32 protein-coding genes and 1 pseudogene are annotated in these 43,857 nt (G+C 59.9%); 9 read left to right on the top strand and 24 right to left on the bottom strand.

What is annotated here, in order from left to right; translation table 11 throughout:
- The 7 genes and pseudogenes from drmB to ACLRGI_RS23415 all read right to left on the bottom strand — a co-directional run.
- On the bottom strand, positions 1 to 798 hold a 798-nt coding region (gene drmB, locus ACLRGI_RS06145), incomplete at its 3' end, for a DrmB family protein (RefSeq protein WP_419200771.1).
- Positions 795 to 4,679 carry a DISARM system helicase DrmA gene (gene drmA, locus ACLRGI_RS06140; RefSeq protein WP_419200774.1) on the bottom strand — a complete coding sequence of 1,295 codons (3,885 nt, stop codon included), beginning with the start codon at positions 4,677 to 4,679 and terminating at the stop codon, positions 795 to 797. The genes drmA and drmB, both read right to left, overlap by 4 nt.
- Positions 4,680 to 4,684: 5 nt before the next feature.
- Positions 4,685 to 8,752 (bottom strand): Eco57I restriction-modification methylase domain-containing protein, encoded by a 4,068-nt coding sequence (locus ACLRGI_RS06135; RefSeq protein ID WP_419200770.1) that lies wholly within the window; start codon positions 8,750 to 8,752, stop codon positions 4,685 to 4,687.
- The gene (drmD, locus tag ACLRGI_RS06130) at positions 8,727 to 11,906 is read right to left on the bottom strand and encodes a DISARM system SNF2-like helicase DrmD (RefSeq protein WP_419200769.1); all 3,180 of its coding nucleotides are present in this window, start codon (positions 11,904 to 11,906) and stop codon (positions 8,727 to 8,729) included. Before drmD ends, ACLRGI_RS06135 begins: the two co-directional genes overlap by 26 nt.
- The gene (locus ACLRGI_RS06125; RefSeq protein ID WP_419200768.1) at positions 11,903 to 12,997 is read right to left on the bottom strand and encodes a DNA cytosine methyltransferase; all 1,095 of its coding nucleotides are present in this window, start codon (positions 12,995 to 12,997) and stop codon (positions 11,903 to 11,905) included. Before ACLRGI_RS06125 ends, drmD begins: the two co-directional genes overlap by 4 nt.
- A complete protein-coding gene (locus ACLRGI_RS06120; RefSeq protein WP_419200767.1) occupies positions 12,994 to 13,215 on the bottom strand; it encodes a helix-turn-helix domain-containing protein in 222 nt (73 codons plus the stop codon). Before ACLRGI_RS06120 ends, ACLRGI_RS06125 begins: the two co-directional genes overlap by 4 nt.
- A gap of 121 nt (positions 13,216 to 13,336) precedes the next feature.
- A pseudogene (locus tag ACLRGI_RS23415) lies at positions 13,337 to 14,257 on the bottom strand (adenine-specific methyltransferase EcoRI family protein); the annotation flags it as partial.
- 238 nt (positions 14,258 to 14,495) lie between these two features.
- On the opposite strand from ACLRGI_RS23415, the gene ACLRGI_RS06110 reads away from it, so the two are divergent.
- Positions 14,496 to 16,109: a hypothetical protein gene (locus ACLRGI_RS06110; RefSeq protein WP_419200766.1), complete on the top strand. Its 1,614-nt coding sequence runs from the start codon at positions 14,496 to 14,498 to the stop codon at positions 16,107 to 16,109.
- 162 nt (positions 16,110 to 16,271) lie between these two features.
- Here ACLRGI_RS06110 and ACLRGI_RS06105 read toward each other — a convergent pair whose 3' ends face one another.
- A complete protein-coding gene (locus tag ACLRGI_RS06105; RefSeq protein ID WP_419200772.1) occupies positions 16,272 to 16,652 on the bottom strand; it encodes a TfoX/Sxy family protein in 381 nt (126 codons plus the stop codon).
- Positions 16,653 to 16,698: 46 nt separating this feature from the next.
- A complete protein-coding gene (locus tag ACLRGI_RS06100; RefSeq protein WP_419200765.1) occupies positions 16,699 to 17,943 on the bottom strand; it encodes a flavin-containing monooxygenase in 1,245 nt (414 codons plus the stop codon).
- Between ACLRGI_RS06100 and ACLRGI_RS06095 the strand changes: the two genes are divergently transcribed.
- A complete protein-coding gene (locus tag ACLRGI_RS06095; RefSeq protein WP_419200764.1) occupies positions 17,942 to 18,190 on the top strand; it encodes a hypothetical protein in 249 nt (82 codons plus the stop codon). The genes ACLRGI_RS06100 and ACLRGI_RS06095 overlap by 2 nt on opposite strands.
- Before the next feature lie 555 nt (positions 18,191 to 18,745).
- Here ACLRGI_RS06095 and ACLRGI_RS06090 read toward each other — a convergent pair.
- From ACLRGI_RS06090 to ACLRGI_RS06065, 6 genes are read right to left on the bottom strand one after another with little or no spacing between them, the layout of a single operon-like run.
- Entirely contained in the window at positions 18,746 to 19,276 is a 531-nt protein-coding gene (locus ACLRGI_RS06090) for an N-acetyltransferase (RefSeq protein WP_419200763.1), read from the bottom strand.
- Positions 19,273 to 19,542: a type II toxin-antitoxin system TacA family antitoxin gene (locus ACLRGI_RS06085; RefSeq protein WP_419200762.1), complete on the bottom strand. Its 270-nt coding sequence runs from the start codon at positions 19,540 to 19,542 to the stop codon at positions 19,273 to 19,275. Before ACLRGI_RS06085 ends, ACLRGI_RS06090 begins: the two co-directional genes overlap by 4 nt.
- A 42-nt stretch (positions 19,543 to 19,584) precedes the next feature.
- Complete coding sequence (locus tag ACLRGI_RS06080; RefSeq protein ID WP_419200761.1) at positions 19,585 to 20,844, bottom strand: Wadjet anti-phage system protein JetD domain-containing protein; 1,260 nt, start codon at positions 20,842 to 20,844, stop codon at positions 19,585 to 19,587.
- The gene (locus ACLRGI_RS06075) at positions 20,834 to 24,244 is read right to left on the bottom strand and encodes an ATP-binding protein (protein WP_419200760.1); all 3,411 of its coding nucleotides are present in this window, start codon (positions 24,242 to 24,244) and stop codon (positions 20,834 to 20,836) included. The genes ACLRGI_RS06080 and ACLRGI_RS06075 overlap by 11 nt, the downstream gene beginning before the upstream one ends.
- Positions 24,241 to 24,834, bottom strand: a complete 594-nt coding sequence (locus ACLRGI_RS06070; RefSeq protein ID WP_419200759.1) for a DUF4194 domain-containing protein — start codon at positions 24,832 to 24,834, stop codon at positions 24,241 to 24,243. The genes ACLRGI_RS06075 and ACLRGI_RS06070 overlap by 4 nt, the downstream gene beginning before the upstream one ends.
- Positions 24,831 to 26,330 carry a DUF3375 domain-containing protein gene (locus ACLRGI_RS06065; protein ID WP_419200758.1) on the bottom strand — a complete coding sequence of 500 codons (1,500 nt, stop codon included), beginning with the start codon at positions 26,328 to 26,330 and terminating at the stop codon, positions 24,831 to 24,833. The genes ACLRGI_RS06070 and ACLRGI_RS06065 overlap by 4 nt, the downstream gene beginning before the upstream one ends.
- Before the next feature lie 248 nt (positions 26,331 to 26,578).
- Here ACLRGI_RS06065 and cspE point away from each other — a divergent pair, with 248 nt between their 5' ends.
- Positions 26,579 to 26,782 (top strand): transcription antiterminator/RNA stability regulator CspE, encoded by a 204-nt coding sequence (cspE, locus tag ACLRGI_RS06060; protein WP_011773907.1) that lies wholly within the window; start codon positions 26,579 to 26,581, stop codon positions 26,780 to 26,782.
- Between the two features lie 69 nt (positions 26,783 to 26,851).
- On the opposite strand, the gene ACLRGI_RS06055 is transcribed toward cspE, so the two are convergent.
- The 3 genes from ACLRGI_RS06055 to ACLRGI_RS06045 all read right to left on the bottom strand — a co-directional run bounded on the left by ACLRGI_RS06055 (position 26,852) and on the right by ACLRGI_RS06045 (position 29,001).
- Positions 26,852 to 27,736, bottom strand: a complete 885-nt coding sequence (locus ACLRGI_RS06055) for a hypothetical protein (RefSeq protein WP_419200757.1) — start codon at positions 27,734 to 27,736, stop codon at positions 26,852 to 26,854.
- A 49-nt stretch (positions 27,737 to 27,785) separates the two neighbouring features.
- Positions 27,786 to 28,424: an ABC transporter ATP-binding protein gene (locus ACLRGI_RS06050; RefSeq protein WP_419200756.1), complete on the bottom strand. Its 639-nt coding sequence runs from the start codon at positions 28,422 to 28,424 to the stop codon at positions 27,786 to 27,788.
- 61 nt (positions 28,425 to 28,485) lie between these two features.
- Positions 28,486 to 29,001, bottom strand: a complete 516-nt coding sequence (locus ACLRGI_RS06045; RefSeq protein ID WP_419200755.1) for a hypothetical protein — start codon at positions 28,999 to 29,001, stop codon at positions 28,486 to 28,488.
- 1,096 nt (positions 29,002 to 30,097) lie between these two features.
- Between ACLRGI_RS06045 and ACLRGI_RS06040 the strand changes: the two genes are divergently transcribed.
- Together ACLRGI_RS06040 and ACLRGI_RS06035 are read left to right on the top strand one after the other, a co-directional pair.
- Positions 30,098 to 32,659, top strand: coding sequence for a LuxR C-terminal-related transcriptional regulator (locus ACLRGI_RS06040; protein ID WP_419200754.1), 2,562 nt, complete (start codon positions 30,098 to 30,100; stop codon positions 32,657 to 32,659).
- 81 nt (positions 32,660 to 32,740) lie between these two features.
- Positions 32,741 to 34,003 (top strand): APC family permease, encoded by a 1,263-nt coding sequence (locus ACLRGI_RS06035; protein ID WP_419200753.1) that lies wholly within the window; start codon positions 32,741 to 32,743, stop codon positions 34,001 to 34,003.
- A 232-nt stretch (positions 34,004 to 34,235) separates the two neighbouring features.
- On the opposite strand, the gene ACLRGI_RS06030 is transcribed toward ACLRGI_RS06035, so the two are convergent.
- The 3 genes from ACLRGI_RS06030 to ACLRGI_RS06020 all read right to left on the bottom strand — a co-directional run bounded on the left by ACLRGI_RS06030 (position 34,236) and on the right by ACLRGI_RS06020 (position 37,546).
- Positions 34,236 to 34,649, bottom strand: a complete 414-nt coding sequence (locus tag ACLRGI_RS06030) for a hypothetical protein (RefSeq protein WP_419200752.1) — start codon at positions 34,647 to 34,649, stop codon at positions 34,236 to 34,238.
- Positions 34,650 to 34,913: 264 nt separating this feature from the next.
- Positions 34,914 to 36,380, bottom strand: coding sequence for a UDP-glucose dehydrogenase family protein (locus ACLRGI_RS06025; RefSeq protein WP_419200751.1), 1,467 nt, complete (start codon positions 36,378 to 36,380; stop codon positions 34,914 to 34,916).
- A complete protein-coding gene (locus ACLRGI_RS06020) occupies positions 36,377 to 37,546 on the bottom strand; it encodes a glycosyltransferase family 4 protein (RefSeq protein WP_419200750.1) in 1,170 nt (389 codons plus the stop codon). The genes ACLRGI_RS06025 and ACLRGI_RS06020 overlap by 4 nt, the downstream gene beginning before the upstream one ends.
- Before the next feature lie 228 nt (positions 37,547 to 37,774).
- On the opposite strand from ACLRGI_RS06020, the gene ACLRGI_RS06015 reads away from it, so the two are divergent.
- Entirely contained in the window at positions 37,775 to 38,437 is a 663-nt protein-coding gene (locus ACLRGI_RS06015) for an excalibur calcium-binding domain-containing protein (RefSeq protein ID WP_419200749.1), read from the top strand.
- Positions 38,438 to 38,848: 411 nt separating this feature from the next.
- Here the strand turns inward: ACLRGI_RS06015 and ACLRGI_RS06010 are convergent, their stop codons facing one another.
- Both ACLRGI_RS06010 and ACLRGI_RS06005 read right to left on the bottom strand, forming a co-directional pair.
- Complete coding sequence (locus tag ACLRGI_RS06010) at positions 38,849 to 39,742, bottom strand: hypothetical protein (RefSeq protein WP_419200748.1); 894 nt, start codon at positions 39,740 to 39,742, stop codon at positions 38,849 to 38,851.
- Positions 39,743 to 39,949: 207 nt separating this feature from the next.
- Positions 39,950 to 40,381, bottom strand: coding sequence for a MerR family transcriptional regulator (locus tag ACLRGI_RS06005; protein WP_419200747.1), 432 nt, complete (start codon positions 40,379 to 40,381; stop codon positions 39,950 to 39,952).
- Positions 40,382 to 40,535: 154 nt separating this feature from the next.
- Here ACLRGI_RS06005 and ACLRGI_RS06000 point away from each other — a divergent pair, with 154 nt between their 5' ends.
- The 3 genes from ACLRGI_RS06000 to ACLRGI_RS05990 all read left to right on the top strand — a co-directional run bounded on the left by ACLRGI_RS06000 (position 40,536) and on the right by ACLRGI_RS05990 (position 41,996).
- Positions 40,536 to 40,958, top strand: coding sequence for an Hsp20/alpha crystallin family protein (locus tag ACLRGI_RS06000; RefSeq protein WP_419200746.1), 423 nt, complete (start codon positions 40,536 to 40,538; stop codon positions 40,956 to 40,958).
- A gap of 226 nt (positions 40,959 to 41,184) precedes the next feature.
- Entirely contained in the window at positions 41,185 to 41,622 is a 438-nt protein-coding gene (locus tag ACLRGI_RS05995) for a J domain-containing protein (RefSeq protein WP_419200745.1), read from the top strand.
- Positions 41,619 to 41,996, top strand: a complete 378-nt coding sequence (locus ACLRGI_RS05990; RefSeq protein ID WP_017197775.1) for a hypothetical protein — start codon at positions 41,619 to 41,621, stop codon at positions 41,994 to 41,996. Before ACLRGI_RS05995 ends, ACLRGI_RS05990 begins: the two co-directional genes overlap by 4 nt.
- A 42-nt stretch (positions 41,997 to 42,038) precedes the next feature.
- Here ACLRGI_RS05990 and ACLRGI_RS05985 read toward each other — a convergent pair whose 3' ends face one another.
- Entirely contained in the window at positions 42,039 to 43,733 is a 1,695-nt protein-coding gene (locus tag ACLRGI_RS05985) for a hypothetical protein (protein ID WP_419200744.1), read from the bottom strand.
- Between the last annotated feature and the right edge of the window lie 124 nt (positions 43,734 to 43,857).

Raw genomic sequence — 43,857 nt, 5'->3', positions numbered from 1 at the left:
CCTAACGTCCGTGGTCAATACATCTAGGGGGATGGCAAGCACGGAGAGGGTAACCGGGAACCAGCTGTTGGTCGCACCGAGCAGGATCGTGCGTGGTTCTTGGGTGCAGTCCTCGTACGAGTCGAGGTGAGGATGCCGCCCCCTGCACCCAGGAAGATTGTCCGCGGCGTCCTTTCCGAACGCATGGACGAGCGAGCGAGCGTTGTGGCAGGTATCGCACTTCACCCAAAGGTTCTCGGTTTGCAAGGACGCGCCCCGCTCAAAGAACCGGAATGTGCCCTTGCAGTCTGATCCACCATGGATGAACCAGTTCCAAGGGAAGTCATCAAGGTGCCCGTTACGGCAGGCGAGGAGGAAGCGAGCAGGCACGGCGTCCGCGTGCTTCCCCTTGTCGCAGTTCGTGTGCAGAAAGTGCGTTCGCTCTGGCCGATACGGAAAACTCTTGATGTCGAACAGGCCCGAGTCATACTCGGCGAGAAGTCCACACTTGATGCAACGCAGCCAACGCGGGAAAGGGCTGACCGGGACGCCAACACGGCCCTCGGCAGAGAACGGGTCCGGGCGATCCTCCTGGAGGAATGGGGGAATGCGGAGCCGCTGCACCTGCGGGCCGAGGACACGCTTGACCTCGGCGAGCAGTCTGGCTTCTTCGACTGGCGGGCACCTATTGGGGTCCCACTTGTTCAGCCCCATCGTGACCACCGACAGGTTCGGCAGGTCAACGATTGAACCGGGCCCGTAGGCCCACAGGAGCTGGCTTGGACGGACCTGGCCGACGACATGGTTGTTCGTGCTCATGCGGCGCCTCCGTCGCTGGGTCGAGACCGTGGTTTCCACGGAGGCGCATCAGCCGAGCGTCTTGACGCGTCCATGAGGAGTTGGACGCCGGGTTCTACCTCCCGCATAGACATCAGGACAGTGAACTCATCCCAAGCTTGGGCGCCAGGCTTCCTCAACAGCCCGACTACATCGCCTTGCCCGCGCTCAGTCTCATAGCCGAGGCGGCGGCCGCCCATTGCGGCTTCCTTCGCCCAACGGTCGGTCCGGTCACGGGCCATCCCGAGAACGAGGTCGCGTGCGGCCTTGTCTTTGGCTTTCCATGCCCGTTCAGAGACGGCTTCGATCGCCCGGGTTGCTTCTGGCCCGGAGGTCTTGTCCAGCAGCTGGGCACCGAGATTCGGGTTCAGCGAGTCGTTACCGAGCCGCATCAGGCTGACCATGGTGCCCGTCAGCGCACGATCAAGTGCCCTGGGGGCGAACGGTGTGACGGACTGGGCTTCTACGTGCTTGTAGAACGTCGAGTGGTAGTGCTCGAACGTCTCGTAGTGCGACAGGTCGCGTGGCCTGCTCCAGGTGAGGACGGTGACAACGAGACCGGGGAACGAACGTCCGACGCGGCTCGTGGCCTGGATGTACTCGGCGGTGTTCTTCGGTTGTCCATTGACGACCATGAGGCCGAGACGGTTCACATCAACGCCAACTGACAGCATGTTGGTGGCAAGAACGATGTCGTAGGCGCGGGCCTCTCCAGACTCCCACTTCTCCTTGAAGGGCAACTCCAGCCGGTCAAGCTTCTGCGGGATCTCTTTGCTGGTCACTCGTGAGGTCAGCTCGTCGACCTGGTTCACCGAGCGTTGTGTCAGGCCGGGCCGGCTCACGTCGCTCATCTCGACCCGATAGGCACGAGTCTGCACATCATCCTCGGCCAGGCGTCTCATGCCTCCGAGTTCGCGAAGTGAGTTGAAGTATCCGACGAGGGTCATGTAGGGGTCCGCAGCGGCACCGAAGTCTTGGAAGAGGGTCTTGGCGGCGGTGAGCAGTGCGACGTACACGCGGATGAGCACCGCAGGCCGTGAGCTGCCTGGTGAGCAGATGCCGAGGTAGAGCCTGCCGGGCCGGTCTTGTGTGGAGCGCTGTACCGAGAAGAAGTTGTCCTCGACGTCCAACCCGTGCGGCGGGAAGATCGCTACTTGGCGCAGGAACACGTTGTTCACCTGTTCCTCGGCCTTTCGGACGGTGGCGGTCGAGGCGATGACCTTCGGCCGGACCTTCTTGTCGCCTAGGCTCCACGTGGACAGTTCATCGACGGCCGTCTCATAGACGCCTACCATCGTTCCAAGCGGTCCGCTGATGAGGTGGAACTCGTCCTGGATGATGAGGTCGGGTGGCCGAAGCGGCGAGATCACCTTCACGCGGGTCGCGGGCTTGCCTCGCTCAGCCTTGTGGTTACCTTGGCAAGGGCTCCCAGGCCACAGCAGGCCATGACGTGGGCATTCCGACGTGGCAGCACCGAACAATGTCCGAGTCTGTCCGCGCCAGGCCATCATCGCGAACTTATCGACAGTGGCGATCAGCATCGACGGTGGACGTCGATATATTTCCTCATCCACCACAACGACTGGGAGCCCAAGCTCGGGGTATTGGGCCTTGGAGAACTCGCACCGGCCGTACTTGTCGCTGCAATATATGAACGTCTGGTCAGCGCCAGGGTACTTCTCGACGGTGATGTCTCGGCCAGGGTTGATCGCAGAACCGCACCAGGGACAGCTGGTCAACTGCGCGGGCGATGAGCCTGTGTCGCGGCGGTTGTCGCGCTCCTTCTCGATCGCCTCGTGGCTGTCTTCTGTGCGGTTCGGTGTCACCTTCCCGCCAACCCAGAGGCCAAGAGTGAAAGGCTCCGAGCCCCAGGTCTCGGGGTCTTGTTTGCGGAGCACCTCCATCGCGCAGATGAGGGTCGAGGCTCGCTGGAACTGCTGCAAAGTGAGGAGGCGCAGTGTGTAGCGCATGATGACGGCGAGACCGCGGGTGGCATCGACGCCGCCAAGCATTCCTTGGAGGCGTCGGATCGACATGGCGAATGCCGCGACACCAAGGTACGCCTCGGTCTTGCCGCCACCGGTTGGGAACCAGAGCAAGTCGGCGTATGCGGCCAGCGGTTCTGTCCGGTCCGCGTGCTCGGGGTCTGCCAACGCCGGGACAGATAGGAGCAGGAAAGCCAACTGAAACGGATGCCAGGTACGGTTCGCAGGGATGTTCAACTCGTCCACCGTAACCGCCTCGCCCTGGCGACGTTTGCGGGCGTAGATGCCACGAACGCGCTGTTGCGCCATAGCGCGGTTGGCGAACCGGAATGCCGACATGGCATCCGTGTTCAGGCGCAGCATCGAGATGCCTTCCTTGAGCCGTTCGAGGATGAGCTCACAACGCTCCATAGCTTCCTGGGCTTGGGCGTCATAGCCCTCGACTGCTACCCCGATGGCAGCGCGGTTTTCTGCAATCCAGCCCTCATAGTCCCCGGTCAGAACGGTGAGTGCTCCGAGAAGTTTGTCGTCGGACAGCTCGGCTGAATCAGCTAGTTTCTCCATGTCGAGCCAGCCGTGCGCCCTCAATTCGCGTAGTGCCACACGGTCGGCTGGGTCCGCACCAGGGGCCTCGGTGATCTGGATTTCCTGATCGGGGATGACCGCGGTGCGTATTTCAGTCGAAAGTTCAGGGTCGGACGCACTAACCACTGCGTGAACCGAGGTTCCGTGGCCGGTTGCGAACTCAACACGCCTCCTGTAGATCATCTCTAGCGACAACCGTTCTTCGTCGTGCTGCTCGACATCAAGCAACGGACGACGGCGGAAGACAGCGCCGCCAGCGTTGTCTCGTACAACGATCTCCGGCTGGAAGACCCAGGCTTGGTCACGGTTCTGCTGTGGCTCGGTCTGCCCGTTGACCAGAAACAGCGTCACCAGTCGATCGCCTTGGCCGACGTGCCGACTCACGCTTCCTTGGAGACGAACCTCGGGGACTGCGTTGTCCACGATGCATGGCGTGATCGATCCTTCGCTCAGGGCGAGCGTGACCTTGCCGCCCGCGGGGATTCGCTTCCAGCAACGCTTCCCCGAGTCTTCCGACTTGCTTCGTATGTAGCGGCCCCACGAGACCAAGACCTCGACAGCTTCCTGGTCCTCTGGCACGCAGAACGTCAGTCCCATGGAGGACGGAACCAGTGACTGACTCTCGGAGGCGTTGACCTCTGGTTCGTCGTCTTCCTCGGCCGGGCTCGTGGCCGGTACGGAATCGCGGCTGATGTGTGCCTCATTCCCGTACACACGGAGATCCTCAGGCGTATCGCCATCAGCAACCTCCTCCTCCGCGAACTCGGATTCCTGTTGTGCCTTGTGCACAGGATCAAGGGGCGCGAGCTTGCCAACCAGATACCGGTCACGCACGCTCATGCCCACGATCTCCTCGTGTGGACCGTCGGCTGGGCCGAGCAGATCATCGACGACAGCAAGCCGGAGGAGTTCCCGTAGGTAAGCCTGCTCCGCCTTCGTCTTGCCGGACAGCGTCGGGAGGCCACCGAACGAGTCACCGGTCAACCGAACTACGGCCTCCTCGAAGAGGTCCCATTCGAGTCGAGTAGCGCCAGAATCCGCCTGGACCTCGACACCAAGGTCTGCCAGCGAAACCGAATCAGTGGCAGGAACAAGCTGATCTAGGTGGAGGACTATGCCCTCAGCCGTTTCCTTCACCCTATAGACACGGCCAACCGCCAGTGCCGCGCCCTCAGCGGAGAGGGCCACGCCATCTCCCATTTGGATTTGCTGGCCTCCCTCGACTTCGTCGAGAACGATCGTAAATCCGTCAAGCTGTCCTCGCGCGTGCGCGAGCATCCAAGCGTTCTGCATAGTGTTCACTGCCCTCCGGCCAATCGTTCGCCATCCAGCAGGGACGGAATGGCCGACGACATTCCACGCTTTCCTCGCCTGACTGGTCCTCGTGTTGATCTTTTGTCTTGTTCTTCCTTGTAACGCTCGTGGTTTAGCTTCGATAGGCGGCGCAACACCTCGAGCCGAGCTCCTGGTGAGAGCGTGAAGCGCAGGCAGTCCTTCGGCGGCAGATACTCCAACTCGTAGAATCCATGGCCAGGGTCAACGTCTGACCACCCGTAGGCATGCAAAACCGCATGATCCATCTGACTCCGGAGTGTGCGCAACTCCTGGACTGAGCCTTCCCGGTTGAGCGGATCGTGTATTCGGTTATATAGCTCTGTCAGCCCGATATCCTCAGAGCCTAGTTCAGCCTCACGCCTCTGATGATATTTCCTACCTATTTCGTCTAATGCACTCAAGTCGCGGGTCGGCATCGGCCAGGTTTCCAATGAGGTGGAAGTCGAATACCTGAGCGTGGACGCACCCATTGTTCCTGAGTTCCAGTAGGCCCATTCCTGGTGCAGGCTGGATTGGAGCAATGCAAAATCCGACCATTCATACAAGAAATAGAGCTTGGTTTGGTGGTTGAAGATGTTGGCCGTGGAAACGAATCGGAAAGTGGGATACTTAGCCACTGTTCCGGAAGCCAAGATGGTCCGGTGGCCTTCGACTTCACGCATTAGTGAAGGTCTCAAGTCCCACAACTTCCAGAAGTCCTTTTGATGGATCTGCCCGGTCAAAGAATCCCGATATGGCTTCACTTGCTCCTGTAGGCGGGCAAACGCGATCGGATACTGTCGAGCCTTGGACTCGTCCCAGTCGCGGAAGTAGATGATCCAGCGCGTTGGGACCAATGTCGGCATCTGGTTGAGGTCCTGTCCAGTAAAAATCGGGAAAATGACAGCAGCGGCTGCTGGCTCATCCTCCAGGAGGGCTGCTCGCTCCTCGGCTGATAGTTCGAAGCCCCGGCCCATAGTCTTCTGGCCTTCAGAGAACCGCCCCTTCAGTGCCAACAGTTTGTGTGGCCTAGCAATCTTCGCGTCTGCCTCCAACGCGCTTGTGATGGATTCCACCGGCGCTCCCTCAAGGAGCACTTCCCCTGACCAGACGCCCACATGAATCCACACTATTGAGACGACGACCGACGCCTTGCCCGGCCACGGTTTGCGTCGGATAGCACGACGAATAGAATTCCCGTGCCGAAGGATCTGATCCAGGCAGACGACTCGCGTTCCTGTCTCGGTTATGGACTTGGTGGCAAGCAGTCCGACCTCACCGCCAGTCTTTACGATAGATAGCGCGCGAAGGAAAAAGTATGCGCAGAGGTCCGGTGAGCCCTTGACCTGGTTCCTGACATAGCCGAGATATCGAACGTATGCCTCGCCGAGACTCCTGCCTATCATCCGCCCACCGGAGAACGGCGGGTTCCCGAGCACCGCGTCGAAGCCGCCTTGAAGGAACACCTCCGGGAACTCAAGCGGCCAGTGGAACGGTCGTCTGTTGGCAGCGCCATCAGGTAGATCAATGTTCAACGTCGCCTGCGGGTGCTGGGCAAGATAAAACTGCTCTGCGGAAGACTCTTTGAGTAGCTCGGACGTTCGGAGCGCAAGCGAGTCGCACACGCCGTTGAGGTTCTTGGATTGGGGGCCGAGCCGTACAGCCTCGCCCATGAACGCATCAGCAAGGAGGTCAACCCCGCGTACGACGCTTCGTGCTTGACGATCCAAGGCGGCAGAAGCAAGTACGTCCGTTATGTCAAGTGCTCGTGAGGTTCGAAGTCGTAAGCGAATCGCGTTGGCATGCTGCACTGCCTCAGTAACCACATCGTCGAGGAGCCCAGTCTGACGTTCACCGAAGGCCGGACTGAGGCGCATCTGCACGAGTTGTTCGGTCCGGTGGATTCCCAGCAAACTATCGCCGGAGCGCAAATTGTGATCAAGGAATCCGAACGGCCTGCCCTCAGACAGAGTCACGAGCCAGATCGACAGCTTGGCGAGCTCGACGGCCAGCGGATTGATGTCCACCCCATAGAGGCACCGCAGTGCAACAAGCCTTCGTGCGATGTTGACTCGTTCGTCTGCCTGCCTGGGAATCGGGTCCATAACTCCGAGCCCACTGACCACCTCGCCGTTCGCGGTGATGCACCTGCCGTCAGCTTCGGCGTTCGCCCATGATTCGACGAGTCGTTCAGCCAAGTATCGGCAGGCTTGCACGAGGAATGCTCCCGATCCCATCGCGGGGTCACATACTTTGAGGTCGAGAATAGCGCTCGGAGTCTTGAGCATCCATTGCTCCCTCGGTTTGCCTTCGGCTGGGCCGATATAAACGAGGGGTTCGAGTGCAACGTCGACGATTTGTTCAGTCAGCGACCGCGGGGTGTAGTGCGTGCCGCTTTCTCGCCGATCCGCGCCCGGGGTCACCATGAACGAATGAGCCTTGTAGACGATCAACTCACCCCAGGCGTCGCTTCTCACAAGGTTGACGAATTGAACGATGCGCTCAAATAAAGCACTGCTGCCATTCGCAGCGCTCAGTAGGGCGGTCCGCGCCGTATCTGGAACTGGCCTTGCGAGTGCCTTTTCGATCGTTGTTTGAGCTCGCCCTGTCTCTTCGGCGATCTTGGAGACGAGTGCGTCCTGGCTTTCGAATCGCAGCGACTCCATCTCGGCCAGGCCTATGGTCGGATAGCGGTTCTTCGCTGAACCCTCAAGGCCGAGTGTGATGTCCGGGACGCGAACCACGGTGTGATCGAGTAGTCCTTCGTAGACGTGTCCGATCTGCTCGACATCCAGGGCTCGATACGACAGAGCGAGCGCGCCGTGAGATTGCTCCAGCACCTGCAAGGAGTTTAGGAGCAGGAGGACAGTGCGGTTGTCTATCGGCAAGGGCTGCGAAGTGGTGTCCAGCCACGAGGTGCCCATTGCACGGCCTTCGAGGAACGGGTATTGGTCGGGGTCGAACAGGGAGCCACCCATGGCGGGTAGCCGTAGGTCTTCGTGCTCGATACCTGCGTAGACAGCGCGGAACGCAGCCAATAGTCTCGCCCAGGCGTCGAAGCGGCGTTCCAACACTTCATCGCCCAGTTGGTCTGCTTCCTCCGCGAGCTTGCCACGAAGTGTTGAGACGGCGAGGTTCTCGTCGTACACGGCGTCGCCGAGGAGGAAGAGGCCCCGCTCTTCGGCGCACAACACGAACACGAGGCGCATCATCACTGTGAGGGAGGCTTCGTAGAGCAGCGAGGGCGGCACATCGCGGAGGAGTTCCCGATTGCGGTCCTGGTCCGCCCTGTCGAGCGCTTGGATCAAGACCTCGGTGGCCCGGCGTACCTGCTCACCGAGTGTGTCGGTGACTTCCTCCTGGTGCTTCAGCGACTCGTCGAGAAGCGCTTCGAGGGTCTGGTCGGTGGGTCCGAAGCAACGTCGCACGCCGAGCAACGACTGGAACGCCTTGAGCGTCGCAGGCTCTTGGAACCAGAAGCGCGAGCACCAGATGGCCTTCCCAGAGGGTGCGTCTGCGGGCGCGTTCATGAGCACCCACGATTCGCCGTTTGTCACGATCCCGACTCGAACCCCGCGCTCTCGACACAGGAGGGTCATGCGCTCCACTTCGCTGGCGATCCAGCCGTCGGGCTGAGCGGCGGACTCCAGGTCAACGTCGGGGCCAGTCACTGCGATGAACGCGCGCGGCTCCGCTGAACCTGGAGCGTGGATGATCCATGTGGGCGCATAGTGCGCGGTCCCATCAGGCGACGATACCGACAAGGAACCGTCCTCCCAGGAACAGCGAGGCGTTGCCGACTCCTCGTCGAACTCAAGCAACTCGGTGAGGACCAGGTTCACCCACGCGTCGTGAAGTTGAGGCAGAAGCTCGTCGTCCTCGTCGACCGCTTCGCGCCACTCAGAGTAGGCGGAGCGGAGTTGTTGGCGTCGAGGGGTCTCGATTGATTCGAGGCCTTGTGGGAACGCCTGTTCGAGGACCGTGAGGGTCAGGAACGGCCCGCTGGTCTCGACCAACGAGAGCCATTCAACTTGCTGCGACTGTGCGACCACGCGGGCACCCCCTCAGAGCCATGGACTCAGGGACCAGGAAGATCACCGCTGCGGGGAAGGTGCGTGCGACCGGATCGGCGTACTGCCGCTTGATAGCGGTCTCCTCAGCCGCGCGTTCCCCCGGGATGCGGGCGAGTCGGCTTTCGAGGGCAGCGATGTCCTTGGATACCTGGCTCATCTCTTGCGGAGACAGGCCCGGTAGATAGAGATCGCTCTCGGCGTCGTCGGGGTTGAGCTCTCTTGCGATTGCTTGTTCGAGCTCGTCGAGAACAGAGTGGAGGTCGGTCAAATCGTGGTCCAGTCGATCCTTAAGAGTTTTGTCGAGGCTGTCGAGGCGCTCTTTGGATCGGGCTTCGACCGCGCTCATAACGGACTGCTTGCTGTTCGCGAATCTCTCCTTGAGTACGGCGAACAGCGCGTCGCTCGGCTCGACCGGCGCGGCCGATGCGAGGAGCTCTTCACGCTTGGCAACCTGGGTAATCCGGCTGAAGCGGTCGTGACCAAGCTCACCCCCGGACAAAGTGAGTTCTTCGTGAAGCCGCCGGTGGTCTCCGCCGGTGATGACGAGTCGCGACCAAAGCAGGACGACAGGCTGCGCAGCAAGGCTGTCCGGCACTACCCGGACGGCTACGCGGTGCAGCTTCTTGGTGTCGTGCAGCTTCCAGACTTCCTCGCGCAGGAGTCGCAAGCACATCTGGACCAGTCGGTGCCCGAGGTGCGCAAGCACCACGTCATCGCGGCCCTTGGAAGCTTCATGATCAAAAGTGATCGGGCGCCGCGCCTGGGTGTGCGGATGCTCAAGTCCACGAGTCGCCTTGCCCCAGGAGCCAGTGAGCTCAGGCACAGTGAACACGACGGCATCCGACGCGCCGGACAGCTTCACCGGAGTCAAGGAGGGCTTCTCGGCCAGGTCGAGGGCCACCCTGACTGCGCGTTCAATGTTCTCTGGCGACATGCGAAACTCGCTTCGCGCTTGGATCAAGGTCTGGTGCAGGCGCTGAATCCGATCGCGCAGTTGACGCTCGGCGGCGACGAATCGGCGGGTGCGTGCTGCGTTTGCCTCAGCCAAGACCGTATCGAAGCCGTTCCGTCGGCCGAGCATGATCTCTTCGATCTGCCGGGCAAGGACAGGCCCAACACTGCCAAGGTCCTCGCGGATGGTCTCGACCTTGTTCGCCGCTCGCATCAGATACTCATGGTCGCCAGCAACCTCACCTGGGGTGAGCGCGCTGACGCCGCGTGATCGACCCACCGGGTGCCAGATGAAAACGGTGTCTTCCTTCTGACCGTGGCGATCAATGCGCCCGTTGCGCTGCTCCATAACGTTCGGATTCCAGGGAATCTCGACGTGGATGAGGTAGTTGCAGTGATTCTGAAGGTCGATCCCCTCGGAAGCGGCATCAGTTGCAAGCAGAATGCGCACTGGAGACACCGCCGGATCAGCTTGGAAGGCCGCCTTCACCGTCTCACGGTCGTCCGGGTCCACATCGCCGTGGAGGAACGCCAGTCGGTCGCCGCCGTATCCGTGGCTTGCGAGGATCTGCTGGAGCCAGCTGTGCGTAGCTCGATACTCGGTGAACAGGATGACGCGCTTGTTGCTCCACTGGCCATCGGGTTCTTTGAGATGCGACTCGATCCATTCGAGGATCGCTTTGGCCTTCGAGTCGGGCTTGTTGCGCGCGCCTTCGGCCCAGACGGTCAGCCGGTCCAGTGTGTCGCGCTGGCCCTGGGTCAGCGGTACGGCGAGCTCGGAGGCCAGTTCCACGGCCTCGTGCTGGGCGTCTTCCAACGTGGAGTCACTGGCCTGATCCTCCTCTGCGCGAAGGATCGCCTTGCGCAGCACACGATCATCCATGGCGCCGAGGGGCTTGGATGCGCGCGAGCCGCGGCTCAGCGTCTCGCGGTGGCGTGCGAGCGTCGTCGCGAACGCAAGCGGCGAAGAGAACAGGCGCTTCTTGAGGAGCTTATGAGCGAAATCCGTGCCGTAGGCATACTTGCCACCGCCGACGGACTTTGAGCGGTCGGTGATGAAATGCTGAAGCAGCGCGTGTGCTTCTATCTCGTTGTCGGTGTAGGCAACTTCGAGCGGGACGAGTTTCCGCTCGGGGAAGAGGCGCTTCCCATCCGGGTCCGTCATGTCGCTCTTGAGGCGGCGAACCATGACGCGATGCAGCTGTTGCTCGTCCGGCATGACGGAGCGAGCGAAACGCTGGTCGTCTAGCAGCTCCAACAGCGACGTGAAGGACGCCTGGTAGCCGTTGTGCGGGGTGGCGGTCAGGAACAAGCGGTGGGAGAAGTTGGGAGCGAGGGTTCGGATCAGCCTCGTTCGTTGGCTCTCAAGGGCATACCGCATGGCTGCGGCAGGCGCGACGTTGTGCGCCTCGTCGACAATGAGGATGTCGAACTTACGCGGGTAGGTGCTTGAGGCAGGGAGGATGTCCTTGAGTAGCCGAAGGCCCTCGCCTGACTTGGCCCAATCCACCGAAGTGATGAGCCGTGGGAACGAGGTCCACGGATTTGCTTGGATCCCTCTGCTTCGTCGTAGCTGCTTGACGTACTCCGTATCTACGATTCGGAACTCCAGGCCGAACTTCTCCTGCATCTCGGTTTGCCACTTGATCTGCAGGCTCGCTGGGCAAACTACGAGAACCGTGCGGGCTCGATGCCGGATCAGCAACTCCTGGACAACCAGGCCGGCCTCGATGGTCTTGCCGAGGCCCACATCATCCGCGATAAGGAGGTTCGCCCGTGCCATGTCGATGGCTCGGACGAGTGGCTCAAGCTGATAGTCCTCAATGGAGATGCCGCTGCGGAACGGTGCTTGGAGGAACGTGCGGTTCGCGTTGGTTGCTGCTCCCCAGCGCACCGCATCAAGGAAGGCCTCCAGACGGTCATCCGAGTCCCAGCCGGTAACTTCTGGCAGCCCGGCCTTTTCGAGTACTTGCGCACCAGGCTCAAGTTCCCAAATCACCTGGAGCTCTTCTCCCAAGGCGTCCTCGTCCAGCGATGAGAGCGTGACGAGATGTTGCGGATGCGTCCCGGGCAGCGCGCTCCCCGTCGGCGCTTCGGACACAACCCACTGGCGACGACGTACCTCGACGAGCTGGCCGGGTTCAGGAATAGTCTGAGTCGAGGGTCCTTGGTCTGGGGTCATGCGAGTTGGCCCTCGGCGAGCAGACGAAGGACATCCTCGCGATGCGCCTTGACGTGGGCCTTCATACTCCGGCCGATGAGTTCTCCAAGGGTGACCGGTACTGCGTTGCCGATGAGTCTGCCGATGGTCTTCATGTGTACGGGGGCACCTGGCGCGACGAACTGGTAGTTCGGGGGGAAGCCCTGCAAGATTGCTCCCTCTCGTAGAGAGATCGCTCGATCCTGGGATGGGTGCCCGAAGCGTCCGTTGCCGAACCCGTAGAACTGAGTGGTCATGGTGGGGGCGGCGTCGTCCCACGCCATGCGACCATATACGCCGGGGTAAGTCTTGCCGGACTCCTTCTTGTGGCATTCAGCGACAAGTTCGTCGGGCCAGTCACGCCAGGTGCCGCCGGGTTTGGACGCCTTGATCCTGCGCAGATTGAGTGGGGACAGCCCGGAGGCTTGGTGTAGGCGATCTGCTGCATCTGCTGACCCCGCTGCCAGGGCTGGCACCTTTCCGTTGCCGATCGCTTCACGAACGCTCGTCGGTTTCGCCTTGAATTGAGCAGGGGTCAGGAGGCTGATCGGGCCAAGGCGCGAAGCGAGGAGCACCAGGCGGTTCCGGTGCTGCGGAACACCGTAGTCTTGGCAGTTGACGACCTGCTTGGACACCTTGTAGCCGCTGGCTTCGAGCGATGCAACGAACTCATCGAAGACGGCATGGTCGAGCAGACCGGGCACATTCTCCATGGTGACTAGCTCTGGGAGCAGCTCTCCTGCAAGCCGCGAGAAGTGCCGCAGCAGCCACCATCGGTCGTCGTCGGTTGACGCCTTCTGGTTGTAGGAAGAGAACGTCTGGCATGGTGCGCAGCCAGCCAGCAGGCGAACGCTTCTCGGTAGGTAGTACGAAGCGAGTTCGTCGGACTCAATCTCACCGACAGACTGCAGCAGGAACCTGGCCTTGTTGTTCTCCGTGTAAGGGTACTCACACGCAGGGTCGACATCGATGCCCACACGGACGTTGATTCCGGCCTTGGCAAGGCCATGTGTCAGCCCGCCTGCCCCGCTGAACAGGTCTACGGCGTTGATCCGTATGCGTGGCGTGGTCACTTGGCCCCGCCTTCGGGAGCTTCTTCGCGCGAGTCGCCCGCAGCGCCGCCAGCTTCGACCCAGGCATCAACCTGGTCTCGTTTGAACTTCCACTTTCGCCCCATCTTGTGGGCGGGCATGTCTGAGCGATCGATCCAGCGGTAGACGGTGTCGCTGCTCACTCCGAGGTGCTGGCAAATCTCTTCGACGGAGAGCCAGCGATCCTGCACGTCAGCCATGGGGGTCCTCCACGATCATACGAGATTTAAGATAAGAGACCTCGGATCGCGGACGGTTAGCGACCCAATTGCTCAGTGTCGAGACTACCGTAGTTTGCGGAGGCGAACCGCAGAGGCACGTTTAAACCCGTTTATCTTCGTGCGCCACTCCGTTGACTCTTTCGCCGCGAGACTGAGTTTCCCCAGAGATCTCTTCAACCACCGCCGGTGCCTTCGACGCGGAGCTACCGTTAGCCAGGCGATTTAGCAAGAACTGGTCAGGGTTGTACTTGTCCAGGAATGTCGACAACCTTCGACACGTCAATGCATCGTGGCTGTCGTACGCCGGGTAGTCCTCAGGACTGTAGGCCGTATAAAGGAGGAGGTCACCGTGGCACTTGCTCAAGTCGAGGTTGGTGAACCAGCAAGTGTTACCGAAGCTACGCCACTTGTGGCCTCCGTCATCGACCCAAAGGCGAGTGGAACGAGGCTCGTAATAGGAGCGCACCTTGAAAGCCATGTCCCCCGCTTTTGTTGCCCAAACAAAGCTTGTTTCCTGGACGAGCTCGACGACTGCCCTATAGCTGATGGTATTTGGTTGCCGACAATGATGAGCTATTTTTCGTACTTCATCAGCTGAGTCATGTACTGGCCGAAAAGAGAGCACGGCGGGTTGGTCACCACGACGTCGGCCTATTTTGAGCAGTTCAATGCTCTCGGTACCGCGGAAGTCGCTGTCTCCGGTAAGCGGCTTGACGCCGATCTCTCCGGGGTCAGGCGCCATATTGTGGTTCTTGTCGCCGTCATACTCAAGCCAAATGGCCTCTTCGGAGTCCTTCTGACTAAAGAGGTCTGCTTCCTGGCTCATGTAGCGTGCGATGAGTTTCTTAAGGCCTAGCTTCTCGAAGCTGAAAGAGAAACCGCGGAAGGAATTTCTGACCCGGAGGTCGTCGCAGTTGAGGTAGACGATCTTGTCCTTGAAGTGCTGATTGAAGTGCTGATTGAAGTGCTTGAGTTCCTTCATAATGTCGCTGAGTTGCGTGTGGAACTCATCTTCCTTTGTGTCTTGGCCGCGCTGAGGCTGCCGTTGCTACTCACTGAAGGTGCCGTCATGTCTGTTCCCCTCATGAAGGACAACCGACAGGCTCACGAGGCGGGGGCATCTGGGCATCACTTGGAAAGGCTATCGCACCGAAACGCCCATTCCTGGCAGGGAATACGGTCCAGGCTCACTACCATTGGAACCAAAGAGAAAAAGCGGCTTGAGGCCGTGATCAAAACTGGGGGAGGGGCTAACTCGTATGGAGCTGCTCTACGTTGTCGATCTTGAAGTCACCGGAGGTGACAGCTACAACAGGGTGCTTGGTCACATAGCTGCATGGCTTTCCAGTCCCTCGAAGCCGCTTTCGGCTGACGCTCTTCAGGAATCAGGCGAACAGGATCTGGCCCCGGGTCGTAGCGTTGGAGGGACAATTCCCCGGCGAGGAGAGTGGCAGGTTGTCAACAACGACCATGCGCGTGCCCTCAAGCTCGTTGTTCGGCAGGCAGCCCTTGTCGGCCTGAACCTCACTACCCGCATAACCGTCGGGACGACCGGCGACAAAACGCAGTTTCGGATCGGGATCGGCCGTGCGACCACGCACAATGCATTGGTACCGGTATCCCCAACAGAGGTCTACCAACCAAGCATTCTGCGTCGACTGGACTTGGATCCAACGCTGTCACTTTTCTCCGCGGGGCAGCCGGTCGAGGGCCGGTACCTTCAGATAAAGACACTGCCAGAAGCCACAGCGGTCGCAGGGTCACTCCCGCGTGCAAACCGACTCCCGACGGTGTTGGTCCACGTCCGTTCTCCCGAAACTTGGGATCTCGCCCGCGAGCTCTCCCACAAGCTGCTTGGCCTTGCTCAGACACTCACTCTCAACTTCGCTACGTCACAAGCGATCACAGCGGTACATCCCATAGTGACCGTGCCTTTCGGCGGTTTAACCCTCGCTTGGCCGGCTCTCGCGGCCAGCTCGGTCACCATCAGCGCCGAGGAGATTCGCGAACGAGGAGCAGAGCAGATCCGGCTCTCCCTGACCCGACGATTGGGCTCCATCGCGGCTTTAGGACACGGGCGGGACAAAATCTGGGCGGCCGCCAAGACAGCGGATTCGGAAGCGCGGATGCAGGAGTTGCTCCTGCAGGCTGAGTCAGCCCGTGACCGCAGGGACTATACGGGTGAAATTGATGCACTGAATCGACAAGTCGAGGTGCTGAACGCCTCCAACGCAGAACTGTTGGAGATCGGCGAAGATGCGATGCGTGACTACGACTCAGTAAGCGCTCAACTGGCAGCTCGCGAAACGGACCTGGAGAGGGCACTCCTGGAGGCAAAAACCTGGCGGGAATCGTATGAAGGGGCCGTTTCAAACGTTGAGGCCATTCCTGACGATCCGTGGGCCGAAATCCCTAGGCTAGTCCCTCGCCAAAACCCTGCGGAGACGTTCACGGCAATTACCGATGCCGCGATGGATCACATTGTATTCACGGAACGCGCGCACAAGTCGTGGCAGGACATTGAGTACCCAGAGCCGGAGGACATGACCGAACAGCTTGTGCAGCTGGCACGCGCTGCGGTGGCGCTGTACAGCGGCGAGGAACAGAGCATGCCCCGCCTGGACGACTGGTTCAAGGGCGAATACGGCGTCACGGTTGCGCTGACCGACCAGACCATTAGTAAATGGAAGCGAAAGGACATGCGCTGGCTAAACTCCTTCGAGTATGAGGGGGTCACGGAGCTTGATGCCACTCCTCACGTCAAGGTCAAAGATGCCGTGAAGTTCAACGAGTGTGGCAGAATACATTTTGCTCTTGAACCACAAAAGGGCCGTCTTGTTGTTCAACATGTTGGCGTGAAGACCTACAAGTAAGAACCTGGCCCATCAACGTCCATCTAGTGCACTATGTGCACTTCCGTGGAGCGAGTATCGCGAACCTTCCCAGGCGCTCAAAATCGTATTTATAGATTCTCAGACGATTCTGAGACCTATGGCCGGATGGACGCTCTTGCGCGACTACTTGTTCATCGGCATCTACATGGATTTCTTGGGCAGCCTTGCCTTGGGTTCCTTCGGTGCTTTGGGCGGCAACTTCGCCACGTTCTCGAAGGCCTTGGCCACCCATTCCGCAGTTTGCGCGGCGTCGTCCTGCCAAGACTCGGGAAGCCCGACATAACCGCCCATCGGGCGCTCTTCCGGGCCGAAGGGTTGCGTTTGGTGATTGGCCTCCAGCTCCTGCTGGTCGGCCATGGATAGCTTGACGCCGATGGTGGGGCCAAACAAGCCGGCAAACATGTTGCCATTGACGAAAGCGCCGAGGTTCCCGAACATCGGCTTGACCACCACGTCTGGACTTTCGGGGACGGCCGAGCGGAAGCGTTCCTTGTTCGCCTCTGAGGGCTTGGGCATTTGCATGGAATCGTCCTCCTGGGAGCGTTTCATCTGAGTGTGGAATTGATGTTCACGGGCCGGAGATTCGCTCAGCGACATATCTGGCATCCAAGCCCACGCCACCGACTATGGCTGAATAATGCCGGGTTAGCCAAGGGAGCCCGACGACGTACAAACCCGGAATCCCGGTGACGCCGCGCGTGTGCTTGGGGTAGCCCCATTCATCGACAAGGGGCATGTCGACGAACCGGAAGTCGAGCTTGAACCCGGTTGCCCACAAAACGGACGTGATGTCCGCATCGACGAGGTTCAGCACAGCCTGATCGAGGGGAAGCCAATTATCCGGCGGCGTGGGAGGCTGCTTCGGGGCATCTATCCCTGCCGCCGCGATGTACGCATCAATTGCTTTTCCCGAGCGTTGGGCGAAGATCGATTCAACTGTTGCCAGGCGGTCGGGGAGGTCATCGCTGAAGGTGATGTCGCCGTCGTCGATTGTTTCCAGGTGTCCGTGCAGGTGCATGCCGCGGCGGCCGAGTTCGCGGAGGTGGATGGCATGGCCACCGTCGGTACCCGAGAGCAGGGGATTGGGAGCGAACCGTGCGGCGGGGGAGGGCAGCGCCTTGGTGGTGAGGGCGTTGACGCCGTATTCGGGGCCGTGTTTGCCCGTTTCGAGCATCCAATAGATGAGATCCTGGCCGCGGTATCGGCGGGGCGCTTCGGGGACGATTGAGACTGCGATGTGAACTTCGCGGCCGGCGGCGTGGAGTTCCTCGGCGATCTGTCCTCCGGACTGCCCGGTGCCGACGACGAGGACAGCCCCTTGGGGTAGCTGCTCCGGGTTGCGGTAATCGTGAGTGTGGAGTTGTGTCACGCCGGCGGGGAGCTTGGCGGTTAAGGCTGGAACCTTGGGCACTTGGTAGGCGCCCGTTGCGAGGACCACGTTCCGGGCCCATATGCTTCCCGTCGACGTTTCGAGGTCGAAGCCACCATCCGGTGCCGCGGTAAGCCGGGTGACGTCCACACCCGTGCGGACCGGGGCGGAGATCAGCTCGGCGTACCGCCTGAAGAGGTTTACCACAGCGGCGCGGGAGATGAACGCGTTCCGGTCGTCGCCGTCGTACGGCATCCCGGGGAGGTCCAGCGCAAGGTTCGGGGTGTTCATATAGAAGCTGTCCCAGCGGTCCTGAAACGCGCCGCCCAGTGAATCGCGTCGTTCCAGGATTTGATGCTCGACACCGAGTTGCGTGAGCCAGTAGCTCGTCGCGAGGCCCGCTTGGCCTGCGCCGATGATGACCGTGTCATGGGTCGGTCCCATGGGTGCACTCTACGCTTGGGGCAAGCGTTTGGGCATGGGTGAAGGTGTGTCCTCCTATTGGTCCTGCGCCTCGAAAAAGGCCGCCAATTCGGTGTCCGTTGGCTCACGGATCTCGACGGGCCTGTTTCTGATATTCAGCGGGCTTTTGGACAACTTCTGGGTAACCGCGTGCCTTATAGCGACCGCCGCTCCCGCAATTGCCAGCTGGGGTAATCAAGGACAGGAACCAAGGCGCAAGCAACGGTGACGAGCCGCAGTAGTGCCAACCGACTCCCAAGCTGTCAGTGCCGGATGCCATGCTGGCTGAACGGAGCGAATTCCGTTCGGCGAGCACCTGTCCATTCGCGAACAAGCCCGGCTTTGGTGGCATGACGGAGGCGGTGCCCGGGTCCACGGATGGTCAAGCCGGCAGTGGCCTACGGCGTCCGGCTGTCTTGTAGTTGTGGCGCTCGTGCTCACAGCTCTGGCTAGCGTTGTGGGCGACAAACTTTCCGCGACGTTTCTCTTGGCAGGTTCACTAACTCTCATTGGGATCAGCTGGCACGGACTCTATTCAGTACACAAGGCCTTTGCTGCTACGGTTCGGCCCGAGAGATAGAGCGGCGGACGGCAGGGGAACCCGCTGATAACGCTGGTCGTGTCCTGACTCGGAAGAGGCCGCACAGGATGCTGCGCTGAATGCCTGGGTGGCTCGGCCATATCTATCCGATGGACACTAAAGCTTCGTTGAACACCTACCGGACAGCTATTGCCTTGTCCCGCGGGTTTGCTGCGAATCGAACCGACCGGTCGTCAGTGTGCCTCAGCTATCCAGAAGATACTTTCGAGCCGTCGCAACCTTCAAATACAAGCGGAGATCATCTCCGCCTGTGGATTTGAAGCCGTGGCGGGTGTAGCAGCCAATCAGTCCGGGATTGTCAGCGTCGACCACAATGACCTGCCCGCCTCCCACTGAAGCGGCCTCAACGATCGTTTCCAATGCAACTCTGAGGAGTTGCCAGCCCCATTGCTTTTCAGAATCCCCGCGAAGAGAACGGTCAAGGGCAAGCTTTGCCAGTAGCCAAGCGGGCGTGCTCCGCAGCAAATTCCGCTGGAGGGGCTTGGGCATATCGTCCCGGACCACCTGCGTCGGACAAATGGCAAAGTATCCAACAACCTTTTGCTCGGTGGATACCTGGCTCTCAATGAAGAGGTAAACCATGCTGGCACCGGATTCCACTGACTTCGGGGCGTGCTCAGTGAGCCACAAGTTGTAACTCTCCTCACCACAGTCGAAGGCCCCCAGATCCATCCCGGGGGCCAACTTCACTATTGAATAACTGGGCTGGGTCATCGACGAATAAGCCGTGGAAGCTTGGACAGCGTCTCCAGTTCGGACGACTCGTCGGCCACGTCGAGAGAAGCCATCATGGCGTCGAAAATCTCCGGGGCCATGAGGGTGGTGTCCGCTCGCGCAACCACTCGTTCGGCGGCCTGCCTGGCAGCGTCAGTGACAAACGCCGTCTTGGAAACGTGCAGTAACTCCGCGGCCTCCGAGATCAACTGGTCTGTGGTCTCGTCGGTGCGTAGTTCCAGCCGTCGGGTCTTGGGTACAGACATGGTCTCTACCTCCTTGTTCCAGTGTACGGTATTTGTACGGCATTAGGCAGGGGGTCTATGTCGCAATTGTTCCAACGCCCACTCCCACCCAATCAGCTCCTGCTCCAGCCGCACCCGATCCCCATATGAGCCCGACTGCAGACCCTCGTAAGCCCGGGCCTCCTCCACAGTGAGCCGGCCCAGCGCAGCCCGCGAAGGCGAAGTCTCCTCGCCCCACATCTCACGATGTGCCAGCAGAGTCGCTTCGTCCATCAGCACGCTCGTCACCTGCGGATGGACTGCCCGGAGCTGATCCAGGATGCCAAAACCGTGGGTGTCCAGATCGCCCCAGTACAGTACCTCGCAGTCTCGCAACCATGCCGCGTCCCGCAGTGCGGAGAAGCCGTAGCCCTTGCCAAAGATCGCCATGGCACCGGCACGCTCGGGGAGAGCGAGGAAGTTCACGAGGTTCTCGGTGATGATCACCGTCGTCACGGGAAGCCGAAGAGACCGAAAGGCAGACGCCGTCACCGTCACGTCCCGGGCATCACCGAGCAATGGAATCGAAGGGTCCAGCATTCGGAAGCGCAGCTGCTCCGGCGGATGAAGGAATCCGTGACGCGAAGCGAAACGCGCTGCCGGTGTCCGGGCAGCCGGAGCACCAAGTAAACCCTCATCGGTATCCGTGGCGATCGGCAAATCTGCTGGATCATCCAGCGGCGCAGAAGCCTGCGATCCCACCAGCACAGCCACCATTTGATCGATAGTCCTGCGGTGAGTCTCGATGAACTTTGTATGCACCCCAGGAAGGCTCAACTGCCGGACAAACACACCAGGAGAAGGATGTTCCCGGAGCCACAAGGCGACACGCGCAGCCGTCAGCGCGGCTTCCCCCAGATCAAGGAGCGGCTTTGGCCGCCGAGCAGCCCACCCCCGCAACAAAGGGTCCAAGCCCGCCAGCGAATCAGCCAAGGACAGGAATCGAGCCAACTCCCGTGATCTGCCAACAAAGGCCGCTTCATCCGCGGCTGATGCAAACACAGCCACAGCGGGAAGCTGGTTAGACCCGATAGTGGTGCGGCCGACGTCGACCGTTTCGAGGCTGTAAGGCCCAGCGGCGGTGAACAGAGCCGCAGCCCATTCGCGTGCGGCCGCGTAATCGTCTCGAAGCTCCGTGGCGGAAGGCCGCTTCAAGGCCCGGCGCCGTGGATACACACCCGAGGGCTCCAAGGCCTCTCGCATGAGTTGGCCACGGTCCCACGCCGTCAGGGAGAGCGAACGAAGCGCAGCGAGCGAGGTCCACCGTGAAGTCTTAGACGGCACGCTTCTCCCGTTCCTCTCGGTATTCGGTGATGGTCATGTTGCGCAGCTGGGAATCGTTGCCGTTCGTATTCGCGACAAATCCCACGTGCGCCACAAACGGCTCGATCACGTTGATCTTCTGCAGCGGGGTGACGATCAGGAGCTGGAGTTTCATCCGCTGGAACAGTTCCATGCCGTAACGGGCAGACTCGTCGGAGCCTCGACCGAAGGCTTCGTCGATCACCACAAAGCGGAAGCTCCTGCCTTTTCCGGGGCCGGTGCTTCGTGCGGATCCTTTGCTGGAAGCCAACCCGAACTGGAAGGCCAAGGCGGCCGCCAGGATGGTGTACGCAAGCTTCTCTTTTTGGCCACCCGATTTACCTCCGGAGTCCGTGAAATGCTCAAACTCCTCACCGGTTTCTGTCCATTTCTCAGACGCCGAGAAAGTAAACCAGTTTCGGACATCGGTCACTTTGGCAGTCCAGCGCTCGTCCAGGGTGGAGAAGCCTTCTCGACCCCGGAACCGCTCAATCAGCCGCTCCACCTGCAGATATTTCTGCTCCGAGTACTGATCGTCGTCACCAATGGTTCCCTCAGAGCAGGCCCTTAGATCGATGCCGAACTGCCGGACATCCAGGTCAGTCGAGTTCTGGTGTTCCAGCTGGATGTGTCTGCCAGGGTTGTATTCGATATCAGCCAGGGACAGGTTGATCTCGCCGATCCTGTTCACGATGTCCTGCCGCCTGCTATCCAGGAAGGCGTTGAACGCCACTACCTCATGGATGGTGTTCTGCGTCAGTGAATCCTTGAATCGTGCCTCGAACCGGGGCAAATCATCACGCTCAAGCTGTTCCAAGAGCCCGAGGTACTCATCGGCAGCCTCAAGGGTCGCATCTACTTCTGTGGTCTCGTTGGGGTATTTGTTGCGGAAGTCTGCCATCAGCCGCACCGTGGATGCCGCGGCTGTCGCGATCTTCTTGGTGAGCGCGTCAATCCTGGTGGTCAGCCCCGAACGAACCGAGCTTTCGGTGGACACGGTGTTCCGGTAGGTGAGCGTCCGGTCCCCGAGGGTCTCTGCAGTGAGCCGTTCGACGGCGGCCAGCACGCCGACGTCGTTCGTCAGCGGCTGTCCTTGGAGGGTCAGGCGACATTCCTCGATTGCCGCTGCGATATCGCGGGTGTCCTTGTCGTTGGCCCCGATTCGTTCACGAATCTTGTCGGACCGTTCCTGAAGCTTCCCGATCCGTTCATCGATTTCCGTTTCCTTGGCGGTGAGCTGCTGGAGCACGCTGCTGGCGGATTGAAGCTGGCGCTTTTCCTCCACCAGGTCCTGGACTCTGCGGGCAGTCAGTTGCCAGCTGATCTCCGAAAACTCATTGACGGACCCGACGTTGCCTAGCAGTTTGATCATCCGCCCTGAGTCCTTCAGGGACGCGTCCACCTTGGCAAGCTGGGCACGAACGCTGCGGCACTTGCCATCAACGTCATCCCGCTCGGCACGAACTCGCACGATCTTCTCGTGGTTATCCCACCCCAGAACAAAATTGCGACGATCCATCAGCCCAGCGCGGTCATCCTTCTCATGCCGTCCACGGGCACCCTTCAACTGGCCATTGATGGTCAGGGCCTTTGGCAGCCGACGGAAGTCCTCCATGCTTTCGCAGCAGACGTAATCGAACCTGGTGTTCAGTTCATCCAGAATGAAATCGCGGAACGGCGTGCCCTGCTTGATAGCGATCTTCGCCCCCAGCGTCCCCACTGCAGGCGTCCGTTGTGGATAGGAATCGCCAACACGGCGATACACCAGTTTGCCCTTGAGATCATTGCCATCCACCCAGGAGCTCACGGCAGCATAATGCTCAGCGGACACCAGCAGCTGCAACGCAAAACTCCGGAGCGTTCGTTCGGCAGCGCCTTCCCACTCAGCTTCGCTGTCGCGAACACGCAGGAGCTCGGCAGCATACGGAAGTGCCGACTCAGCAATGCCCGTGCCCTGGCAAATGCGGCGACGAAGCTCCAGTTGCTGACGGCCCAACAAGGTCTGGCGCGAACCAAGGCTCGTCAGTTCAGCGTCCAGGTCCTCCCGCCGGGAGTTCAGCTCAAGCACCTCAGAATGGAGGGCGGTACGCCGATCCTGCAACTCTGCCGTGGTAGCCGCCAGGTCCTGCTCCACCCGCTCCAGCTGCTGACGGTTCGCATCAAAGAGCACCCGGTCATCCGGCGTTGCCAGTCCAAGCTCGACGACGGCACTCGCGTACTGCTCGAAGCGTCTCCGTTGCGTGTGGGACAAGTCTTCAAGCTGTGCCACCTCAGCGTCGATGGCAGCAAGACGGCCACCGCCACTGGTCCGGATATCCTCCTGAACAATCGAGAGGTCATGCCGAAGCCGGGCGATGTCCGAGGCAAGGTGGGTGCTGTCTTCAAGGAGCTTTTGCGCCGTTCGCTCCAGCTCGCCCTGGTGCTCCAGGCTCAGGGTCAATTGCTGATCGGTGAACCACGGATGCAACTGATCGCGTTGCTGGCGGGCAAGGTATTCCTCGGTGCTGAGCTTGACGTGACTGGCGGCCCCCGCGCAGATCGGCCTCAAAAGCTCAATCTGATCCTTGGCCCGAACCACGGCTTCATGCGCTTTCTTGAGGTCATCGAAGTGGCCGATCAGCTTGCTGATCCTCGCCGCAACGTCATCGTCCTCCAGCATGTTGGTCCGGACGAAATGGGTGATGTTCTCCACCTGCTTCATGGAGACAGTCCGGTGGAACAACTCCATGGCCTGATTGCCGCTAATGCCAAAGTTTCGCTTGAAGGCCGCCGCGTATGGATCGAAGGCGTCTTCCACCTTGACGCCGTTGTCCTTGAGTCTCTTCTTCAGCTTTGCGGGATCCTGCCCGAAGTTGGAAAAGTCCTCCGCAATGGACTGCTCTCCTTCCGCCAGGGAATAGAAGCGCGTGGGGGTGCCGGCTTCCTGCATTGTCCACAACGTGACGCCCAAAGTGATGGTCTTCCCCAGCACGGCGTTGTGGAAGATGCCCAGAACTACCGTGAGGGTGCCCGGCGCCCTGAGCGCGACGGGTTTGGAGTACTCACCGCCTGAACTGCGGGTGCTCTTGTGATAGCCGCGAACATAGGACATCAGCGTCCGCTCCCGCTTCTGCGCACCAGCGGCCTTGTTGTAGTCGATCCGGTTGGCTGGCAAAAGCAGCGTGGTGATTGCGTCCACCACGGTTGATTTTCCCGAGCCGATATCGCCCGTCAGCAGGCTGTTGGTACCATCCAGACGGAACGTCCGAACTCCGCCGTGGAAAGTGCCCCAGTTGAGCAGCTCCAAACGCTGGAGTCGAAACCCGGGCAGCAGGCCGCCGTCGTGCTCCTTATCCTGTGTCTCCTCGATGCTGAACAGCGTGTCCTGAACTTCGGTGGTCATGACTTATTGCCTCCGGTGAGTGAATCGCGGTAGTCAGCCAGCCGCGCGTCGAATTCTTCCAACCACTGGGCGTCCACGTAGGCCTTCACGATGCGCATGACCTCGTAGGCTTCGGTTTCACCTTTGAGTTTCCGCAGGAAGCCGAGCTCCATCACCTTTTTGATGTTGGTACCCAGCCTGTCCCGGATCCGGGCCTCATTGCTGGACTCGGGCAGGAAAACGGACACCATGTCCTTAATTTCCAATTCCGTCATGATGAGCCGGAGTTCACTGCTGTTGGTGTCGAACTCCAGCATCCGCTTTCGGAGCAGGACCAGCATCAGGCTGACATCGAACGTGAGTTGCCGGCGCGGGACGAGCCGGGGGAGGGCACCTTCGGGATCCTCCTTTGACTTGAGGAACGCGTAGCCCTCCGACTCATCGACGATCAGATTGAGCCCAAGAACCGCCACATAATCCCTCACCTGGGACGTCAATGTGATCAGGGACTGCCACATCTTCTGGTCAGCCTCCGCATACATCACACCTTTGAACAGCCGGGTCACTACGGCGGGCAGCTCTTCGGGGGTGCTTGCAGTTTCAGTGCTCATGCCGGCCTCACAAAAATGATCTGGTCCATGGTCGCTTCCTTTAGCGTTCCGTCCGGGAGTTGCCACCGAAGGTTCTGAGTCGATTCCGGATCGATAGTGGCCCAGTCCGACTCGACCGCAAGCTGGTAGTACTGGACGAGTTCCGCGAGCCCTTGGGACAGTGGATGGGCGTCGGTAATCTCTGCGAGAGTTGCCTGGTCTTTGCGTTCCAGGACGTCATCGATGTTCCATTTCAGCCGCTCCCTATCCACATGGAACTGATTGAACAGTGCGCTCGCATCAAGGTCTTGATCATCCGCTGCCACTATTTCATCCACCACCATCACACGGCTGCCGGGTTCATAGAGCGGCCGTTCGAACGGCAGCGCGACGTCCACGGACGATGCGTCCAGGTCCATAAACACGCTCGACGGCGGGCGGTCCCTCGTGTCCAGTGCGCTCGTCTCGATGCTCCGGATCAGCTGCATGATGCGCTTGTTCTCCAGGAACACTTTGTCGTCAAGGAGCCTCCTCATCTGTTGTGACAGCTGCCTGACTGTGCCTTGAGTTTGTTCAACTGCCGGCAGCCAGTCCTGATGCAGGTTGGTGATGGCATGGAGGTTCTCTGTTCCCGCCAAAGCCTCAATGTGGGTAGCCCTTCTGAGGAGATCGCTGAGTTCGTTTCTGAGTTGGGGCGACATCAGATAATCCCAGAAGCCTTGGAACGTGCGGCCCTGAAGGGAACTGCCGATGTCCTGCTGGTTGGCGAAAATAGTGTCAAGAAGTTCACCCTGACTGCCGTCCCAGGTGGCGATCTGCTCCCGGACCTGGCGGTCCAGCTTCCGGAAGTTCTGTTCGACCTCACGGAAATCGGACAGCAGGTCTTTGGCCAAAGCGGTGAGCTGCTGGAAGTGATCCAAAGCCTCCGGGCCAGTCATGACTTTAACGTCTCCACCGCGGATCCGATCCATCTCCTGGTCTATCTGATCCCTTTGCCGTTGGAGTTCGGCAAGCCGCACCTCGGGGTCCGTCTCGGATTGCTGTACCAGTGTTTTCAGGACAGCGAAGATGCTGGTGAGCCGGGACTGGGTAGCAACAAAATCGCGGCCCTTGAGGCTCTCCACCCATCTGACGACGTCCTCCGCTGCGGCTGTGAGATCGAAGTGGGGCTCGTCCTCACCCGGGACGTAATATTTGCGCAGCCAGGCGCGTTCCGGGGCTGCCCAGTCGTCAAGGTATTCAGAGGCGCTGCGGGGAAATCTGTCATCGCCGAAGGTTTCCCGGACTCCGAACAGGACATCGTCCAAGATGTCGATGAGCTGCTGGCGTCCAACGTTGCGCTGGTTGGGGCCCGTGAATGCGGCAATGAAGAAGTGCAATGCCAAAGGAGCGTTTTGGGCGCGGAGGAGCGCCCAACCCGCGTGGTTGTCACGCAGTGCGTTGATGGCGTAGAAGTCCATATGATCTCTCGGGTGATCCGGGGTCTGTACCAGGCTCTTGCTGGTCTCCTCATTCACAGGCTAAGCCAGATCCCCGACACTTTTTGAGTCCTTCGATCAACGTCCGATGGATAAATTTTTCCCAGCACTAGCTATCTGCTCAGATCTATGTAGACTTGACGGTGTTGTTGTGTTTGGCATTTGGTAGTTCAGGCAGTCCCCACGATCCTTCCGGATCGTGACCTTCTGAAGTAACGGTGGAGAACACCCCACACCCGGAGACCCGAAAGTCGGGACAATCTCCACCTTCAGTAAGGACTGAAAAAATGGCTACAGGTACCGTGAAATGGTTCAACTCCGAAAAGGGCTTCGGCTTCATCTCTCCTGAAGATGGCAGCCAGGACGTTTTCGCTCACTACTCTGCGATCAACTCCTCGGGCTACCGCTCCCTCGAAGAGAACCAGAAGGTTTCCTTCGACGTCGAGCAGGGCCCCAAGGGTCCCCAGGCAGTAAACATCCAGGCTATCTAGTCTTCGGATAACTAAGAAGCAGGGCCGGTCACTGACCGGCCCTGCTTTTTTGGCTGCCCATACTGACCGTTAGACAAATTTCGTCATCCGTGACCAGATAAGGACGGACACCAAGGCAACGAAGACCAAGCCCCCGGCCATGAAGGCCAGACCGACTTCGACCTCCACTGGAAATGGCGGGCGTGGACTGAACCCACCCCAGTAGTTGAAAACGCCCTGTCCGGCGGCCGTAAGAATATTTCGTGGATCGTAGGGTCCAGCGAAGGGTGCCACCATAAGCAGCCCGCCGGCAGCTAAGCTTGGTATCAGCATGCTTCTAGCCACCAATCCGACAAACAGACCTAGTAGCCCGAACATGATTGCCGTAGACGCGCTGAACGCAATTTGGACTGCAGGGCTTCCAACGGCCACAGTCGTCACAGGGTAAGGGAAGCTGCGATCCACGGAGTGTAGAAAAGCGGCTCTCAGGACGGGTGCCGCAGCAAGGCTCAACGTTGCCGCGATCAGGACCGCAGCCAAGGAAACGGCTACGACAGTAGCCGCCTTAGCGACAACGTACCAACTCGCACCTTGCATGACCACCCGGTCCTTCAAAATCCGACGGCGCACGTCGCCGGCAGCCACTCCGCACCCGTATACGAAAAAGAGCAGCGGGATCACCAGGAAAGTGATCATTTCCAGCCCGGTACCGATCGCATTCGTTCCTTCGAGGGCTTGGAAAGCAAAGTGCGCCCTCTCATAGTCATAGCGAAGTGGATTGTCCACCAGCTTCTGACCATCTTGGACCACCAAGCTGATGGGCTGCTCCATGGCGTGAGCCAGGGACAGTCCGTTGGCTGATGCTTGCGCCTCCGTCGTCTCAAGACGAGTCATGCTGGCGTCAACGTTGCTGACGTTCCCGGTGAATGCGAATACGAGAGCCAACGTAAGCCCACCGAAGGGAAGCAAAAGCATCCTGCCCCAGAGCTGATATTTCAATTCGGTTCGTACGGAGCGTAATAGGCTAATCATCAAAATCATCGACTTTGAAGGGCTGTTTGGATGGATCTCGCTGGATTTTGCCATGCCGAATGCTGAACTCAGATGAGGCGACCTTCCGGTAGAATGCGGATTCATGATCAGAGATAAGAACACAGGTGCTGTCTGAGGTAACTTCCAGCAATTCCAGCAAGCCCTTTCGGCCTGTATTGTCCAGGCCCGAAAGTGGCTCATCCAACAAGATGCATGGTTTCCGTGCAGCGAAAGCAGCCGCCAGTTTGATCTTTTTTCGTTGTCCTAGAGAATATGTTGCCGACCGTTTAAAAAGTAGCTCTTGAGTAAAGAACGCTTTGATGGCGTCATCTTCCGCGACCTGATCTATTGGTGTATCCAATAGTGCACTCAGGTTCTGCAATCCACTGAGGCGCCCATGCAACGCAGAATCATCAAAAGCTGCAGAGATGTTGTTTGCCAAAGAATCATTATGCCAAAGGATACTCCCTTGGTGACGTTCCAGCCCAGCCAAACACTTGAGTAGCGTAGTCTTACCGCTGCCATTTTCTCCGCGAAGGATATGTATGCCAGTCGAAGGAATGGTCAATGATGCGTTTTGCAATACTTTCTTGCGCCCGTACCGTTTGGAAAGTTTTATTATGCGTAGCATGAGTCCTCACTGATGAAGGGGTCGACCGCTAACGGCCCCCTTTGGGCCAAGGGTCGGTCGACTACCCCTGCCACGCATACCAGGCGCCGTCGCCGTACACATTTGCACTCTGGACGACGGTTGAGTGGTAAACATTGACGTTGCCCCAAGGGGTTGGAGTTCCTACACCCGCGTCGGTCAGGGCTCTGTAGGAGTGCTGCCAGTTGCTCGTATAACTTCGATTAATGCCGAGTGCCTGAATCGTGTTGAACCCGAAAGCGCCGACGCGTTGATAGCCGTAACTACTCGTCACCCTGCTCCAGTCGTAGTAGAAATCCACATTTTCTTCCGTAAAGAGCATCCAATTTCCGGAGTACATGCTGGCACGGCGAGATCCGACAGCTGTTGTAGAGTACGTCGGCTCACCCTTCTTTAGGGTCAACTTGTTTATAGCTCCTGTGCTTGATGCAGATTTTGGTGCTGTGATGTCTTTAAGTGTCTGCGTGCTATCGGGCTCATCAGCTGCATGGGCCGGAGTCGCGAGAGTTGCGATGAATTCTGACAGAACTACTGTCGCGATGCCGGTGCCAATTTTCATGATCGTATTTCCCCAAATGGAAGTGATCTCAAGAGCTACTTAGGCTGACTTGATTGAAGGTTTCCCGACACCCTCGCGGGAATTGGGCTTGGTTGAAGTGCCTTGCTAGCTAGTGCAAGAGAAACCACTTCACTGTTGTGGCTACTGCTCCACTGGTCGTTCAGGTGATTGAGCAATACTCTCAACCCAACAACTGCATTTGTCAAACTCGGGTGCTCACGTCTTTTGGCACGACGCCGATATCCCAAGGTTGTTTCGTGACGAATAATACGTTTCCTCACCTGCCCACTACCTAGATGAAGCTCGTCACCACCTACTTTTGCCAAAATTGCCACCTAGATGGCCCCAGAAGCACCTGTGCAAGGTCGGTTCACCACCTAGTCCAGGTTTCTCGATTTGGCTTGCGAATTAAGCTGCATTTCGGGTATCCGCAAAATAGAAGGTATGGTCGACGGTGCGATTCCCAGGTTTCCGCGACTCGTTGACTTCGTTCCAGGCGGTACGTGGTCCATCTTGTCGACCTGCACAGGCAGCGGCGACTCGATGGGCTTCGGCTCCATCTCTCCTGAAGATGGCAGTGGGACGCTTTCGCGCACTACTCTGCAATCGACTCCTCAAGCTGCCACTCCCTCGAAGAGAACCAGAAGGTTCCTTCGACGTCGAGCAGGGCCCAGGGGTCCCCAGGCAGTAAACATCCAGGCTATCCAGTCTTCGGATAACTCAAAAAGCAGGGCCGGTCAGTGACCGGCCCTGCTTTTTTGTCTGCCCTCCGATAGAAGATGTTTTCTAGTACCCCAAGTGGATATAGAACACATATCCACATAGCGAATTACACCCATGTAATTCGCTCCCGGCCTTCCGTAGCGTGGAAAGTAATCCACCCACAGCGCTAAGGGAGCACCATGGACTGCCTGATTTTCGAACAGCCCCACCACCTAGACGAGTCCCGCCACCACCTAGATTTGCTCCAATCACCACCTAGGCGGCCCCAAAACTGTCTGTGCAAGGCCGTTTTGCCACCTAGTCCCGTTTTCAAGATCTAGCCTGCGAAGTGAGCCGCATGTCGGGCATCCACAAAAACAGAAGGCTAGGTCGAGTGTTCGATTCAGAGGTTCAGCGAATCCTCGACTTCGTTGCGCGCGGTATCGGCGTCAGGGTTGTTGGCGCACCCGGGAGCGGTAAGACATCGGTAGTGCGCAACGTCATGAGCAACCTGGAGAAGACCGGTGTTTCCGTGCACTTCATCAGTGGTCTCCGTACACACCGCAGCATCCCGTACTCGGCCATTAAAGGGCTCGGCCTGGAAATGAGGCCCGGCCGGAGCGGGGTCTTCGATATCGCCGATGTTTTCTCGAGCCAGCTGTCCAAGGCCGGTAAGCACCTGCTGGTGGTTGATGACCTCCACTTGGTGGACAGTGAGTCCCTGGCAGTGTTGGAGGCCGTCAGGCGGAGATCCGATTGTCCTATGGTGGCCACTGCCCCTGAAGCATGGGCTTTCTCCAGAGGCCAGTTAGCCGTCCTGAACACCGGTCGGGAGGCGCACCTGCAACTGGACCCACTCCACTACGAGCAGGTCCATTTACTCATCGCCCAGGTTCTTGGTGCGCCGGCAGACGCTGACACAACTGCCCGAATTCTCACGAAGTCAGCCGGCAACCCGCGTCTCATTGTGCGGATCGCAGAGACCGCTTCACTCAGCAAGCTATTGGTCATGAAGGACAAGCAATGGTGCATGGCCGCCGACTCCTTATGGAACGAGCACCTTCGTGGCACACTTGAGGCCCTCCTGGCTGAACTGACTGCGGACGAGTACACGGCACTGCACATCATGGCGATTCTCGGTACAGCCAGGGTGGACGTCCTCCACAAGGTCATCCACCCGGACGCCTTGGAAGGACTGGAACGTAGGGGATTCCTGTCCGTCCTGACGGACCACCACAATGGCTCAATAGCTGCCATCAGTCCGCCCGTCATTGCTGATTACTTCCGCGGAAACAAGCAGCTCAGGGATCGCAAACTACTCCACAGCAAGATCGCTGGAGTCCTTGAAGCTACTACTCCACAGGCGGCCCCGGAGAAACACACCACAGAGGACTGCCTCTCCCGGGTGCTTTCAACTCTCCGCCTTGAGAAGGGCGACGACGACGCCATCACCTCCCGGCACTTCCATGATCACAACGCGGACAGGGAACGCATCCGCTTCGAACGCTGGCAAGCCAACAAGTCTGCGTCCAATGCGGCCGCGCTCCTCCGGATCTACTGGGGTGCTCCCGTCAATGTTGAGCGTGCCAGGCTTGTCTGCGCCGAAACAACAGACTTCGACGCCGATCCCAGCGACCTCCTGTTTGTCACGATCACGGAGGCCATGCTCGCGATCCACACAGGCCTTGGCCCGGGTGCCGCCGTCGACATCCTCCAAAAGTTCGCAGGGCAGAACCCGCACCTGAAAGCTGAAATCGAGAACGCCATCCTGTTCCTCAGCGCTTCCCACGGCAGGGTTCCACCGAACACACGCAAAGCGTCGGGGGCTTCTAAGAATCAAAAGTCTGGAATGGGGAGCTTGGTTGATGGGCTGCTGGCGCTTTACCGCTTCAAGCCAGCCGCGGCCCTCGAAGCTGTTGAAGGACTGGGAGACGATGATGCCTTTTCACATCTTCGACCTTTCATACGCGGCTTCGGGCTATTCGCCGCAGGACGCGTGGAGGAGTCCTTGGTCTTCGCGCTGGACTGGCGGGCCGAAGCACGGAAGAACCTGGACCAGTTCGGCGTGGTCACCAGCAGTTACGTTGCTGCACATGGATTGCTCTATCGGGGACACTTTGAAGAGGCCGAGTACCTCATGAGCAGTGTCTTTGCGATGGGCCGCCCGGGCTTCGTTGTCGACTCGCTCTACGATGCCATGCTCAGGCTGGCTGGGCTCCGTCACGCGACAACGGCCATGTTGCCGGCCCTTTCCATAGCTGCCCAGGCGCGGACGGAGGTGCCCGACGTCGGACCGCTTCCCGGCATCGGCAAGGGAGCTTACGAGCTCATTGCTCACAACAACGCCCAACCTTCAGCGTTTGACCGAAAAGCCAGCAAACTCATTAGACGACAACTTAAGAGCGGCTACGTCCTCGAAGCCATGATGACTGCGCTCCTTTGTACGTGCCTTAGCCCCGGTCGGCCCGTTCTGGACCTGCTGCAGAAGATTCTGCGTGAGAGCGGCATCACGGTCCATGACCAGCTGATTGCCATTGCTACTGCGGTGGTGGAAGGTGACCAAAAGCTGCTTGGGCTGCTCCTTAAGCACTACGAACCTGACATCGACACCTACCAGGTAGGAATGCTGCTCCGAGGAGCGCTCAAACGCCACGTGATCGACGGCGATGCTGCCGCGGCCGACGCCATGGCGCAGGCTTCGTCGATCTTCGCTGTCCGCTTCCCGTCGGCTAACGAGCAGCTTTCCTTCAATTCCTTCAGGACCACTCCGCTGACCGAAAGGGAGATTGAGGTCGCCGTGCTGGCTGGACACCGCAGCAACGTGGAAATTGCGGAACATCTAGGCATCAGTGCAAGGACCGTGGAGAACCACATCTCCAATGCCTTGCGGAAGACTGGCGCAACATCCCGCAATAGTCTTTTCATGCTCGTTGGGAATTCACTTCCGCCCCGCTGACGCGGGATAGGCTGGATTCACCTCCAACACCGGTCTCCGACGCGCAGCGCTGAGCCCGGTTCCGCAGTGTGAAGGGTATCCGTGAGCAACTCCCCGGCTTTGGCCCGCCGACTCGGCACATTTGACGCCTCACTCATCGGTCTGGGTTCCATGATCGGAGCCGGTGTCTTCGCAGCGTTCACGCCAGCCGCTGCGGCAGCCGGATCCGGCCTGCTCATCGGGTTGGTGGTTGCTGCCTTCGTCGCGTTCTGCAACGCCACATCATCCGCCCAACTCGCTGCTGCCTATCCAACATCCGGCGGTACCTATATCTACGGACGCGAACGGCTCGGCCCGTGGTCCGGGTTCCTGGCGGGCTGGGGATTCGTCATCGGCAAAACGGCGAGTGCCGCTGCCATGGCGATGACCTTCGCCGCCTACGCCGCACCGCAAGGTTGGGAGCGCCCGGTGGCGATTGCCGCCGTCGTGATTCTGACCGCCGTGAACTATCACGGGGTGACCCGCACGGCCGGGCTGACTCGGGTGCTGGTGGTTGCTGTATTGGCTGCCCTGACAACTGCCGTCGCTGCGGTCTGGGGTGGTTCCGGTCCTGACTTTGGGAGTTTCGTAGGGGAGGGGTTACTGGGTCACGGTTGGTACGGCATCCTGCAGTCAGCGGGTCTGCTGTTCTTCGCGTTTGCCGGGTACGCGCGGATCGCGACGATGGGTGAAGAAGTACGCGAGCCCAAGCGCACCATACCCAGGGCGATCAGCATTGCCTTGGGAATCACCATCGTCATCTACGCGGTCATAGCCGTTACTCTGCTGGCGGCTCTCGGCCCTGACGGCGTTGCGGCTACGGCGACCCCGTTGGCGGATGCCGTAGGTGCGGGCACCTTGGCCTGGGCTTCGCCAGTGGTACGAGTCGGTGCCGCTGTTGCCTCCTTGGGCGCGTTGTTGGCGCTCATTGCGGGACTCGGAAGAACGAGCCTGGCCATGGCCCGCGAGCACGACTTGCCGCACTGGCTCTCCGCGGTGCATCCGAAGTACAAGGTTCCGCACCGGGCTGAGATCTCGCTAGCTGTGGCGATCTGCTTGATCATCGCAGTGACTGATCTCCGTGGGGCAATAGGCTTCTCGTCCTTCGGAGTGCTGCTGTACTACTTGGTGGCCAACATCGCCGCCTACACCCAGCCACCGGAAGACCGCCGCTACCCGAAGTTCCTGCAGGTGTCGGGCGCCGTTGCCTGCGTGGTCCTCGTTGCCACCTTGCCGCCCGTGTCTGCCGGCTTGGGTGTGCTGATGTTCGTGGTCGGAATCGTTTACCGCTTGGTGCGTTTGCGGTTGAGTCGTCCGGCCCGCTGACATTCCGGCTGGGCACGGCCCCACCCGGGGGTTTGTAGGTGGAGCCGTGCCGTAGTGCCTCCGACGCCAGGGCGGGTGGGGCTCCCGCCGGACACCGGGATACCCGCCCCGGAGGCACAAGAAGAGACTATGGGCGGTTCCCGGTCCCTAGGTGCTCCGAAGTGCCTTCTAGGTGCTGGCTGCGAGGAAAATAGGGGTAGTGGGGTGCAAATTAGGTGCCAGCCGGGAGCGCCTAGGTGTTGGCCCGCCGTCGAGCGTTTCTGCGTTCCACTGACTCCATGTAAGTGACAATGCTCGCGATAGTCAGGCCGATAGAGCAGACAACCGCCGTTGCGGTGGACGCTTCCTGCAACGGGACCACCAACAGTGGGCTGAGCATCATGGCGTTCCCGAAGCCCGAGACGGCGAAGATTCCTGCTTTGAGAAGCAGGCACTTGAGCGGTTCGACAATCAACATCGTGATGGGCGCCACAACTCCCAGAGCCATCGTCAAAACGACGGCAGTGGTCCGCAAACCTGAAGGATCAAGGAACTCCAGCCCCTCAGGAGGGGGCGCCGTTCCGAGCAAGGTGGCTGACACCGCAGAGCAAACAGCTATGACGCAGGCGATGATGCGAAGAGCTGCTGGGTAGAAGTGCGTGATCACTAATGAATCCTTGTCGTTGACGGTTCAACCCCTGTCCGTAGAGGTAGTAGTCCGAACCAAGGACAAGTGACGCGAAACCCTTCGTTAGCGCTGGCAGGCTGGCGGACATGGATTCACCCAGCACCGTTCCGACCGTCGAGCTCCGCATTTCCATCAGTGAGACTGAACCGCTGAGCTGGCGGCAACTCGTCCTCCCCGAAACGCCACAGTCGCTGAGCTGCACGGTGCCATCCAGTGCGCGTTCGGGCGGAAGAACTCTCACCTTTACGCCGTTGCCGGCCATGACCCCACGGGCAGGAAACGCAGCATTATGGGCGTCGACGACGGCGATGTTCCAGTAGGTACCGAGCTGGCGGCTGATGTGCGGCCAGCTGAGCTTATTGACCCGCGTTCGCCGGGCCCAACCACAGACGCGCCCGTCCCCAACCCGCGGACCGTCCACCCCGCACTTCGCCAGGCCTCAGCGTCCAGTACGTTTCGAGCGTCCAGCACCATCCGGCGTCGTACGAGTGACCCAGCAACAACCGGTGAGAGGGAAACGTACTCGTTCCATTCGGTGAGCAGCAGCACCAGTTCGGCGCCTTCGAGGGCGCGCTTGGTGGAGGCCTCGAAGCGGATTTGCGGGTAGCGGATCCAGGCGTTGTTGATGGCTTTGGGGTCGGTGACGGTCACATGTGCGCCGGCGTCGGCGAGTTGCTGTGCGACGTCCAGGGCGGGGGAGTCGCGGATGTCGTCGGTGTCGGGCTTGAACGCGGCGCCGAGGATGGTCACCGTGCGGCCGGACAGGAAGCCGCGGCACATCTCGCGGGCCACCTCCACGGCGCGGGATCGTTGGTCTAGGTTCACCGAATCAACCAAGGCCATCCACTCATCCACGGACGGCACGGAAAGCTCACGGGCCTGTGCGCGGAACGAGCGGATGTCCTTGGGCAGGCAGCCGCCCCCGAAGCCGAGCCCGGCGTGCAGGTATCGGTTGCCGATGCGCGGGTCCAAGCCCATTGCCTCGCTGAGCTCACTCACGTCGGCGCCCGACGCGTCGCACAGCTCGGCCATCGCGTTGATGAAGCTGACCTTCGTGGCAAGGAACGCGTTGGACGCCGACTTGATGAGCTCCGCCGTCGCAAAGTTGCAGACCAAACGCGGGATGCCGGCGCTGATCAACGGCTCGTACACCGCGTCCAGCACGGCTGTAACCGGAGCACCTGCGGCCGCGCCCCTGCCACCGGGGACGCCGTAAACGAGGCGGTCGGGCACCAGCGAATCCTTGACAGCCGTGCCCTGACGCAGGAACTCGGGGTTCCAGCCGAGCAGCACGTCGGAGCGTCGAGCCAGCAGCGCGCGGAGCGTCTCCACTGTGCCTACCGGCACCGTGGACTTACCGACGACGGCGGCACCCTTGGCCAGGTGCGGCAGGAGGCTTTTCGTGGCGCCCATCAGGTAGGAGAGGTCGGCTGTGTCAGAGGTCTTGGACTGCGGAGTACCTACGCAGAGGAAGTGGACCTGGGCATCCGCAGCCGCGGCGAAGTCCGTGGTGAAGACGAGCCGGCCGGTGGTGCGACCGTCCTTGAGGAGCTCATCCAACCCGGGTTCGTGGAAGGGCGCAATCGCTTTGTTGAGCTGCTCAACTTTGGAGGCGTCGACGTCGATACCCACCACGGTGTGGCCCATCGAAGCGAGCGTGGCGGCGTGGACTGCGCCGAGGTAGCCGCAGCCGATCACGGAGATCTTCATGAGGAGGGTCCTTTGCTTGAGGTGAATTCGCTGGGCCCTGATGTTCCGCAGGGCACGCCGGAGATGACTTCGTTGTAGTGGCGCACCAGGTCCGCGCTGAGGACCGGCCACGTCCTGCCCTGCACCGAAGCGGTGGCGGCCGTGGCGAACGCGCGGCGCTTGGCGTCGTCGCCGATCAAGTCCTGCACATAACCGCGCAGCTGGCCGAGATTGCCGGGTTCATACAGCCAGCCCGTGCGTGAGTTCTCCACGAGGTCCAAGGGGCCGCCGCGGCCTGTCGCGACCACGGGTACGCCGGATGCCATGGCTTCCTGGATGGTTTGGCAGAAGGTCTCGAATTCGCCGGGGTGGACGAAGAGATCGAAGCCGGCGACGGCCTGAGCCAGCGCATCCCCGCCAAGGAAACCGGCGAAGTGGGCATTCGGAAGAGCCGCTTGGAGTGCTTCCCGCTGCGGGCCGTCACCGACGATGACAAGTTTCGTGTTCGGCAAATCTGCCAGCACCGCGAGGTCTTCAACCTGCTTTTCGACGGCGAGCCGGCCGACGTAGCCAATGATGCGGTGACCGTCGGGCGCTACTGAGCTCCGCCACGCCGTCGAACGCTTAGCGGGGTTGAAGCGCGCGGTATCCACACCGCGGCGCCACATGTCCACGCGCAGGATGCCGCGGCCGCGCAACTGGTTCAGCGCGAACGTGGACGGCACCAGGGTTCGGGTGGCCAGGAGGTGGATGTTGTCCACACGGTTCCAGGCCCAGTTCTCCAGGAACGGCACACCGTAGCGGGCGGCGTAGCTGGGAACCTCGGTTTGGTAGATCGCGACAGTCGGAATGCCGAGCTGATGGGCGGCTTGCACGGCGCGCCAGCCGAGGACGAACGGGGAAGCGAGGTGCACCACGTCGGGGGAGAAATCGGCAAGGATTCGCTTGACCCGATTCACACCACCCAACGCAACCCGCACATTCGTGTAACCGGCCAGCGGCACCGAAGGAAGCCGGTGCACATACGCACCCTTCTCGACGCTCGAAACATCAGTGTCCGACGTCGACGGCGCGATCACCATCACCTCATCCCCGCGCTCTTGCAGATGCTCCAGCACCCGCAGTATCGAGTGGGTTACCCCATTCATCAGTGGCAGGAATGATTCGGCGACGATTGCGATCCTCACGCCTACAACGGTGGTCGCGGCGGTTGGCTTGGCGGGTTCGAACGGGTGGCTTGTGGGGGAAGAGTTGGTTAACAGGTGGGTTGGGGCCTTACGCAATTTCGTAATACTTGGGAGGAATAATAGTTGCATTGTTCGCGCTGGTATCTTGAATTCCTAGCGAGTCCTCGGGAAGCATCTGGCAAGCCCGCCTTTCCCGAATGCCTGGGCTCGCTTCAAAAAGGGGACATTTTGAAGAAAACACTCGCACTGGTTGTGCTCACCGGTCTTATGCTGACCGGCTGCGCGACAAAACAGGCCTCCAGCCAAACGCCGGCGACTGCAGCTGCATCGGCTGTAGCCGGTCTAACTGTCGAAGTGCCGGACGTCGTCGGGCTCACCCTCGACAAGGCCACGGACCAGCTGAAGGACCTCGGTCTCAAGGTCGAGGCCAAAGATGTAAACGATGACAAATCAATCATCGTCAAAAAGAACTGGCAGGTGGTCAGCGAAGATCCTGTCGGTAAGACCAAGGTAGCTGAGGGATCGACTATCAAACTTGGGGTCAAACATCTCACTGACGAGACGGCCACCCCGACACCCACTCCGACGCCGACGCAGGCGCCGGTTCCCTTGGTTGCGCCCGTCGCTCCGGAGGTGCAGGCACCCCCAGTCGCTCCCGTTGCTCCGCCAGCCCCGCCCGTGGTGGAGGCGCAGCCGGCTCCTGTGGCTCCTGTGGCCCCGCCGGTGGTGGAGGCTCCTCCTGTTGTGGCACCGCCCGCCCCGCCCGCAGCTGTCTACTACGCCAACTGCGCAGCCGTTCGAGCGGCAGGTGCGGCCCCGATCCACATCAGCCACCCAGGCTACGGAAGTCACCTTGACGGGGACGGAGACGGCTGGGGCTGCGACAAGTAAAGCTCAGTAGCAGGTTGTAGCAATGGCCACTCCGTTTCGGGGTGGCCATTGCCATGCATGGGGGGGCTAAGAATGCTGCGTGTTACTCGTCAACGCCCATGGGTTTCTGCGCCCGCTTCAAATCCTTCCGCAACCCCCGATTGTCCTCCCGCAGCCCGCGGTTGTGAGTGTGCTTGGCCGTCCCGCTGGCTATTATCGCTTGCGGGGACTCTTCTGGAGGCGGTGGTAAAGACGTTCCTTCACGTCAACATCGGGCAGGGAAGGGAGGGCAGGGCAGGACTGGAATGGCCGAGAGTCATTGGTATGAAGAAACGGCAAAACCCCCGCTGACCTGAACTCACAGATGAGCCGGAACATTTGGCCCATTCTCGAACAGTGATTCATGCCGGCGAGGGTTCGGCAGTTTTCCCTCTACTTGGTGGCTACGAATACTTTGTCGCCGAGCATTCCGGGCCGGACTGCGAGGGTCGCTTGTCCGGCCGATGCACTCGGAACTTCAAAGACTGCATTTCCTGTTGCGCTAGCGCCTTTGTAGAGCGTGCTCGTGCTATCAATTGGCTCTGGTGCGATGACAAGCTTGTCGAAACTGTTGATAGTTTTGCCTTCTGCGGTGACGTACTCGACTGATACAAACGCTGGCATCTGGCCGTTACCATCGTCACCTGTGTAAGTCACGGAGTAGTTCACCAAGATGTACTCCGATCCGGCGGCGGGTGGTTCATTGATCTGGCTGGCTGCCACCACTGCGTCCGTTGCCGCCAAGGTGACCGAATTGACTACGACACGCCAGTCTTTGGATTCGATGACTGAACCAATGGCATATGGGCTTTCTCGAGTTCCGGCATTCGTGGCTGCTTCGGTCTTTGCTCCACCGTCAGTGGCTCCGTCCTTGGAAGGCTCCACAACCTTTGTGTCACCGCTGCCGAATGCGCTGTCGAACGAGGTGGCAACAACCGCTGTGAAGACAACAACCCCGACTATCGTCCCGACGACTGACGTGATCAGGGCTGTAATTCCCATCCACTTGGCTTTGTCTTTCAGGAAAAGGGAGACGATAGCCAAGATAAATGCGATAGGCAGCAAGACCCAGCCGACTATCAGGGCGCCGGGAATGCATGCAAAGATGAACCCAAGCACGGCTGTTATGAGTGCTATAAGGCCCACAATGTTTAACTGTTTTTGCGGACCCGTCGGCGGGGCTGAAGGAGTGTACGGAGGTACACCTGCGCCCTGCGCATATTGAGGGTGCTGAGGATGAGGCGACGGCTGCTGTGAGCCCGCCCCCGGGAACTCTGGAGTTGTCATGGCATAACTATGGCAGAGGTCAAGGTTTATGTATCCTGAAAACATCTCGCAATGAATTGCTTTTCAATAACCTTATTGCTCGGGGTGCATCTAATATGTGATGCCATCCTTCCATTTATCCATCAGAAGGTCCGCTGTTGTAGATCTGACGGCTAGGGCTTTTACGGATGCGTCTATTTGCAAACAGCGGGACTCGCCGGGCCTGGCCTATCTTGCAACACCCCGCGCCCGCTTCAGATCCTTCCGCAACCCCCGGTTGTCCGCCCGCAACTCCCGGTTGTCGTCAGCCAACCCCTTGTTGTCCTTCGTCAGCCCCCGGTTCTCGGCCTCCAGCTCCAGCACCAGTTTCACGCCGGCCAGGTTCAGCCCCTCGTCCAACAAGACCCCGATCCGGCGAAGCGTCGCAAGGTCGCTTTCGCTGTAGCGGCGCGTGCCGCCGTCGGTCCTGTCCGGGGTGAGTAGGCCTTTGCGCTCGTACTGCCGGATGTTCTGCTGCCCCGTGCCAACGAGCTCCGCCGCCACCGAGATCGCGTAGACCCCACGCGAGTCTGAGTCCACACCTGAGGTGCCGTCCGCAACAGAAGCCGACCCTCCGCCGTCGTACTCTTCAGCGGCAGTCTCACCGTCCGAAGCTGCCATCAAAGACCTCCAAAAATCTTCCGGAAAACTACTTGCATCAACTCTCTCACTAGTGCTATAAAAAATCTATACCAGCCAACACAGATTAAGCAGGACTGAGCAGGCTGGTACCAACAACAGAATCAGCATCAAGATCCAAAGGAGTGAGAACCACATGCTGATGCGCACTGACCCGTTCCGCGAATTCGACAGGCTCGCCCAACAGGTTTTTGGCACAACAGCTCGCCCGGCCGGAATGCCGATGGATGCATGGCAGGAGGACGGACAATTCGTTGTTGCCTTCGATCTGCCTGGTGTAAGCCCTGATTCAGTTGAACTGGACGTCGAACGGAACGTCCTCACGGTAAAGGCAGAACGTAAGTCGCCCGCGGGCGAGAACACCGAGATGATCGCCGCCGAGCGCCCACAGGGTGTCTTCAGCCGCCAGCTCATCCTAGGTGACACCCTCGACACCGACGGCGTCCAGGCCAGCTACGACGCCGGGGTGCTCACACTCCGCATCCCCGTCGCCGAGAAGGCCAAGCCGCGGCGCATTGAAATCCAATCCAAGGAGCAACGGCAGGAAATTAACGCCTAATCCCTTCCGCCCTGCCGGAAGGCTCACCCGGGGGTGGCCGACCGGCAGGGCGCCAGCCGGGAACAACGGAGGCGGCCGCATCGGAATAGTTGGGCGCAGGCTTCGCGCCACGTCACAGCGTTTTTTAGCGCACATGAAAGCGACCCCCGCCCGTCGTCTCCCGAGTGATGGCCCCCGGCTCAGCCGGGGGCCATCTCCCAATCCGCAGCACGAACCGGAACCAGCAGTGAGCACCCAACCTGACCACTACGCCACCCTCCACGTGTCGCCGGACGCGACGGCCCGTGAGATCAGCCGCGCCTACCGCACGCTACTGCGGACCCACCACCCGGACACACGCCAAAAGGTCGACGACGGCGAAACCACCTCCGCTGCCAACCTCCAGGAACTGCACGCCATCATGCAGGCGTACGTCGTTTTGTCGGACCCGGGGAAACGGGCGGCATACGATCGTGCGCGGCGAACGCCCGGTGGTACGGGCGGGACCCCCGTGAAGGTCCGGTTCCATCGGTCCGAAACTGCGCCCGGCGGAGGAGCATCAGGCAGCGGCGGAACGTCAGGAAATGGCGGAACGTCAGGCAGCCGCAGGGCCCAGTCTCCGCTGGTGTTCGGGCCATCCCGTTGGGAACCTTCACCCCTGAGAACCCGAAGGAGTAATCCATGAGTGCTTGGCGTCCATACGACGGCCACATCATTCCCGCGTTCTATGAGCGGTTCGAGAAACGCTGGGGGAGAGGGACGGCCCCGTTCCTGGACCCCGAAGTCCATGAACAACCGCTGCCCCGCGCCCAGTGGATCAACCCGGACACCGGGGCGGCCGTTGCCGTGGTCCCCATCTGGACGGACGACCCCGAGCACCGTTCCTTCGGTGTCTTCTACCTCCCGCCGGCCGGAGATATTTGGATGCTTCGCCCAGGACCAACGACGTTCCTGGAACCCAGCGGCGGAGCCAACAAGGAGCAAGTGACTCTCCGCAACGACGCCTTCAAGAAGGCCGTTAACCATGCCAAGGAGTTCATCTACGGCCCCCAACTTTAGGGGGCGCGGTGGTATTGGCTGCCAGTCCGCGCCCTAAGGTGATCACTTGACTTGGGGCATGTCCAACTGAACCGAGGAGCATGACTCTGCAGCTTGCTGCCCATCAAGAAACTGGACTGGCAGGAGGGCGAGAACAACACTGTCAGTGGGGAACGAAGAAACTTTGCCGCCATTCTTGAGCGGCTCAGCAGAAGGGCTTCGCGAGGCGACGATGGTTTGATTGTCGCGGGTGCCCAGGACCCATACGGGGTGGGAAGTTTCCGGATTGCTGAGTTGCTGCAAACATGCCGGCATGGGGTAGTTCGCCTTCGCGAACGCTTGGGTTCCTTGGATGCGAAGGTTATATCCGGCGACCATCTCTGTTTGGACGACAGTAAGTAAGCACAGAAGCACGGAGGAGACGGTAACAATGCGCATCATAAAGAGCAGCGAGTTGCCACTCTGTTTTCCTACCCACACAAGCAACCACGTCACGGCAGCTACAGCGGTCAGCGCAAGAAGCCCGGGGGTAAAGGAAAAGACTTGAGTCCAACCTACGGCGCTCACGAGAGATCCGGTGCCGAGACCCTCCAGATAGGCCCACGCCGGAAGCCGCGTAAACAGAGTAAGTACTATGGCGGCTGAGCCTATGTTGAGTGCCAGTCCCGGTAGGCCTCTGCCGCTTAGCAGCCAGTGAGCAGCCGCGAGACGGGACACCAACCAGGCCAACGTCATTCCGGCCGTCAGCCAAGCTGCCGCTGCCATGCCTCCCGGCAGACCGGCAGCGATGGTTCCACAGACCCAGAGGATTCTCCCTACGAAGTAGCTCACTCCAGCCCCAGCCAGCAAACTGAAAACGGTTTGGATCTTCAGGTATGTTTTCGTGCCACTGTCTGCCTTTGAGTCCTCGCCTGGCCAAGACCAGCCAGCAGCCTCGCGGGGCTTCTGCGGAAGGGGGAAACGAATAAGGACTTTGGATCCTTTGAACGCCCCAAACGGTACAACAGCCCAGAGTGCCGCGACGTAGATGAAACCAAAAAGCAATGTCCAGGCAAGAATCAGAATGTACGATTCCGCTGCAGACCACGATTCCTCAGGGAACCAGGCCAGTAATCCATCCATGGCAGGGAAACCATGAAAGGTAGTTTTTGTTGTTTCGGCTGTGAGGAAGCCTAGAAGTGACAGGGCCGTAAAGACGGCCGCGAATTTCCAGCCGTGACTCTTTGCAGAACTTTGTCGGGCTAGGCGAGACGCTGCATTGGAAGCTCTTAGATCGCCGTCGGGGAAGGACTGCCTCACTTGTTGCAGGACAGGGCCGTGCTCGCCATAGATGTAGAGGGGGCTCTTGTCGGAAGGATCTGGGTTTGAATCGCCACTGCCTCGATCCACTACCCATCTGGGCATCTGTCCGTAGTCAGGGCTCACGAATGTTGGTTCAAGGACGACTGGAGCGTTGGGGATGCTGGACAGAACTGTTCGGAGTTCATGAATGAACTGCTCCCGCGTCGCAGTGCCGACGACGCGAAGACCTGTGCGAACCAATGTCATGCGGAAGTCGGATTCCCATGTACTGGCTTTTTCGATGACCCAGCCAGCTTTCGTGACGGCGCTCTCAATAGGTCCACGGAAGCCCGATGAGGTGAATTTCACCTCGACGACCAGCGAACCGTAACCGTTGAGTTTGGCATAGAGCCGTTCCCCAAACGAGCCACCAAGAACGGAACCAACTTTGTTGTATCCAGTAGTCCACGCTGACAATCGATTTGCTCCTAAGTCTGATGGGGCCGACGCATAGTGCCTCCCTCTAACTTGAGTGAGCTGCTGTAGCAATAAGTGACGGGGGAATGGTCGAGCGTTCAATCGTGAGGGGTTAGCTCTCGGC

This window comes from Paenarthrobacter sp. PPS72 (assembly GCF_048537125.1).
GTDB classification, from domain to species: domain Bacteria; phylum Actinomycetota; class Actinomycetes; order Actinomycetales; family Micrococcaceae; genus Arthrobacter; species Arthrobacter nitroguajacolicus_E.
The sequence above is the reverse complement of the archived record's forward strand: the minus strand, read 5'-3'. Positions and strand labels throughout refer to the sequence as shown.

Coding starts and splice junctions, on each gene's coding strand:
- ACLRGI_RS06075 (WP_419200760.1), bottom strand. CDS start 24,244: ATGACCACCGAAGTTCAGGACACGCTGTTCAGCATCGAGGAGACACAG.
- ACLRGI_RS06110 (WP_419200766.1), top strand. CDS start 14,496: ATGGAGCTGCTCTACGTTGTCGATCTTGAAGTCACCGGAGGTGACAGC.
- drmA (WP_419200774.1), bottom strand. CDS start 4,679: ATGCAGAACGCTTGGATGCTCGCGCACGCGCGAGGACAGCTTGACGGA.
- ACLRGI_RS06095 (WP_419200764.1), top strand. CDS start 17,942: ATGGGTGCACTCTACGCTTGGGGCAAGCGTTTGGGCATGGGTGAAGGT.
- ACLRGI_RS06090 (WP_419200763.1), bottom strand. CDS start 19,276: ATGACCCAGCCCAGTTATTCAATAGTGAAGTTGGCCCCCGGGATGGAT.
- ACLRGI_RS06050 (WP_419200756.1), bottom strand. CDS start 28,424: ATGCTACGCATAATAAAACTTTCCAAACGGTACGGGCGCAAGAAAGTA.
- ACLRGI_RS06000 (WP_419200746.1), top strand. CDS start 40,536: ATGCTGATGCGCACTGACCCGTTCCGCGAATTCGACAGGCTCGCCCAA.
- ACLRGI_RS06120 (WP_419200767.1), bottom strand. CDS start 13,215: ATGGCTGACGTGCAGGATCGCTGGCTCTCCGTCGAAGAGATTTGCCAG.
- ACLRGI_RS06100 (WP_419200765.1), bottom strand. CDS start 17,943: ATGGGACCGACCCATGACACGGTCATCATCGGCGCAGGCCAAGCGGGC.
- ACLRGI_RS06105 (WP_419200772.1), bottom strand. CDS start 16,652: ATGCAAATGCCCAAGCCCTCAGAGGCGAACAAGGAACGCTTCCGCTCG.
- drmD (WP_419200769.1), bottom strand. CDS start 11,906: ATGACCCCAGACCAAGGACCCTCGACTCAGACTATTCCTGAACCCGGC.
- ACLRGI_RS06025 (WP_419200751.1), bottom strand. CDS start 36,380: ATGAAGATCTCCGTGATCGGCTGCGGCTACCTCGGCGCAGTCCACGCC.
- cspE (WP_011773907.1), top strand. CDS start 26,579: ATGGCTACAGGTACCGTGAAATGGTTCAACTCCGAAAAGGGCTTCGGC.
- ACLRGI_RS06045 (WP_419200755.1), bottom strand. CDS start 29,001: ATGAAAATTGGCACCGGCATCGCGACAGTAGTTCTGTCAGAATTCATC.
- ACLRGI_RS06010 (WP_419200748.1), bottom strand. CDS start 39,742: ATGACAACTCCAGAGTTCCCGGGGGCGGGCTCACAGCAGCCGTCGCCT.
- ACLRGI_RS05990 (WP_017197775.1), top strand. CDS start 41,619: ATGAGTGCTTGGCGTCCATACGACGGCCACATCATTCCCGCGTTCTAT.
- ACLRGI_RS06085 (WP_419200762.1), bottom strand. CDS start 19,542: ATGTCTGTACCCAAGACCCGACGGCTGGAACTACGCACCGACGAGACC.
- ACLRGI_RS06005 (WP_419200747.1), bottom strand. CDS start 40,381: ATGGCAGCTTCGGACGGTGAGACTGCCGCTGAAGAGTACGACGGCGGA.
- ACLRGI_RS06055 (WP_419200757.1), bottom strand. CDS start 27,736: ATGCTTTTGCTTCCCTTCGGTGGGCTTACGTTGGCTCTCGTATTCGCA.
- ACLRGI_RS06070 (WP_419200759.1), bottom strand. CDS start 24,834: ATGAGCACTGAAACTGCAAGCACCCCCGAAGAGCTGCCCGCCGTAGTG.